The sequence below is a fragment of the Paenibacillus sp. 2RAB27 genome (assembly GCF_052115445.1).
Classification (GTDB): Bacteria; Bacillota; Bacilli; order Paenibacillales; family NBRC-103111; genus Paenibacillus_E.
Genome location: NZ_JBFRGR010000010.1, coordinates 173,015 through 230,685 on the forward strand (window position 1 = coordinate 173,015; position 57,671 = coordinate 230,685).

Consider the following 57,671-nt stretch of genomic DNA (forward strand, 5'->3'; position numbering starts at 1 on the left):
GGGTTCAGCCTTATTCCTGATGTTTGCGGATATGTTTCACGACAATATTAAACGATTGAATCGAGTACCGACGAAGAACCTGATCTCTTTTCTAAACATGTTCGATGTCACGCTGCTTCCAGCAAGACCGGCTAGCAGTTACCTGACATTTGCATTAAATGAAGGAACGAAAGAATCTGTGTTTATTTCGGCGGGKACACAAATTGCCGCTTCAATAGAGGCCGATACGATTCTATATGAAACGGCACGCAGCGCCTTGCTGACGCCGGCCGTTCTCTCGAGTATGTATGTGACGAGTCGTAAACAGGATATCATTGTCCGGATCACGGATGACTTCTTACTTGCTAGTCGTCAAGGTTACGCGATGCCGAAGAAGCTATTCCGGTTGCAGGATGGAGACAATTTACAGGCGCATGCCTTGTATTTGGAGCACAGTTCCCTTTTCACGGTAACCAACCCGGCACAGATTGAGATCGAATTCCGTAATTCGACGAAACGGTTTGAGGAGTTCGGGATGGTGAGTCAACTCGCAGATCCCGAGCTTACGGAATGGCTGTATGCAACAGCCCATGGTTGGAAAGCATTTGATGCCGTCAAGGCGCAGGGCAATCGGGTTATTTTGCTCAAAAGTGTCCGTGAAGAGCTTGCGCTCAAAGAAGTGAATGGCCAAAGCGGTCGCTGGATTCAATGCCGATTAAAGCCACTCCAATCTGGTGGTACGACGCTTGCGGACAGCAGGCTTTCTATGGATCATATCTCTTTCAAAACAGACTATGTAGATACACTCGAAACGGGCGGTATTCAGCCTGATCAAATGTTTTACAATGATATTGATGCGGATCCTTCGGGGTTCTATCCATTTGGTGATCAATTCGCTCTATATGGCTCCTTTTATATTGGCAGTCAGGAAGTGTTTACGAAAACCAATGGTGACATTAAGTTGAGCTTCGGGCTGCAGGCGATTGAGAATCGTTTTGGGGCGGAAAACGCAGATCAAGTTGACTGGAAAATGGTCATGAAGAAGAACAAGTTCGATAAAGCACCTGTTGTGCATGTGACAGTTCTTCAAGTGGCTTGGGAATATTGGAACGGAACAACGTGGGTGCGGCTTGATGTGGGCAAGGATGCGGAGAAGCTCTTCTACTACCCCGTGCAGCAAAAGGTTCGCAAGGAGGTTGAGTTCCGCTGTCCGCCTGATCTTCAGGCTACCTATGTGAACGGGAATGAGAATCGCTGGATCCGAGCACGGATCTTACATATCGAAAATGCGTATATCGCGCAGGCTTTATATTTATCACCTTGGATTGACGACGTAGCTCTGACGTACGAATATGAGGATCGTCTGTATCAAGCAGATCGTTGTTTGTCCTTCAATAACACAGTTTTCGAGGAACGGACCAAACATAGCCGTCAATTGGCAGGCGGATTTGAACCTTTCCAGCCTTTGGAAGGCAACCATCCAGCGTTATGTTTCTCTTTTGATACACCGCCTGTGAAAGGTCCTATTTCGATATTCGTCTCGATCAAACAACAACGATTCTCGGAGCATGACGTCCCTATGTTAGAGTGGGAGTATTTGCGAGCAGGTTTGCTCCCAGGTACGCCACCGGAGTGGGTGGCACTCAAGGTTATCGATGAAACGAATGGTTTGACGCAAAGCGGCACAGTGCAGTTCGTGGGTCCATCTGATTATGCAGGCGCTTCACTATTCGGTCAAGAGGGCTACTGGATTCGGGCTACGAATCGGGATGATATCTATGATGATGTGACGGGGCGTGTACAGATTCCGACGATTCAAGGCGTATATATAAATACGGTTCATGTCCTCCAGCAGGAGACGATTACAGGTGAAGTTCCTGAGGTCAAAGGACTGGAAGAAACGGAATATCAGCTCAGCAGACAAGGAATCGTATCTGAGGAAATATGGGTGGATGAGACGGAGTTCATTACAGAAGAGGATATCTCCGAGTACGAGTTATCTGGAACGCCACTCATGGACATTCGCCGGGATTCAGAGGGCAATATTCTGCAGGTATGGGTTCGTTGGACCTCTGTTCGTGATTTGACGTTATCGAGCAACCGAGATCGGCATTATGTGATTGATCATACCTTTGGACGCATACGTGTAGGGGATGGTGTTCACGGGATGCACCCGCCGAAGGGCGGACTCGAGCAAATGAAAGTTACCTACCAAGTTACAATGGGCCAAATCGGCAATGTCGCTGCTCGTCAGATCAATCAGATGCAGGATTCGATTGCTTTCGTGGGTGAGGTGTATAACCCTGAGCCCGCGTCGGGTGGCTGTCAGGCCGAGAAACTGGAGTCTGCGCTAGTCCGAGGGCCAGAGATGTTGAAGCATCGTAACCGAGCTGTTTCGTCCAAAGATTACGAGTGGCTGGCTAGAGAAGCCTATCCGAACATTGCGAAGGTGACGTGTATTCCGAATCGGAATGCGTATATGCAGAAAGAAATCGGAGCGATGACGCTTGTTATTTTGCCAAAAGAAGGCCAACAGGGCAGTTCAACGTTTCCTGAGCTGAAAAAACAAGTAGAACGATTCATTCTGGGGCGTGCCTCAAGCCTGGTTGCTTTCCCGGAACGCTTGCAGGTTATTGAGCCGGTGTATATGGAAATATCGGTTTCAGCTATTGTCGCTGTTGAGGGAATGGACACGGTCGTTCTCACGGAAATTCAGGCGATTGAGAAATTAAATCGATTCCTTGACCCGTTAACGGGCAATTTTGACAATAAAGGTTGGGCCATCGGTGCGCAGATTCACCCTTCCGTCTTTTACGCGTTGTTGAAATCGATTCGGGCAATTAGCCATGTCGAAAAGCTGTATATGACCGTATTCAAAATTGAAGACGGCGAGCGCGTGGAGCTGGATGTTAATCGTCTGCCTTCGCTGCCACATAGCATTATTGTGAGCGGAAAGCACAAGGTGGTTGTGAACGTACTTTAGGAAATAGATGATATTACGATGCTAGTTTTCAAACGAAAACTTTTAGGAGGTGAGCACAAGTGCTGCCAATTCCCAATTTAGATGACCGGATGTTTGAACAAATGGTAATGGAGGCTCGGAAGTCGATTCCGAAGCTATTCCCAGAATGGACAGATGAGAATGAGCATGATCCTGGGATTACGCTGTTGGAGCTGATGTCATGGATGACGGAGATGCAACAGTATTACTTAAATCGGGTGACGGAGCGCAGTGAACGCAAGTTTCTGAAGCTGCTGGGAATTCGTCCACGCGATGCGGTGTCTGCAGTATGTGATGTGACGTTTACTGGCGCTACGCATCAACTTGTGCTCCCTAAAGGGACGCCGTTGTCCGCGATGGATCTGCGTTTTGAGACGATGGGAACGGTACAGTTAGTTCCAGCTGCATTGGAGAAGGTGCTCGTACGTACGGAAACGGCGGCTGCCGATTATACATCGAACAATCAGGCCAAAATTGCTTACTATGCTTTTGGTGCTGATGCCCGCAAGGGAGCTCATCTGTATCTCGGTTTTGATCAGGCATTGCCAATGGACACCGAGGTTTCGATCTATTTTAATCTGTTTGACCGCTATCCCGTGACTGTAAGTCATCATGCAGAGAAGATGGCGCCAATGATTTCATCAGCCAAAGTTGCTTGGTCATTCGCAGGTGCAGGTGGAGATGGGCAGTCGGAGAGCTGGCTGCCGATTGAGGCAAAGAGCGATACCACAGTTCACCTATCGCAAAGCGGAGAATTTAAGTTTTACATCACATCGGAGATGAAGCCGATGTCCTTGTATCCGGCTGATGACCGTGGCCGCTATTGGATCTGCTGTACACTGGAGGAGGACGGCTATGAGCTGGCTCCCAAAATTGAGAAGATCACGCTCAATGCCGTTAAGGCAGTGGAGCAGGAAACCTTTAGCGAGGTGACGGCTTTCAGCAGCTCGGGCGAGCCAAGGCAAAGCTTCGAGTTGAGCACGTATCTTGCTTATAACGGCCTGCACACTGTACAGGTGCTGGATGAGCAGGGCCGTTGGCGCGACTGGCACACGGTCGCTGACTTAAGTGCCTGCGGGCCAACAGATCTCTGCTGCGAGCTGCAGCAGGATTCGGCCCGTAGGACGACCCGTCTTCGCTTCGGCGACGGGGTGCACGGCAGTATCCCGCCGCAGGGTGCGCAGCGGGTGCGGCTTGTTGCTTATACGGCTGAGTTTGACTACAGCCGGTATGTGGGAGGCAGCAAAGGTCTGCCTGGGCAGACCTTTGAGATCAGCCGCGGGCGATTGTACAAGCCTAGCAGCATGCTGCTGCAGGTTGGCTCCCGCCCGCGGGGCGAGGATGTCTTCGTCTGGGACGACTGGACGGCCGTGGATGACTTCGATAACTCGAAGGGGGCGGACCGCCACTACGTCTACGACGCCGCCGCAGGCACGATCCGATTCGGGAATAACGAAGCGGGGTTAGTGCCGCGCAAGTCCGGGGAACCGAACATTCGGTTCCTGGCCTTGCAGGCAGGCGGGGGCGTGCGAGGCAACGTGAAGGACGGCCTCGTGACGGGGTTCACGGCTTCGCCAGGCGTGAGCGTGACGAATCCGTTCCCGGCGCGTGGCGGCCTGGAAGCGGAGACGCTCGCGCAAGCGAAGCTGCGCGTGCAGCGCGAGCTGGCTGCGCCAACGCGCGCGGTGACCGCCGAGGACTACGAGGCGCTCGCGAAGGCGGCGCCGGGTCTCCGCGTCGCGCGGGTGAAGGCAATCCCGCTGTATAAGCCGGGAATGCGGGATTTCCCGCGGGTATCGGCGCCGGCGCAGATGACCGTGGTGGTTGTACCTTACAGCGAGAGCGACAAGCCGAAGGCTGGCAAAGGCTTCTTGCAGACGATCAAGCTGCATCTGGATCGGCATCGGCTTCTGACAACGGAGCTGCATGTCATTCCAGCGGAGTATATTAAGATCACCGTCCACGCCGTTGTGGTGATGGAACCGAAGTATAAGAACGAGCAACGGCGCATCGCGCTCGAGCTCAAAAATCTGCTTCAACCTATGGATCATGGGCAGGGTGCGGAGGGCTGGCGCTTTGGGCGAACCGTGTATAAGGGAGATATTTACGGCGTCATTTCCCGCATCAAAGGTGTCGTCTATGTGCAGGATATTTGGCTCGATGCCGAAGGCACGGGCTTCCACAAGGACAGCGCAGGGGATATTCATATCCCGCCTTATGCGTTAGTCTACTCTGGCAATCATGAGATCGAGACGATCAGTCAGACAGATTTGTAGGTGCCTAGCTGGAAAATGAATGATTAGCGCTCAGTTGAGTAGCTAGCTTTCAAATAGATGTGAAATATACAGCTAATTTTGCCGTATTTCCTGGGACTTAGCGATTAGATGAAAAAAGTACAGCTAATATGAGCAAGATTGGCGGTTTGATGGATTTTGGCGGAAATTAACTGTAGGAAATCCATCTAATGCTCCTAAGTGGGGAGAATCAGCAAAATTAGCTACATAAAATCCATTTAATTTGTTTGGGGCGACGGGGAACAGGTTAGGCGGTAGCGGTAGAGTTAGAGGTAGTTGTAGTTGTAGAGGTAGTTGTAGAGGTAGTTGTAGAAGTAGAAGTAGAAGTAGAAGTAGAAGTAGAAGTAGAAGTAGAAGTAGAAGTAGAAGTAGAAGTAGTGTGGATAGTTAAGTAGCTAAAGAAGTAGGTAGCCTAGCACTTAACAGTAGTTAAAGTTGAGGTAGCAGTTGAAGTAAACCATAGAAAAGAGGTGACGAACGATGCAGGATGGACAAACGTTTTTTTCGCTAAACAAGAAAATGGATTGGGAAGAGGGCTTTGATGCGAATGTTCATATGGTGGAGCAGGGTTTTTCGATTCAGCAGTCGGAGAAGTACAGCATTCATCGCATCGTTCGCACGGATGAGCTTGAAGGGATTCCGCCTATTCGCGACATGACAGTAGGGCCTGGGCGGAAGCTAATTTTGCTGGATGAGTCAGCGAATGTGTGGATTTACGATGATGAAAGTCGACACAGGGAATTACTGTTTCGTCATGGTCACGACCTATTCAGCTCGGAAGCGATGCTTGCATCGATGTCGGATCTTCTAGTGATTGCGGATGCGACCGAGGGCACGGAGAGAAGACTTGCTGTCTACTCCATCTCCAATGGTCAGACCATGTGGGCGGTTCAAGATTGGGAAGGTATGAGTTTATATCCACTATCCCTGAATACGAAGCTTCAAACTGCGAATACGCTATTTATAGCGGTTCCTTTGGACATTGCGGTTGGTATGAATGGAAGTCCCGAAGTCCCGAAGGACGGTCGGATTGGCATAATACAGTGGAACTCGGCTGGTGAGGTGATACGTGTGTATGAACATGACGCCCATCGTATGCCGGAGGCCATTCCGATTTCGAAGCTGCAGGAGCGCTATTTTACTGCGGCGGCAGATGGCACGATTGCCCTGCTGGATAACCAGCTTCGGTCGGTTACGGTGTTCCATGAAGATGGGCGAGAGCCGTTCCATTTCCAATTGGAGCAGGAGGGGCGATTTGCCGGCATTTCCATTGATACGAATCATAATCTCTATATAGGGGATAGCGGTTACGCGCAGCAAGAGGGTGTGACGGAGCGGTTTATTTTAAAATATCGCGGCAACGGTACCACCTTGGATAAGGTAACAGGCTTCCGTGGACGAACGGATAAATTAGTACGGGATGGGCGCAATCGCCTGTACGTGTTCGATCGAATGAGCGGTCAGATTAGCTTGCTGGACCTTCGAGCTCGAACGATGCTTCTGGAGGACACGCAATTACCGGAGGCCGTGTACTTCTCTGCGGATCTCGATACGACGGAGACGGAGACGACGTGGCACAAAATACGGTTGGAAGCAGATATCCCAGAGGAGACGCAGGTTCGGTTTTCGTATTATGCCTCGGATGAAAGTGAAGGGATGGTGGACGGGGATTACGTAAATCTCACTAGCTATTTCACGGATCCAGATATCTCGGTCAAAGAAAAGCTAAGAGCGACGCGCGACCTTTGGTCAGAGCCGATTCTGAATCCCAAAGATGCGCTGCTGATGAATGCGAAGGGGCGATATCTCTGGTTCAAAATCGAGCTGATCGGCAGTGAGCAGAAATCACCGTTTATTCGCAAGTTGAGGGTGTATTACCCTCGCACCTCATTGATCGCTTATTTGCCGCCGATGTATCAACAGGATGAGGAGCATAGCCCTTTCTTGGAGCGATTCCTGGCGATGTTTAGTACGTTTTTTGACGATATGGAGGATACGATTGATCGGATTTCGGGCCATTTTGATCCGGATGCGGTGTCGGGACCGTACTTGGAATGGTTGGGCGGTTGGCTTGCTATTACGGAGCACGAGGCTTGGGGCGAGAAGAAGCTGAGAGAGCTGATCAAGCGAGCACCAGAGCTATACAAGCTGCGGGGAACGCGCGAGGGCTTGATGAATATGCTCCACATTTACACGGGCGCTGAGCCATTCATATTGGAGTATTTTCAATTTAAGCAAATGCAAGAAACGTCAGAGCTGCGGCAGCTTTTCACCCAGTTATATGGCGATAATCCTTACACCTTTTGTGTACTGCTGAGGCCAGAAAGTGTGCGTACAGATGAACAGCGCTTAGTGATTGAGCACATTATTGAAGATCAGAAGCCTGCTTATACCGAGGGCAAATTGATTGTGCTGCAGCCTTGGATGTATGCAGATATGCATACCTACCTAGGTATTAATACGTACTTGTCTGAGCCTACTTTATTAACCCTCGATCAGCGCTCGTCGATGCCTTACAATACGGTGCTGATTGATGTGGATCGTGATAAACGGATGGATATACATACGCGCTTGGGACTAGATTCCGAAATCGAATAATAAAAGAAATTGAGTCAGAGAAGGTGAGGGGATCGTTATGAAAAAATCACGTTATTACCCGTTTGAACGTAATCGGTATTTCTATGGGAAGCTGCTGACGGTCAGAGATTTCGAGTCCGAGCAAAAGTATTTTAACGATAAACGCAGAATGATGAACCGACTTCTACATGGTTCTGGTGTTGTAACTGGCTTGCAGGTTGTAGCGGTGGATGAGAAGTCTGTTTCGGTCGAAATGGGTGCCGCCATTGATGCCTTAGGACGGGAAATTGTCGTGCCATCTCCGATGACGATGAAGCTGTCTATGATGGATGGGTTCAGCAATAATCAGTATGCTAAGAACGTTTACCTGTGTATTGCCTATGATGAAAAAGAAAAAGAGCCCGTCCACGCTGTAGCGAACTCTTCCGTCCGTTCGGACGAAATTAATGATTATAATCGTGTGTTGGAAAGCTATCGTCTGTTCATCCGGGAGGATGCACCAGACCCAGCTTCATTGCCGCTGGCTACGCTGTCAGATCAGACGGTTGTACTGTATCAGGATAAGCAGGTACGCGTCCTGCAAACGACACCGCGCTATGTGAATCCGGGGCAATTGTTCGAGATGACACTGCGTTTTGAGAAAACGCTGAAAGCGGGCAGAATGACCTTCCAATATGAGCTTGATGCTCATCGTGTAGAGGCGATCAACGGGACGACCATTGTGTTCCAAGAGCCACAAGATGCACAAGAGAGCGAATATGAAATGAAGGTGCTGCTTCGTGCCGATAGTACGGCTGCGGCGAAAGCATCCGTCGGTGTAAAAGCGGGAACTGGGGCTTTGAAGCTGGATGATAGACAACTCGAGCTGCAAGCGCAATCCATTGGCGAGATTAGCATCGTGAACGAAGCGGTGAAAGAGCGGTTAATGTCGGATTTCGTGAAGCAATCCTTGGAAGCATCTTTGGAAGCTCCATCGGAGCCGTGCATTTATTTGGCCAAAATCTGTTTGATCCAAGTCGGACCGACTTATGTCATAGAAAGTGTTGAGCAAGTACCGTTCGGTGAATACGTCTACAATACGTCCGTTATGTACCGACTCGGTCAAGCCAGTCAGTATCGGGAAGAAACCTCGGGTCAATTCGTAACGAAGTCCAAAGTGAAAACCTTGGCTCCGGGACAAATGCCAGAGCTGAATGTCAATTACAACCCCTTGATCAGCGAGTTGTCTTTTGATCTAGGTATTCCAGCTGGCGGTGGCAGCGGGATTGCAGGCATTGTAAGCGGGTATGTCGACATACCGATTGAACCTTTCACGAAAATTGCCGTTTCACCATTCGGGCGTGCGATGAAGAGCTTCTACTCAGGTGAGATTGTACACGGACTCGGCGAGGGAAATGTGTTGATCATCACAAGCTTAGAAGAGCAAAGCGGCAATGCGTTCTCGGATATTCTTTCTAGTGGAGACCGCGTATATGGCGGGGCTTCGGAAGTGTTCAAAGGTAGTGAGTTTGAGCCAGATGCACCTGAGGTGAAGATCGGAACAATCGCGTACCCGCAGAAGGGTACATTCCGTATCGGCGTGAAAGTGCAGCAATCGGGTGAGCAAGGCAATGTACGTGTGCGCTGGTGGGCATACAGTGCGGAGATGGCAGGCGTCGTGCAAGGTAGTGGCGGAAGCGGCGATTCCTTGGACGAAGCGTTGTCAGCTATGAGAGAAGCGGCTTCGGCAGGTAGTGACGCGGAGTAGCATGCAAAAAGACCGTCCTGAACAAGTGAGCCTTGTTCGGACGGTCTTTTTGACGTCGCGGTGTCGTCAGAGGCAATTTCTTAACGGACATGGTTGCCGCTATTTCTCGTATACGGTGGCGGTCACGGTGATAACGGACATGTGTGACGCTATTTGGTAAAAAGGAACAAGTTGGACTAGCAAAATGGTGGGATAGCGTCGTTGCTGTCCGTAAAATCAGAAAAAGGAGCAAATAGTGCGGAATAACGCCTCCCATGTCCGTTAGGATACGGGGGATGCCATCTTGTGTAGTTGGGCTTAGAGCGCAGCCCTTATTGTACTTTGTCCAACAAACGGTAAATCACAACCGCTGCTTGTGCTCTAGAGGCGTTATCCGCAGGTGCGAATTGTCCTCCTGTCGTTCCGCTGAGTAGGCCTAGGGCAGAAGCGATTCGGACATAGGATCTAGCCCATGTACTAATCGTGCCTTCGTCGGCATATTTGACTTCTTGTGTGGTGACGAGATCTTCAAGCTTTTTGCCTGTGGCATGTAAATAAGCGTTGACCATAGTGAGAGCCATTTGTTCCCGTGTGATAGGAGCATCCGGAACAAAGGTGTGCTCGCTCATGCCGCTAATAATACCCGCTGAATAGGCGGCATAGACGGAATTCTGATACCAAGCATCCGCGGAAACATCTTGGAATATGTCTGTTTTGCTACCTGCTTGTAATTTTAATGCTTTAGCGATGATGGTGACGAATTGTGCTCTTGTTAATGTTGTATCAGGTTGGAAGGAGTCTTGATCGATACCATCGATAATCCCTTTGCCAGCCAGGTTTTCAATTTCTTTTTGTGCCCAATGATCCTTAATGTCCTTAAGGATTGTCTCGTTTTGCTTCTCGAGAACAGCATATTTGGAGAAATGGGCAAGTGAAGCCGTCATGGTGCCATCCGAATTAAGAGTGCCGGCGATCGGCGTCCAAGCACCTTGTGCTTCATCATAGAAATAAACGCTTAGTTTATGAACATCTTTGACCTTTTTGGCATCAAAAGGAATAGTAACCTTTACAGGTGAAGCAAATGAATTAATTTTCGACCCATCCTCGGTTACAGAGAAATCATAAGTAGCGGATGCTGAAGTGAAATTCGGGATGGATGTATTGGTTTTGCTTGATGTAAATAGGATTTTGCCAGTCGAAAGCTTGATCGGCCAAGCATTTGGTGGAATCTGCATGTTGATATCATTAGCCGCAATAACGATGGGTCTGTTCATTTGCGAAGCTTTTTGAACAATATCAGCATCCATCTCGACGGAGAGGACATCCACATTTTCTTTCGTTTTGGCATCAAGGGTTAAGTCTGACAAAGCTTTATTTAATAAGATTAATAAATCAACGTGTGCTGGTTTGAACTCATACGCCATTTTCCCATCGGCATTGAGGAAGGGAGGTTGTTGTGAGCTGCCGCCGCCTCCACCACCACCGCCGCCACCGCCTACAGGGGTAATCGTATACTGATAGTACGCATCATTACTGAATACATTATTATGTTTAGTAGCAACAGTTAAGTTAGTATTTTCACTAAGTGATAGCTCACCACCTGTTATTGGAAAAGTAGAAATAAGTGCGGCCTTATTTGCCTGTTCGAGCTTATAATAAATGGTACCAGTCGTGTATGAAGAGGTGAGGGTAACCTTCTGAGTTCCTTTGTACGTTCCAGGAGCTAAGCTAACCTGTGGTGCAGTTGGTGGATTGTAGAAAGTAAAGGMGTTCGAACGGTGAATATAAACGCCACCAGAAGGAGCGGGTTCTTCCCATGTCCCGAAAATATAAAAGTCATGCACAGGATCGTTATTTGCCATCGTAGCTGTTAATCTTTTTTGACCTATTTGAAGGTGATCCCAAGCAGGTGCAACAAAGTCATAAGTTGTATCTTTCTCTCTGTCATCTGTCGTTGCATTAAAAGCTCTCGCTTCAAGGTACACTGAATAGGTGACATTGACGACGCTATTCTGAACATTGACCAATTTAAAGTCATAATTGACTGTAGGATTGGTTGGGAAATTCGCAGCTGGAGGAACCGAAGTGATTTTTAGCCTAGGCACTTCAAATGCGCGAATGCCATTAATGAGACCAGTACCATAAGCCATCGTTTGCGAAACATAGTTATATGGATAGTGGATGGATGGTTCATAGATATTTACCTGCAACGATTGTAGAGCGGTTGGCTGTGCTGACGTCTGAAGAATGAGACGAATGTCTTCTGCCTCCAGATTATGATTAGCAGCTTTCAGTAAAGCAGCCAGTCCTGTAACAAAAGGCGTAGCCATGGATGTTCCTGACTTATAATCATAGCTGCTGCCAATAATTGTGCTATAGATATTAACGCCGGGTGCGACGACATCTATTTTGCCTATATTAGAGAAATCCGCAATCGCAAAGCTTAGATCAGAAAGTTGGGCTACAGCACCAACACTTATCACTTCTTCATAGGCTGCTGGGTAGCTAGTAAAATAGGCAGTACGGTGGGTATCTGTAGTATCCCAAGGTTGCGTAGAGTATTGACCTATTTCATCCTTCTTCCAATTGTTACTGTCGTTGCCTGCGGCTGAAACAATCACAGTACCTTGATCATGAATTGTTTTAATAATGTCATGTATGGCTTTACTGTTTCCATAACTGCCCAAACTCATATTGATCACATCAACTGGATGGGTCTGCAAGTATTGGAAAGCTTGGTACAAATAGCTCGTATCCCCACCACCAGTACTATCAAGAACTTTAAGTGGCATAATTCGGACGCCTTGAGCGACACCTACATCGGCGCCGCCATAAGGCTGCGCTGCAATAATACCTGAAACATGTGTGCCGTGACCATTATCGTCTTGAGCATTGTTATCATTATTTACAAAGTCGTAACCTTGACCTTGGATTATAGCATTTTGTAGAGCTGGATGTGTCATATCAATACCAGTATCCATCACGGCCACTTTGACACTCTGATTCTGAGTGAGGTTGGAGTATGTACCCATTTGATCGACGTGTGACGCAAGCTTCCCCCAAGTCCGCTTATATCCCTCAGTTCCAGAATAGACCGATTGTGAGACAGTGGGTGATACATCCGTCGCAATCAAATGCACCTTATAAACCGGCTCTGCATACTCCACATTCGGGTCCTTTTGAAGTTCAGCGACCTTATCTGAGACAGATTGCTCATCGCTGAAATTGAGCGTTGTCCAAGCAGAAGCGGAGTGCGCGGACAATGCCTGTATACCGTTAGCAGCAGGCTGTTGCTTGTATTTCACAAGCACCTTCCCCGGAACGATGTCGTTCTCATTGAAGGAAGGCGCAGTGGATGTGCTGGCTAGATCATTCGGTTCTTGAGCATAGCCGAGTGTGCCAAGGGAAAGATTGAAGACGGTAAAGAGTGAAACGAGTGCAAGGAGTAACTTTCTTTTATGCAAAACCATGACTTCCCCCTAGTAAGATGTAATATGAATACGAAATAATAGATTCATTTCATATTTTACATGTAGAGAGGGCGGAGCTTTGTCGGAATTTGTCGACGATCTCTAAATATTCGATAAAACACTGGGTTGAGTCGCGTTTACTCGACGATTCTGTCTTCCGAACGAAACATAATACAGACCGAGTATGATAAGCTGTGAACCGACCAACACGACATAGATATTGCTAAAAATAGTACCAGATCCGTGGCTGAAAAGTGGATTCCAGCTAGTCATCGAAGCCGACCCTAGATCGACGGCCTTGCTATACAGACCGATGGCGATACCTTGCCCGATGAAATTGGCCATTGACATCATGCCCATACCTACGCCAACCTGATCCTGCGGTAGGGTCCGGGAAACGGAATTGTTCACCGCAATGACGATGAAGGATTGACCGACATTGCCCAGAACCAGGAAAACGGCAATAAGCATCGGCGAGCTACCAGTAAATGTGGCAAGCAGCAGGAAGCAGGCTAGCAATAAGCTGGAAGCCATGTAGGCAACATGCGAGTTACCTTTGGCATCGGCAAGCTTGCCACCTTTGCGACCAAATAGGGCAGACGCGACAGCGGCAGGAACCAAGGCAAAGCCAATCCAAACCGAAGGTAGGTGTTGAACATCCGTTAACAGCAAGGGACTGAGTACATAGAGCGAGCAGCAGCTTCCGCTAATGAGGAACGAAAGTGTAAGCCCGAGCGTGTATTTTCGATTTTGAAAAAGCTTCGGTGCAATAAATGGCTCACCCGCGGTACGAATACGCACCATGAATAATCCAAGAACAAGCAGTGCGCCGAGTAAAAGCCAGACGCTGTTCGTCACGCTGAGCAGTAGTAAAGCAATGGTGACACCTAACAATCCGCCGCCAATCCAGTCGAACTTGCTTGAACTTACTGGCTGTTCATTGCCTAGATATTTGCGGTAAAAGGGAAGTGCGGCTAGCACAACGAGAGAGACGGCGAAGAGCCAGCGCCATTGAAGTGTGCTTACAAGTAAAGCCGCGACAACGGGGCCCAGTGCATTACCGAAGGCCAGGCCGACCGCAGTCATGCCAAGGGCTGCTCCTCTTCGTTCCAGTGGGAAGAACCGCAAGGGAATAATCATCGACATTGCAGGTATAACGGCGGCGCCAGAAGCTTGCAAACATCGACCGACGAGCGCCATGGCGAACGTTTGCGAGGTCAGACCGATCAAGGAGCCTAGCGCAAACAAAAGGAGACCGAAAGTGACTAAATCTTTTAACCTGTAGCGATCTGCCAGCTTCCCATAGGTGACTGCGCTGATGGCATATATCAAGATATAAGCAGAAGAAAGCCAGCTTACCTGAGAAATCGTCAGATGAAATTCGGTGCTAATTTTGGGCAGAGCAATATTGAACATGACGCCGCTCATCATGGAGAGGGCCATCGTGAACATGAGGATGCGCATTAATTTGTCAGCGGTTTGCAAGGGTGCTTTGGTTGCCATTAAAGGACACAACCTTTCTAAGTTAGACTGTCAGTACTGACTGACATTGGGGCGAGAAAAAAACTAGGGCCGTAAAGCCCTAGCAAATAATTGGATACTCTCTTGCACGAAGGGAGCTAAGGTAATGCCAGGATAACTTTTTTGAGCATCAAGATCATTCATAAAAGCTCCGAAATGCATCATAATAAAGGTAAAGGCATGCAGCTCAGGGTTCGTTGTGACGATTTTCCCTTGTGCGGACATTTCAATGAAATAGTTCGTTAGGATCTCCAGCAACTGCTGCGGATGCTTCTGGGTACGATCACGAAATCCGGGCAATTGGCCTTCATCTTCTTTGAGGCTTATTTGAATCATTTTTCGATTACGGTTCATGATCTCATGGTAGGTCGTGCTAACGAGAAGAAGATCTGTCTCCAAATCCCAAACAAGCTTCTCAGCAAACAGTTTCTTCATCTCTTCTGCATAATGATAGCGGTCGAAAGCAGCCTCTAGAAGCTTCTGTTTCGTGCCAAAATGGCGAAATAACGTCTTCTCGCTAAGGCCAGCCGCGGTGGCAATTTCCAGCGTCGTTACGCCGTTATAGCCTTTTTCTGCGATTAAATGGAGCGCAGCTAATAGCAGCTTATCTCCGCTTCCCATTTTGCTGCTACTGCTGTCGTCCATGGTATCCCTCTTCCGAAACAATGTCAGTACTCACTGACATTTATGATAAATGGGTTAGCGGTTAAAGTCAATGAAGATTTCTGATTAGACTTACTGACAGGCAAACAACGCAAATTAGGATGCTCAAAATTGGATATGAAGGATCTTACTATGTTAAAAAAAGTGCATTGAATCGATAGAGAAGCCTGTAACAACGGGGTTCTCTTTTTTTCGTCTCCGACAATGTAGTCAGCAATAATTGGTCATTGTCACGGAACAACCAGTCAGGTAGGATCGGAGTTGTGTAAGAGCTGGATAGAATGAGATCGGGAGGATGAATTGATGAAGAAGGTTAAAAAGAAAGTGAGTATGCTGTTAGCTGCTAATTTGCTTTTTAGTGTGGTTGCCTCAACTGTCCCATTTTTTGAAAGCGCAACCAATCAGGCGAAAGCCGCTGCGGTGAATTTGATGACGAACGGAAGCTTCGAACAGGCGACAACGGCCACGGATGCTAATTGGAGCAGCGCGAATGCTCCTGTGGGCTGGGGGCTATGGATTCCTACTGGAAGCGGGAAGGCCCCAAATAAAACCGTCAATGTCACGTTTGATTCAACGATAGCCCATGAGGGAACTAAGTCCGTATTGGTAGATGCATTTGCAACAAGCAGAGTCTCCATTAATCAGACGGTAACACCGGTGACCGCGGGGAAATCCTACCGCTTGAAAATGTGGTTGAAAACGGAGAATGTGACAGGTACAGGAGTATACTTCAGAACACAATTTTATAACGCAAGCAAAGTTGGAGATGGTCCCTCAACCCCCAAATTGTTAGGTACGAACGATTGGAAGATGCAACAGGTTTTTATGACAATTCCATCGAATGCAACCAAATTGGTCATCGAACCATTTCTGGAGACAGGTATGGGGAAAGTATGGTTCGATGAAGTAAGTCTGGAGGAATATAACGGCGTAACAGGAATTGCTTTGGACCCAAGCGCGATATCTATGACAAAAGATACAACGACTACGCTCACTGCGGTGCTCACTCCCTCGAATGCAGTGGACAGAACGGTGATGTGGACGTCAAGCAATCCAGGTGCAGTCACAGTGGACAGTAGTGGAAACGTGACGGCCGTAGGGGTTGGGACGGCAACCATTACCGTTGCGACACCAGATGGGACGATTTCAGCACAATGTACAATCAACGTGGAATCAGCGGAAATGGCAGCATCGTACAATGCGCTTCGACAGAAATGGAACGACAAGCTAACGGGCGGTGCCCTGTTCAATCCTGCTGATCCAGATATGGCGGCTAACCTCACTAAACTGGCAGACAGTGTATCGAATGCTGCTCAAATAGGTTTATGGGACACATTGATTAAAGTCGGTAATCGGACAAATCTATGGAGTGATTTGACAAGTACAACAGATTCGAGCCAGATTAGTACGGGGTATGCACGTTTAAAAACGATGGCATTAGCCTACTCCATGCCAGGGACGCCCTTGTATCAAAGCACTTTGTTGCGAGATGATATCGTGAGCGCTATGGAATGGATGTATACGAACCGATATAACGAAAACAAGAACCCCTATGGGAATTGGTGGGACTGGGAGATTGGGGTCCCGCAAACCTTAAATGATCTCATCGTGCTCATGTACGGGCAATTGACTCAGGGGCAGATCACTAAGTACATAAAGCCGATTGATAAGTTTTGTCCAGATCCCAAAGTTGGCTCCGTTCTTGGTGTCAAAGGAAGCAAAATGACGGGGGCTAATCTGTTGGATAAAGCATTGGTTGTAACGGTTCGGGGTGTAATCGGGAAAAACAGTGCAAAGATTATACAAGGACGCGATGTGATGGGTCCAGAATTTGTTTACGCCGATCATGGGGACGGTGTTTATGAAGACGGCTCGCTTGTTCAACACACCAATATAGCGTATACGGCGGGATACGGAGCAGTTTGGCTAAGCCGAGCCGCAGATATGACCTTCTTGTTGAATGGCTCTCCTTGGCCGGTAACGGATCCCAACGTCAATAACGTGTATCAATGGGTGTCAGATACGTTTGAGCCTGTCATATATAAAGGTCTCTACATGGATATGGTCAATGGCAGAGGTATGTCGAGGCAAGCTTCAGGCAGCGCCAGAGGCACGATTACAACGTTGCTTCGCTTAGCCGAAGGGGCGCCAGCGGATGTGGCGTTATCCATTAAGCGAATGGCGATGGCGTGGATTTTGGCGGATACGACATATACCAATTATTTCGATGGCTTATCTGTTTACGATTTGAGTCTTGTCAAAAATCTCTTAAACGATGCCTCAATACAGCCTCGAGGAGAATTGCTGAAAAACCAAGTATTTGCTGGTATGGACCGGGTTGTTCATTTGCGTGAGGGATATGGTTTCGGAGTCAGCATGTTCTCTAATCGTATCTCGGCTTTTGAAAAAGGGAATAACGAGAATCTAAAAGGTTGGTATACGGGGATCGGTATGACGTATCTTTACGATCAAGATCTAGGCCAATATCGTAATGATTTCTGGCCGACTGTAGACTCGTTTCGTTTGCCAGGAACGACAACGAACGGCTCTGGCAAAGGCGTGACGCCAGGTGAATGGACCTCGTACATGAACGCGAAAGAGTGGGTGGGTGGATCGACGATCGATGGGCTTTACGGCGCTTCAGGCATGGACTTTTCCTTGGCCAAAGTGACCGGAAGCGACCTGCAAGGTAAAAAATCGTGGTTTATGTTCGATGATGAAATCGTTGCATTGGGCGCAGGTATTTCAAGTACCAGTGCTGGACCACAGCCTGTAGAAACGATCATTGATAACCGCAAGCTGAGTGATGCGGGTGATAATGTGCTCACCGTGAATGGCGCAGCCAAAACAAGTCAACTCGGTTGGTCGGAGAACATGGRGAACGTCAAGTGGGCTCATTTGGCTGGAAATATGCCGGGAACGGATATGGGCTATTATTTCCCAGAGACGACAAGCGTTTATGGACTGCGTGAGGCCCGAACTGGCAAATGGAGCGACATTAACAGCGGCCAATCGGCGACGCCAATCACTCGGAATTACATGAGCCTGGCCTTTGAACACGGGGCAACGCCTTCGAATGCTGCGTATTCGTACGTGATGCTGCCACATAAAGACACTGCGGCAACTCAGCTTTACAGCAATGCGCCCGATGTTGAAGTATTAAGCAATACGACAGATGTGCATGCGGTTAGAGAGAAGAAGCTCGGTATTACGGCAGCGAATTTCTGGAATCCAGGTACAGTTGATTTTATTACAGCACGTAATCCATCATCTGTCATGGTGAAGGAATCTGAAACGGAATTAACCATTGCCGTATCCGATCCAACACAAAAGCAAAGTGCGATTACGCTTGAACTGAACAAAGCTGCGTTATCCCTCGTACGAAGTGATGATACGGTTACGATTGTACAAACGTTGCCCACGTTAAAGCTCCAGATCAACGTAGCAGGTTCAGTAGGCAAAACACACGCCGTAACGTTCAAGAAGGATGCGACAGCACCAATTACAACAGATAATGCAAAGCCAGATTGGCAGCGCAATGCCCAGACTGTGACTTTGACTGCAGGCGACGAGGGCAGCGGCGTGCAGAAGACGTTCTATAGACTGGATGGCGGCACGTTTATGGAAGGGAACTCGGTTACGATCGCTGAAGATGGCGTACATGAAATCCAATATTACAGCGTGGACAATGCCGGCAATCAAGAGGGGATCCGAACAGCGATTGTAAAAATCGATGCAACGGCTCCCGGCATCGTTCCAACAGTTTCGATGGCTGTCTACTGGACGGCTGGCGGCAGCCTGAATTTCGATATTTCCGATCCTGTTAGTGGCATAGTGGGGAAGTCGCTTCAATTGAACGGTACTGAAGTAAGCATCCCTTACACGTTCAGTCCTTTAAGTCTGCCTATTGGCGATCATGCTGTAGTCGTTACGGCAACTGACACGGCTGGGAACGAATCAAGATCAGCGTACACGCTAAAAGTAGTCATGGATGTAGGCCATTTGGATGAGTTAGTAAGTTATGCGTATCAGCAAGGTTGGATTACCAATCAAGGCATATATAATAGCTTGCTAGTCATGATTGATGTTCTTCAAAAACATTTGAATCAGGCACTAGTACAGCAAGCATTCAATGCGTTAGAAAATCATATTCGTGCGCAATCAGGCAAAAAGATCGAAGCAGCATTTGCTGAGAGGCTGTTAAACGCTATTGCCTTTTTAAAGTCATAAAGTAATCAAACTCATTTGAACGGTTACAACCCGACTTTGTCTGCTAGACGAAGTCGGGTCATCTTTATTCTCAGAAGACTTGATTTTATAGGTATAACCGATTAAAATGCTCATTATTCCGTTAATGAGGTGATTGCCATGCGCAAAATACTTACGAATTTTTGGAAGCGTTTTTTTCACCGTAAAACGATTTTTCGCAATATGATCACCTTGTCATTGTTCGCTGCGATTATTCCCGTTCTCGTTGTTGGGATTGGGAGTTATTTATATTCAGCCTCCGCTGTACAAAGTGAAGTGAATCAATCGAATGTTCGGATTTTAAATAACGTATCCTCGACGATCGATTCGACGTTGGATCGGATTCAAAACAATGCGATTCAAATGCTGCTGGGTTATTTTTTTAGCTCGAATTTGACTGAACTGAAAAATACGAATTATGCGGGCTTCTATTCCCGCAGTTCTAGTGAATTATCTGCGCTGATGAATGGGAACAAAGAAGTTGGCGACGTTGCGATGTACGTGCCGGATGAAGGATATTTGATCTCACCTATTTATGGGGGGAGGCGAATTGAAGGTATAGCAGAGCGCGAGGCGCTGCTGAAAGAGCTTGCGACCAATGATCAGCTCAAATGGGTCAGTGGACCTTATTCTTCAATACCAGGATATAACGACAATGGTGTAACGTTAATTGCCAAAATGCCGCTGCTTGCTAAACAGCCTATCGGGCTCATGTTTATACGGATTAATGAAGAGCTGTTCCAAAATATTATGAAACGTTTTATTAGCTATAAAGGTGAACAAATGTTCATCTTGGACGACAAGGGAGCGCTTATTACCTCCATGGGTGGAAGTGAGGTTCCCCCAGGTTTATTTGATCGCGTTACTCAAAAGGGTTCCGAGCAGCGTTTCCAGTTCGCCTTTAATGGAATCGAATATATGGCGACCCCGATTACTTCTTCTTTTAACAAATGGCAATATATCAATATGGTTCCGATTGATCAATTGAATGCGAAATCAAATGGGATTAAATTAATCACACTGGTTATCGTTCTTATATGCTTGGTGTTGGGTGCGCTCATTACGCTGTGGGGTACACGTCGTGTCTATCGTCCCATTCAGAATCTTGTCGCCTATGTCAAAGACGGACAAACCGATGAAGTGGAAACCGATGAAGTGGGCTTCGTGCACAAACGATGGGCCGAGCTCAGCAGTACGGCTAATGACATGCAGCAACAACTTAGTGACCAGCTGCCGCTTATTCGTGAAATCTTTGCTTTGCAGCTCTTGCAAGGGCGATTCCTCTATTATTCCGAGGATCAACTGGCCTCCATGCTTCGGAGGTATAACGTGCCTGCAGATAAGGAAAGCATCGTGATCGTAATTGCCTTCGATTTGCAGTCAGAAGGAAAGGTTCGTTTCCAAGAAAATGACCGTGAGTTAATTGTTTTTGCTGTGAAAAATATAGCGAGTGAACTTATACAATCCCATGGGATGGAGGGCATAGGCATCAATCTGCTGAATGATCAGGTTGCTGTTTGGCTGTATAGGGATCCGCTGCAAGCGGAAGACGATGAGTCCGACATCAAACAATTTGCCGAGCGATTGCGGTTGCTTGTATCTGACTATTTGCATCTGCAGGTTACGATTGGGCTTAGTGGAAAAAGCGAGCAAATTAGCGAGTTGCCTGAACTATACGAAGAGGCGCTGCTTGCGGTTCGTTCTCGTATTATTGTTGGCGGCAATCAAGTCATAGCTCATACGAGTGGTAAAAGTCATTCCGACATGCATTATCGGTATCCGTTGGAAATCGAAACTCATTTCGAGAATTCCTTGCAGCTTGGCGATCGTGATGAAGCGGTCAGGATGATGGATGAGTTTGCAAAATCGATGGGCGCTGCGATTCAGAAGCCTGAGCTCATTCAAATGTCGTATTATCGACTGCTAACTGCTGCGATTCGTACGGCCTACATGCTCGGATTGGATACAGCGCAATTATTTGGCGAGTCGAATGAAGATCCGTATCTTCATATCCGCAATATCAGTACGACCTACGAACTGAATGCCTGGTTTAAAGAGCAATTGGTCGAGCCCATTGTTGCTTATGTGCATGGCAAGCAGCATCAGGAGCATGAGCAGCTGATTGCGAAAGTGGTTCGGTATATGGAGGAGAACTATCATTTTGATTTGTCGTTGGATCAATGTGCGCAAATTTGTGGATTAAGTCCGCAATATTTAAGCAAGCTGTTCAAAAAGAAAAAGGATCTCTCCTTTATTGAATATTTGACCAAGGTAAGGATTGAGAAGTCCATTGAGTTGCTTCGTACGACGGATTTATCGGTGTCAGATGTGGCTGAGCGAGTTGGGTATCAGATGAAGAACTTTATCCGGGTATTTAAAAAGCAAATGGGTGTGACGCCAGGTCAATTCCGTGGATCAGACGAGGAAAATTAGAATGCCCAAAAATCGTTATATGGATTCATTATGAAGCAAAAAATGAGGAAAATAGGAAGAGAACCCCCGTAGTTACGGGGTTTCTCTTTTTTTGTCTTTTGAGAAAAACGTGAATAAGAATTGGTCATTGTCCCTATGACTTACGATCAGGTACGATCGTTTCAAGCAAAACAACGAGATGCCAACGTAATAATGAGAGGTGATGACATTGTCACATAGTCAGGTGGAACAGTTTCAGAAAGCGATCCCGAGTGGACTAGAAGAAAGAAAGACATCTAAGAAATCAGGAGTACACGAGTGGCAAGTCGCGCTAAAGCGTGACAAATATCTATATGTATTGGCAGCGCCAGGATTACTATTTTTCCTCATATTCAAGTATGTACCGTTATGGGGATTATTGCTTGCTTTTCAAAATTACTCTCCTTATTTAGGTTTTTGGGATAGCGAATGGGTTGGATTGAAATATTTTCATGAGTTTTTCACGAATCCCGATTTTATGCTGTTGTTTCGAAATACGATGGCGATCTCACTTCTGAATATCGTGTTTTTCTTCCCCATTCCCATTGTGGTTTCCTTATTGCTGAATGAGGTGAAGAGTTTACCCTTTAAGAAATTCGTACAAACGGTCATCTATTTACCTCACTTTTTATCATGGGTGATCATCGTCGGCATTTGTTTCCTGATTCTGGGCCAAAGCAGCGGGGTCATTAATCAATTAATCGTCGAGTTCGGCGGGCATAAGATTGAATTCCTATCGGAGCCTAATTATTTCTGGGCCATGCTCACAGCTCAAAGTATCTGGAAGGAAGCGGGTTGGGGGACGATCATCTTCCTGGCTGCCCTTGCAGGGATTAACTCAGAGCTCTATGAAGCAGCGCAAATTGATGGTGCGACAAGATGGCAGCAGATGAGGAATGTTACGATTCCCGGCATCAAAAGCACGATTATTGTTTTGTTAATCTTACGTTTAGGCCAAGTCATGGATGTAGGCTTTGAACAAATATTCCTTATGGCAAGCGGACCCGTATCGCAGGTGGCTGACGTATTTGATACGTATGCCTACCGCGTTGGTATTCAACAAGGTCGGTTCAGCTATGCCACGGTTGCTGGATTATTCAAATCGGTTGTAGGACTCATACTGGTTGTTTCAGCAAACCGTGTAGCCAAGAAGTTCGGGGAGGAGGGACTTTACTAATATGGATAATCAGATGGGTTCTAAGATATTTAATGTCCTAAACTATACGGTATTAACGATTATTGGACTTGTTACACTACTGCCATTCATTTATGTTGTAATCATTTCATTTACTGATCCTACGGAGTACTTGACGAAGTCGCTGGTCCTGATACCTGAGAAATGGAGCTTATCTGCTTACGAGTACATTTTCTCCACGAACGCATTCGTTCATGCGATGGGGATAAGCGGAATACTCGCTGTGTTCGGTACCTTACTAAGCTTAATTGTTACAAGTGCGCTAGCCTATGTGCTTTCCCGTAAACGCTTGAAAGGGAAGAAGTTCTTCCTTGTTGCGATCCTCATGACGATGTTGTTCAATCCGGGCATGATTCCGAACTACTTGCTCGTAGATAGTCTTGGTTTAATGGACTCCATTTGGGCACTGATCTTGCCGGCATTGACTAGCGCATGGTACGTCTTCCTGATGAAAAATTTTTATCAAGAGATACCAGACGAACTGGAGGAAGCTGCCAAAATGGATGGATGCTCGGATATCGGCGTATTCTTTCGCATTATGCTGCCAATCTCCGTCTCAGCCCTTGCCGCTTTCGGGTTATTCTACGCTGTAGCGTATTGGAACACGTACTTTAGTGGCGTACTTTACATCAATAGCGACAGCTTGCGTCCGTTGCAGGTACTCCTTCAAATGTTGCTCATTTCTGCATCGCAAATGGCCGATCCTTCGATGGCTGCTATGTTGGAAAGTGAACGTACCGTGCCGCCACAAGTGATCAAGATGGCTGCCGTTGTAATCTCCTCCTTACCGATTGTCATGGTGTATCCGTTCTTACAGAAATATTTTGTTAAGGGTATGATGGTTGGTTCCGTGAAAGGGTGAGAGAACTGTACGGAGAGGGGTGATACAGGCAGGGAAGTATTGGACATGCAGGTTGATATTTCGAATTGTATAATAAGCATATAAACGGGAGGTCTTTACATGAAACCAATGGTTAAAAAATTGGCAGTACTCTTAACAGCAACAGGGCTAGTCGCTTCCTTAGCGGCTTGTGGTAAAGCGAATGAATCTGGGCCAGCAAGTTCTTCAGCAGCGAGTACAACTGCAGCATCAGCTAAACCTGCGGCACCGGCGGATATTTCCATCACGACACTTGCTTTCGCTGCTGCACCTACAGGTGAGTTGGAAGCAGTAAAAAAGCTGAATGAGAAGCTAAACGTCAACCTAAAGTTAAATTGGATTCCAGCAGCCCAAATTTCAGAAAAATTGAATGCACTTCTTGCTTCCCGCGATTTGCCTGATGTTCTATTCGTAGAAGATTTTAACTTAACGCCTGCCTTCTTGAATGCGATTGATCAAGGCGCTTTCTGGGATCTAGGTCCTTATATTAAAAACTATCCAAACTTAGCTAAGTATCCAGAAAACGTATATAAGAATGCTTCTTTGAAAGGTAAATTGTACTCCCTTCCACGTGTAAGACCGTTGGATGGCCACGAGTCCATGCTAATCCGTAAAGATTGGTTGGATAAGCTAGGCTTACAACAACCGAAAACGATGGATGAGCTGGCTACAGTTCTCGAAGCCTTCGCACAGAAAGATCCAGACGGCAATGGCAAACCAGATACTTATGGTGCAGTCATTCCAGGATCACCTGGACCTGCTAGTTATCTGCTCTCCATGTTTGGCACGGGCACGAAGTGGAAAGAAGAGAACGGCAGTCTAATCCCGTATTGGTATACACCACAAGCCAAAGAAGCACTAGCTTTCTGGAACAAATCATTTAAAGCAGGCGGTATTCTTCCTGATTTCCCTGTTCTCAAGGCAGCACAAATTAAAGATATGCTCGTTCAGGGCAAAGCAGGTGTAGCATTTGCCAACGTGATTGATGCCTATAAATATAACTTGGAATTGCAAAAGGTAAATCCGCAAGCGAACCTTATTGCTGTGGAATTACCAAAAGCACCAGATGGCAAAGCATATTATGAGCAAGCAAGTGGTTATTATGGACAATTCCTGATCAATAAGAAATCGGTTGATGAGGCGAAGCTGAAGAAAATCCTAGAAGTCTATGATTATACAGCTTCGGTTGAAGGTTATAATCTTGCTACTTACGGCATCCAAGATGTTGACTATAAAGTGAAGCCTGACGGGAGCGTTGAGCAAACCGAAGAAGGCAAGAAAAAAGGATATTCCGGTGATACGACAGGCCAATGGGTAACCGGTTACTTTGATAAATATTCGAGAGCCAAAATCTCAGGTATTCCGACAGATGTTTACGAAGCCAATAAAAAAGTGGTTGATGCGATTTCCTCTATCACAGATCCGACTTACGGCTTAATGAAGTCAGCGCCATTTAAGGAAAAGGGAGCAGACTGGGATAAAAAGCTGAACGATATGATGGTTAATGTGGTTTTTGGAAAAAATACGCTTGAGGATTGGGATAAACTGGTAAAACAGTTCAAAGATGATCCAAGCTTCCAACAGCATCTCAAAGAAACGAACGAGTTCTACAAAGAAAAATCTAAATAAGTCTGATGAAATGAAAGGACCCGATCGTGCCTGTTGATGGCGTGGTCGGGTTTCTTTTCAAAAAGAAGGGTGATCCTTATGAGTCGGCAACAGCTGAAGTTATGGTATCGGAGACCTGCAGAGAACTGGGTAAACGCTCTTCCAGTAGGGAATGGCAAGCTTGGGGCTATGATATTCGGCAGAGTGGAGCAAGAACGGATTCAGATCAATGAAGACTCCCTCTGGTATGGCGGACCCAAGAAGAGGGAGCAACCTGACGCCCATAAACATCTAGAGGAAATTCGCAGGCTTATGTTCGAGGGTAAGCCGCAGGATGCCGAGTATTTGGCACGTATGGCGATGACACCAGGGCCCAAATACTTTGCACCCTATCAAACACTAGGTGATATAAACCTTTATTTTCGACAATCAAATGGGGAAACCACCAACTATAGGCGTGAATTGGATTTGTCTACGGGGATTGCTAAAACTTCGTACACCTTGGACGGGACGACGTATCACAGGGAGATCTTCGTAAGTGCCATTGATCAGGTGCTTGTTATTCGTTTAAGCTCGGATCGACCTGGAGCAATCAGCTTCTCAACGAATTTGAGCCGACGTCCATTTGAAGGCACGTCAGGTAAAGAAGGTGCGGAAAGCATCGTTATGCAAGGGCAATGCGGGCCAGATGGCGTTCAGTATACAACGGTATTGAAGGCTGTAGCAGAAGGTGGGAACGTGCAGATTATTGGCGATTTCGTCTCTGTGGAAGCGGTAGATAGTGTTACTTTGTATGTGGCAGCTGCAACGACGTTTCGACATCCCGAACCGCTTGTCGTGTGTCAATCTCGTATAGCAGCAAGTGTTGCCAAAGGATTTGAGGCGGTTCGAGAGGACCATGTGAAGGATCACCGTTCGTTGTTTGAACGTGTCCAACTTGAGATCGAGGATTCCAATGAAGCTGAAGTGGAAGCTTTGCCAACGGATGAAAGATTAGTCAGAGTCCAGGAGGGCCAAGCGGATCACGGACTCATTTCGTTATTCTTTCAATATGGCCGCTACTTACTTATGGGCAGCTCAAGACGAGGCTCGCTGCCTGCCAATTTGCAAGGCATATGGAATGAGAGTCACACACCGCCTTGGGAAAGTGACTTTCACTTGAACATTAATTTGCAAATGAACTACTGGCCGGCTGAAGTGTGCAATTTGGCTGAATGTCATGAGCCAGTATTCGATCTGATGGATCGACTAATGGAGAACGGGCGAAAGACGGCTAGGGAGATTTACGGTGCCAGAGGCTTTGTGGCGCACCACACCACGAATCTGTGGGCGGAGACTGACATATGCGGCATTTATGTGCCTGCTATTTTCTGGCCGATGGGCGGGGCATGGATGTCCTTGCATTTGTGGGAGCACTATCGTTTTGGTGGAGATAGGGATTTTCTAGGTGCAAGAGCGTACCCGATAATGAAGGAAGCAGCGCTGTTTTTCCTTGATTTTCTCATCGAGGATGAACAAGGTCGTCTAGTCACGGTTCCTTCTCTTTCGCCGGAAAATACGTATCGATTGCCGAATGGCAATGAAGGCGTTCTAAGTATTGGACCGTCGATGGATTCGCAAATTATTCATGCCCTTTTGGCAGCTTGTATAGAGGCAGGGACGGTTCTAGATACGGATAAGGAATTTCTAGAGGAACTAGAACAAGTAAGGAATCGATTACCAGAACCCGCAATTGGCAAACATGGCCAATTGATGGAATGGGCGGTCGATTATGAGGAAGTGGAGCTCGGTCACCGCCACATCTCACATTTGTTTGCCCTGCATCCAGGTGAGCAGATTACCGTACATCATACACCGGATTTAGCCGAGGCTGCTCGACGGACGCTAGAGAGGCGGCTTGCACACGGAGGCGGTCATACAGGGTGGAGCCGCGCATGGATCATCAACTTCTGGGCGAGATTGCATGATGGCGAGAGGGCCTACATCAATTTGATGGAGCTGCTTAGTCATTCTGTGCATACGAGTCTGCTTGGTGACCATCCCCCTTTCCAAATAGATGGCAACTTTGGCGGTACAGCGGCTATCGCAGAAATGCTCCTGCAATCGCACAGGGATGAAATCTTGCTTCTGCCAGCCTTGCCGAAGGCATGGCGTCATGGTCGAGTTAGCGGCTTGCGCGCGCGGGGCGGCTTCGAGGTTGAGATCCAGTGGCAAGATGGCCAGCTGAAAGAAGCCGTGCTGCATGCCACACAGGATGGCTTGTGTACAATCCGCAGCGAATCCCCCCTTGTGATCAATAGGGAGGAAGGGGATGTGCTGGTGGTGAACTCTATAGATGGTTCGGTTTATTGCTTTACGGCAGAGGCAGGAATAAGGTATTCGGTTCAATGCGCTAATATAGACTATTCAATTCCTTCTACATCGAAATAAGGAGAGGAAAGAAATGGTGAAGAAACCAAGCCTCAAGTTCGTCGTCTTAACAGATACCCATATTAAAGCGAATTTAGAGGGGACTGAAGCCCAGAATTTTGATCGGGCGCTCAAGGATATTATGGCAACTTCCCCCGATTGTCAGGGGATCATGCATGTCGGTGATATCACGGACAATGGGGAGCGAGCGGAATTTGAGATCGTGGAGCAGATTTGGAAAGCTAATATGGAGGGGCTGCCGCCAATCCATTTTACTTACGGCAATCATGATGTGCGTTGGAAAGATCTTGATAGGCAGATGTCGTTATTTAAAGATCATACGGGGATTCACCATGCTTACTATGACTTGTGGTTGGAAGGGTATCATTTTATATTCCTTGGCACTGAAATTGGCTTGAAAGACTGCGCTTATTTATCAGAGACCCAGCTCAAGTGGTTAGATCAAAAGTTGTCCGAACATGAAGTGACAGAGAAGCCGGCATTTATTTTTGTTCATGAGCCCCTATTGAATACGGTTGCAGGGTCCCAAAGTGAGTTCGGATGGAATGGGATCAGGCAGGATGCAGAATTAAAGATGACACTAGCCAAACACCCGCAATCCATTGTCTTTACCGGTCACACGCACTGGGAGCTGGGCGCAAAAGAGACGATGTATAACAAGAAGTATGCAACCCTGTTTAATGCAGCTTCTGTAGCCTATTTATGGACGGATGATGACGTCTTGAAAGAGGGCTCACAGGGTTTTTTCGTTGAAGTCTACGAGGATAAAGTCATAGTAAAAGGAAGAGATTTTTCATCAAAATCGTGGGTTACTGATGCGGAATATACGGTACAACTGCCAGTGACGATTCCTGTGGTGGATCTGACGGTAGATCCGGATTGTACTCTTCGTAATCCTGCAATGAATATGAACAAGTCTGTCTTTCAGCCAAATGAACCAATTGAGGTTACTTATGTAGGTTCGCTAAGAGAAGATGCCTTCGGCATTTATCGAAGAGGAGCTAAACCGAGTGAGACAGAACGGATTAGTCCTATTGTCCACGTACAGACCAAAACGTTCGGCCAGCCAGATGGAAAGTTGATTTTCAGTGATCTGGATCTTCCAGTTGGAAGTTACGATATGATTTATTTGGGTGAAACGCTGAATACAGAACTCACTCGTTTGCCTTTCGATGTAGTGGTAGAAGCAAAATAAGCAGAAGAAGATCATATTATGTGTGAGGAGCAATATAGAGATGCCAGTATCCATAGAAGAAGCAGTAAAGGTAGTTCCCACGTCACGCCAATTGGCTTGGCAAGAGATGGAATTCTATGCTTTTATACATTTCGGTATGAATACATTTACGGGGAGGCAATGGGGGGATGGAAACGAGGATCCAGAATTGTTTCACCCTACGGCATATGATCCTGCACAATGGGTCGAGGCATGCCGATCAGCAGGAATGACAGGCATCATCTTGACCTGTAAGCATCATGATGGATTTTGCCTCTGGCCAAGCGCCTATACAGACCATTCAGTGAAATCCAGCTTATGGCAGGATGGGCAAGGCGATGTTGTCCGTGATGTAGCCGAAGCTTGTCGTGTGCAAGGATTGAAATTTGGTGTATATGTCTCGCCTTGGGATCGTCATGAGCCTAGTTATGGGGACTCACCCGTTTATAATGCTTATTTTCAAAATCAATTGCGAGAGCTTCTTACGCAGTATGGTGAGATCTTTTGCGTGTGGTTTGATGGTGCTTGCGGCGAGGGCAGCAATGGGAAAGTGCAGGTGTATGACTGGGAGGCTGCTTACCAAATCATTCGAGAGTTGCAGCCGAATGCTGTCATCAACATCTGTGGCCCTGATGTTCGCTGGTGCGGCAACGAAGCCGGACATACGCGCGAATCCGAATGGAGCGTAGTACCTGCGTATTTGAAAGATACAGAGAAAATACACGCAGATTCCCAACAGACAGATGACCCTGCATTCGCACAACGGATCAACACGGAGGTTGAGGATTTGGGAAGTCGGGCTATTTTGGCACAGGTAGATAACGTCATCTGGTATCCATCTGAAGTCGATGTATCGATCCGACCACAATGGTTCTACGATCCAACGGAAGATGATAAAGTCAAAACCGTAGAGGAATTGATTGATCTATATGAAAGCACGGTGGGTGGCAACAGTGCGCTGCTACTCAATATTCCACCTGATCAGCGCGGGCTGATACATGAGACTGATGCCAGGCATCTGCGTGAGTTGGGGCAATGGCTTCGCGGTACATATACAACAAATCGGGCTGTAGGGGCGAAGGTGAGGGCGTCTCAGACCGGGGATAGTGATGTTGATATGGAGGCTCATCCTGTCACAGATGGACGTTCTGATACGTATTGGTGCCCTCCAGATGGGGGCGAGCATGCCGAACTGGAGATTGATCTTGGCGAGGAAGTATCATTTGATCGTATTGAGTTGAAGGAGTATATCCAATTAGGACAAAGGATCGAACATTTTCATCTGGCTTATAAGGACGGAGAAGAATGGAAGCCATTATATGAAGGTACAGTGGTTGGATATAAGAAAATATGCCGAGTAGAGCGGACTATTGCGAGATATTTACGTCTTGAGATTACGGAATCACGTGTGCATCCGACGGTAAGTCACTTCGGTGTATATGACTCGGGAGCGTGAATCGCTGCACCAAAAAGGAGTTAGGCCGCATGTAGCTGCTTAACTCCTTTAATTATTAATGGCTTTAAAGAGCGTGGAACAATCCCTGAGGCAACGTGCCTTCCCAGGACGCGGGGACATCCAGTCCGAGTGCATGTATGACAACGGTTGCTGTGTCGGCAATGGTGACATTGTCGAGTCGGGTGCCAGGGGCAATGCCAGGACCCGTGCAGCCCCAGAAGATGGTTTTGTCCATCGGATGATCACTGCCGTGATTGAACGTGCTCTCACCGCCGCCACCGTGATCGGTGACCGCAATGATGAGACTATCGCTCATGAGTCCAGCCGACTCTAGGGCATTCAAAATGACGCCAGTGTGACGGTCTGACTCTTCGATAACGCGAAGTTGTTCCGGCATATTGTACCCATACTTATGACCCGCTGCGTCAGGTAGGTCCAGTTGCACATAGAGCAGCTTGAAATCTGGGTTTTCATGGATGTAGGCAGCTATAGCTTGGACTAGCTCATCATCAGGCATTGACATTTTATGGACGCCGATCGAAGACTCAATAATCCCATCATTAATGGGCTTCCAGGCGCTGTAAGCTGCTAGTTTAGCAAGTGGGAATGCTTCTCTAGCAACGCGGAAAATAGACGGATAGGGTGAATCGTCAGGGAAGGCTTCTACTTCTGCTTTCGTGTTCGTAAGTCCATGTTTCACAGGATTAACGCCGTGAAGCAGTGTTCCCCAACACTCGGCACTGATCGTTGGCGATGCGGTTTGTGCTTCGAGCGTAGAGGCGCCTGAATCGAACAAACGATCCAAATTCGGGGTATGTGCATCACGGACAAAGTTGCCGGCGCCATCCCAACCAATAATAATGACACGATTACAGGTGCTCATGAATGTTCCTCCCTCTTCAGCCCCAAAAGCTGATCATAAGAATGCCAATTAAGATAAGAATAGAGCAAAGAATGCGTAAAGTTCCCTGTTTTTCTTTGAGGATAACGATGCCTAGCAGGGTTGCGAACACGGTCCCAATCTCGCGGAGCGGGGAGATTTGGGCAACAGGTGCGTATTTCATGGCGAAGAGAAATAATAAATATGATACTGGATTGAGAATTGCGCCTAGAGCAATCATTTTGAAGTTTACTTTCCACTCTCTGCGCAGTTGTTTGGAAACAATGACAAGCGGTGTGAGCCCTGCAACGAATCCGATATTCGTTACTTCTAATAAGGCGATAGGTGAGATATGTGCGAGATTCAGCTTATCGACAAGTACGTAGCAAGTCGTGCACAAACCTACACTTAGCGCCATTAGGAAGGGCTTAATTGATTTGACAGACGTCTGGCCAGTAGAACGCGCACTTGTGAAGATACCGCTGAGTGAAAGGAAGCCAATCACCATGCAAAGCAGTCCCGTCCATCCGAGGGGCGATAAGGATTCGCGTAGAAATAGGACACCGACAATTGGGATAAATAAGGTGTTGGTACCTCTCATAATCGGATAGATCTGCGAGAGATCGCCCATATAGTAGGTGCGTGAGAGCAAGAGGGCATAAACAGCTTGTAAAGCGGCAGATAGTAAAAGTAGTCCGTATGCAGATAAGGTTAAGGAAGTAAGCCATAATTCTCTGATTAAGTAAGGAAGTAGGATTACGGTCGTGACCATGATGATGGACCATAGGAAAACGCCTTTGTTCAGGCTGCTTTTGGTAAACATACTCCAGATGGCGTGTGCAAGTCCTGAAGTAATAACGAGTACAATCGACGCAGTCAACAAGTGATCAGCTCCAAACGAAAGTGAGGTTACAGCGTTGGTGAGTGTTCGGGTTGATCACGGATGACGGTGCCGTCAGCGAGTCGCAGCCACGTTTCAAATGCACGTTCACCTTCACGGAGGCGAATCATTCTAGCACCGCGATGAAAGCCATCTTTGCCATATGTATTGTAGCCAGTTGCTCTGCCATAACAGAGACGAATCCCGTGAAGCTCTCCCCAGTAATCATTGATGTGGTCATGTCCACAGAAGGTTCCAACGACATTGCCCATTTCAACCATAGCGGCGAACAATCCCGAATTAACGTGAGCACAGCAGACATTTTCGTGTTTGTTCCCATAGCAGGTCGCACGCTCCCATACGTGCTGGTACTCGGGAAGCGGGATATGAAAAAAAGCGAGTGCAGGCAGCTCAGGCTGCTCGTTACGGGACTGTTCGGTATACCAGCCGATTTGATCATGGTGAATCCAGTCATAGCCTGGAATCTGAGCGACTGTAGAGCGACTTCCTGAATCGAAAAAGTATAAGCTCGCTGCAGGCTGTCCGTCACGGCCACTGAGGGGAAGGCGGTAGTTGCCAACGCCGCTAAGCTCGGCAGGACCAGCTTGAGTCATTGAACAGGGATACGTGAGAAGGCTGTTCATGAGCTCTTGTCTTGTGATGAGGGTTTCGGTGTCGTGATTACCGAATACCACAGCCCACGGAATTTGGCGAGCTTCGGCAGCTTGCACGGCGTCGCGGAAAGCTTTAAGAGGTTCTTCACAGTGGTGTTTACCTTCCGCAACAGGGCCTGTGTAAATGATATCTCCGGTAAAAACAACAAGATCAGGCTGCTCTGCATCCAGTATTTCCTCCATCAAACGGAGGGTTTGTTGATCTTCCTTGCTGCCATCGATCCAGTGTAAATCTGTAAATTGCGTAATCGTAAATGTGGAATCTTCACGAAAAGTCAGCTGTTGCTGCTTGAGCATGAGCATAGCCCCCAATTTGAAATTTGGTTGTGGAATCATGTTGATTCAATTAATAATGTTGTTGTTTGTTGACAATTGTAAACTGGTTGAGCAAAGCTGTCAACGAGCAATTTTCGGTTGAGGAGGGGGATCGAGTTCCCCCTGATTGACACACCTAGCACGAACCCCTAAACTAATGAAAACAACATAAAACAACATCATAGTTTAGATATCGGTCATGTTAGGAGGCCATTATGTCATTAACTTATGAAGATCGCAGGTTGACGATTCTTCATCATCTGGAAATGGAAGGAAAAGTACAGGTGCATCACCTGTCTGAGCTTCTTACCGTTTCGACGGAAACGGTGCGTCGGGATTTGGACCGCTTGGAAAAGGAAGGCAAACTGCGCAAAGTGTATGGCGGCGCCGTCAGAATGCGCATCGAGATGGTCGAGCCTCCCTTTTTAAATCGTGTACAAATGATGAAACCAGAGAAAGCAGCTATCGGGAGATTAGCTGCGTCCCTCGTTCAGGATGGGGAAACGATCATGCTGGATAATGGGACAACCACGATTGAAATTGTCCCCTTTTTGCACGACAAGACGAATGTGACGTTAATTACGAACTCCATCCCGATTCTCAACCTGGCCATGGAAACGTTCCGCGGACGTATTATTTTTGCTGGGGGAGAAGTCAGTCAAGAGTGTCGGGCTGTGACAGGCTCGCTGACTGATCAACTGCTCGATCAATTTAAAGTAAACAAAACGTTTATTTCAGCTAGCGGCATCTCATTAACGGATGGAATTACTGATTTTCATTTGGATGAAGCGGTGATCTCGCGCAAAATGATGCAAAGAGCGGAAGAGTGCATCCTGATCGCAGATCATAGCAAATTCGGCCTGTCTACGTTTGCCAGAGTCGCGAAGCTGGAGGAAATCTCGATGGTGATCACCGACGCCGGCTGCCCACAGGAGTGGGTCGATACGATTGAGGGGCTTGGTATTGAGGTACGGATAAGTGAGTAATGGTTTATAGTATCTTCTACAATAGAAGCATGATCTCAACTTACCCACTGAAGGAGCTAACATATCATGTCTGCCGATTCGATTTTAACCCAAGAGCTGCAGCCTCATATTCGCTATGCGGACTTCCTGCACTATCATCCATGGAAGACACCTCCACGAATCATCACTGATTATATGCTTCTTTATGTCCAGGAAGGCTCATTCCGGTTATCGATCGAAGGGGAGACGCATCAGCTTATGGCAGGTCAGTTCTGTTTCATTCAGCCCGGCATCGTTCACCAGATGGAATCGAATTCGCCTTCCATCACGTTCATGGCGCTGCATATGGAGTTGTTTCATTTCTCGGTTGAAAATCGTTTAGAGATGATTGTACCAGTGGATCACGGATATAACCCTGATTTGATTACTGTACAGCCCAATTTAGGGGTGTTTGTAGATATCACTATTCCTTTCGTATTAAAACTATCCAGACCGGATTGGATGCTGAACGCTATGCAGCAAGCCATCACGCACTGGAATCGTAAAAACGCTCTAGATCATTTGCAAGCGCAAGTATACGTGACGGAAATTGTCCTTGAATTAATAAGAGAATACACCACACGGCCCATGTCCGAGCTCAATCGTTCGACAGCGTTGCACTGGGTGCCTGCCTATATGCAGTACCGGTTGTCGGAACCGATAAGTGTGGAGGAAATGGCCCAAAAGGCGCTCATGTCCCGTTCGTATTTCTCTATGCATTTCCGCAACCAGTTCGGACTTGGCCCTCATCAATTCTTGCTCAAGCTGCGGCTGGACAATGCGACTGATCTACTGCGAAGCACCGTCTTATCGCTTCAGGACATAGCGGACAGCTGCGGATTTTCGAGTGTCCATCATTTTTCCAAAATGTATAAACTGCGGTTCGGATACCCTCCAAGTCAAATCAGAAAGCAATCGTGAAAAAGACGTTTTGATATAAATACCATGCATTTTGACAAAGCCATAAGGCCTCTTCGCGCCCTATAATGAAGCCAGTAATGAACACTGGATTTGATAACAAAGGAGTAGAGCGATGAGTGAGCAAGCCTCTTATGATTTTCAAAGAAAAGTAAAGACCTATGCATCAGCAGATGTCATTGTCATTGGCGGTGGCCCAGCAGGAACAGCAGCTGCGATAAGTGCAGCAAGACGAGGGAAGAAAGTCATTTTGCTCGAAAAATCAGCGCAATTAGGCGGCATGGGGACCCTTGGCAACGTAAGTATTTTCATGCCAATCGGGAACGTCACCGGGATATACCGAGAGCTGATCTCGGAAGTATTGGCGGAATATTTGCCAGAACAGCATGATGTATCGATTGCCCCGCAATATTCGCCTTTTATTTTACGACAATATTTAAATGAGAAGATGAAAAAAGAAGGAGTTCAAGTCATTTACCACACGGAATGTGTGGGAAGCGTGAAAGAAGGTTCTCGTTTAAAGGCGGTTATTGTCTCAACAAGAGAAGGGCTTCAAGCGTTCGAGGGACTGCAATTCATTGACTGTACAGGTGATGCCCGTGTAGCGATCGATTCCGGGGTGTCGTTTACGTCAGGTAGAGATGAGGATGGGCTCACGCAGCCAATGACGCTGATGTTCATGATGCAGAATACGGGCAAGCCTATTAAGCCGATTTTGCCAGAGGGATGTTATCACTACAACGAGATCTCAGATCTGCCGCAAGGTCGTCATCTCTTCTGGGAGCGTAATTCAGAAGGCCTGCTCTTGGTTAATATGACCCGAGTTAAAGGGAACGGTGCGAAGATCGCCGATGTCAATTACGCAGAAACGGAAGCACTTCGACAAGTCTTCTCAATCGTTCATTATTTGCAAAGAAACGGTTTTGAAACGTATGCGCTTTCACATGTTCCTAACCAAGTCGGCGTCAGAGAAACGAACCAAATTCGTGGACTTTATACGTTGACCGAGCAGGATGTGGTCGAGGGACGTCGCTTCCAAGATGTCGTGGCGCAGACGAATTACGAGATTGATATTCATAGCCCTGATGGTAAAAAGACAACCGATGAGCGCGAGGTTCATGGTTACGATATTCCTTATCGTTGTATGGTACCTCATGACGTGGAGAATCTGCTTGTCGCTGGTCGATCGATCTCTGCTACGCATGTAGCGATGTCGTCTATGCGCGTACAGCCGACGTGCTATGCACTAGGGCAAGCCGCAGGAATCGCGGCAGCCATTGCGCTGGATGAAGATTGCCCAACGCGCGATATCTCTATTCATGTTCTACATGATGCACTGCAAGAGCAGAACGTTATGCTTCTGAAATTAGCAACTTACGCTTCTCCTGAGTGAAGGGGATAGCGTCGACAGAGCTACAATCTCACCGTTACTCATGAGCGAGGAAAATAGGGAAAGGCCAATAGGAGGAACGGAGTCCGTTCTCATATTGGCCTTTAGTGCGTATTGGGCTGCTGATGGGGCTGCAATGCACCAATCTACTGCACCGAATGGTGCTTCGGCCGGAACTCGCTTGGTGACTGGCCAGTCCAGCGACGGAATTGCCGCGAGAAGTGGCTGGCCGATTGAAAGCCAAGCTTGTCGGCGATATGATTCATCGACAGATGGGTCGTAACGAGCAATTCTTTGGCTTGCTTCAGCTTCAACTGGCTGACATACTGGCGCGGTGATAGGCCGTACACCTTGGAGAACAGCTTGCTGCACTGGCTGCGGCTCATGTTCAGCTCTTTGGCGATCCCCGCGACGGAAGCTTCCTCGCCGAGACCTAGCGACAGCTTCTCCTCGATCGCGTGGGCGACGTCAGTTGAGAACAACGACGCATCGCGGTTCGTTGCACTCGTACTTTCACGCGTTGTTTTCACCACTGCGCTCTGCTGGGCGCGAAGCAGTGCGAGCACATCATGAATGATGAGCAGCGTATAAGACTGCAGCAGCAGCTTATCCTCGAAGAGCAGATGAGCCTGCTCAGCCCCTTGATCTAACAGCTGGTTGCGCGTCACAACGGCTTCTAATTCGCCTACGTAGCTGCGCAGCTTGCTCGTGGAGGCGTCCTTTTGACGGATCAGCTGGTAGGGTGTTGCCGCTAGTAGACTGCGGATTTCCGTATCGTCGAGATCGAAGTGGACATTAAAATACCCATAATGAACAGCCGATTGGTTGGCGGATTGATGTCGGACACCAGATTTAATAAGCAGCCAGTCGCCTGCGAACATGGTGATGGATTGGCGATTAATCTCATGCAAGACTTCACCCTCCGAACAATACAGCAGCTCAAATAAATGATGATGATGCCTCGGATAGGCCCATCCTGGGGGCTGCAGTCCAAAATGACAACCGACGACCTGCAGCGTTTGAATCATATTCGGAAAACGGTAATTATCCCTATATAAATCCTCCATACGGATTGCCTCCAGTTAGCGTTCGTTCGTTGATTTTGATGCCTCTATCATAGCATCCTTCGGCACATTTGGTATAGAACTTGCGCTATTTGGAGATTGAGTGGAACGGCCAGAATCAGCGATGATGAGAGAAGAAGAAAGACCATTCATACGGATAATTCGGAGGGATCATCGTGGCTATTTTAACAGCAGGAAACAAGCAATTTTTACTAGATGGGGAGCCCATCCAACTCTTGTCAGGCGCCATCCATTATTTTCGCGTAGTGCCAGCCTATTGGGAAGACCGATTGTTGAAGCTGAAAGCATGCGGTTTTAATACGGTTGAGACGTATTTACCTTGGAATTTACATGAACCGAAGGAAGGCGAATTCAATTTCAGCGGCCTCGCGGACGTGGAGGCATTCGTACAGCTAGCAGGAAACCTGGGTCTACATGTGATCGTGCGGCCTAGTCCTTACATTTGTGCGGAGTGGGAGTTTGGTGGGCTGCCGGCTTGGCTGCTGCAATATCCTTCGATGAAATTACGTTGCATGGACGCTATGTATTTGCAAAAAGTCGATCGCTATTACGACGAGTTGATTCCTCGTTTGAAGCCGCTGCTGAGCACGAATGGCGGGCCGATTCTGGCGGTGCAAATCGAGAATGAATATGGCAGCTACGGGAATGATACTGCGTATTTAACCTATTTAAGAGACGGCTTAATCAGCCGTGGCGTGGATGTGTTGCTGTTTACATCCGACGGTCCCGAGGATGGGATGCTGCAAGGCGGAACAGTGCCTGGGACGCTGGCTACGGTTAATTTCGGCTCGCAGCCGGAAACGGCTTTCGAGAAATTCCGTCAATATCGCGAGAATGAGCCGCTTTTTTGCATGGAGTACTGGAACGGGTGGTTTGACCACTGGTTGAAGCCGCATCACACGAGGGATGCTGGAGACGTCGCGGATGTGTTCGATCGAATGCTGCGAGCGGGAGCCTCGGTCAATTTCTATATGTTCCACGGTGGAACGAACTTCGGATTCTACAACGGTGCAAACTATCAAGAGAAGTATGAAGCGACAATTACTAGCTACGATTACGATTCACCCTTGTCCGAATGCGGTGATGTGACGGAGAAATATATCGCTGTGCGTAAGGTAGTTGCCCAGCATTTGGGCATAACGGTAGAAGAACTTCCCGCGCTGCCTGCGCCAATTCAGAAGAAGAGCTATGGGCAAATTGCTATGACAGAAAAGGCGGATTTACTAGAATCTCTGCCTTATCTGACGAAACCAATCCAACACATCACGCCAGTGTCGATGGAGCATCTCGGACAAGATTATGGCTTCATCGTCTATTCGACGAAAGTGTCTGGACCTCGAACCGGCGAAAGCTTGCACCTGCAAGAAGTACATGATCGTGCACAAGTTTTCTTAGATGGCGTGTACCAAGGTACGGTAGAACGCTGGGATCCACGTCCACTCCAGATGGACATTCCTGCTGGGGGAGCGAAGTTGGATATCGTCGTTGAGAACATGGGACGTGTTAATTATGGTCCGCGACTTCGAGATTGCAAAGGGATCACAGTAGGCGTGCGAATGAATAATCAGTTCCTTTTTGACTGGACGATTCATCCACTCGCATTAGACAATATCATGGCGGTTCCATTCGTTCAGACGACGGGAGAAGTCCTTGCAGGAGCCAGCGTAGATAGCGAATTCCTAGATCGTCCGACTCTCTATCGCGGGGAATTCCTTGTAGATGGAACAGGAGATACGTTCGTCAAGTTAGCGGGCTGGTCCAAAGGTGTCGTTTGGATCAATGGCTTCAACCTCGGCCGCTTCTGGGAAAAGGGCCCCCAAAACACGTTGTATTTGCCAGCTCCTCTATTAAAAGAAGGGCGCAATGAGATCATCGTATTGGAACTGCACCACACGGAGAATGCCATCATTGAACTGACGGATACGCCTGATTTGGGCTAAGACCCTAGAATACGAAGCACCTTCGGCTGCGATTGCGGCTGGGGGTGCTTTTGGGTTATGTGCTGCGCATGCTTGGCTCCGGTTTTGAAATGGTTTGTCACCTGAAGCAGCACCGTCTGGGCACAAGCCTAGGCGGTTTTTTCTCGTTTTTCTATCTGGATAATCCCCCGAAACTGGTAAATACTAACGGAAATGTAGTTGGACGGAGGGCGCGGTATGGAAATGCAGCAGGATTCTCTTCTGATCTCTGATGAGATCGAGACGAATATACAAAACCTATTCCAGTATTTCCATTCTTCCGACGATGTGCGCTCCAGGGAATTCACCATGCAAAGCCTAAGGGGAAGTCTTCTTTATTTATCAACCATTACAGATACAGATAAGCTGCAGTCAGACATTCTCAAACCATTGCTGCAATCTCACGCAGGTCGTCTTGAGGACATACTTCCTATTTTGGATATTGAGCTTGTCACCGATTTGAAGACTGCAGCAGCAGGGATGCTTCAGGGCAAGTGCGCTATTCTGCTGGAGCAAAGAATGGATATTGTTTTGGTAGATGCAAGTTCAAGAGTCGTACACAGCGTGGGTGAACCACAAAACGAACAAACGGTTCGTGGATCGCATGTCGGTTTTGTGGATGACGTTTATGTCAATGGGCAGCTAATCCACCAACGATTGAAAAATGCGAACCTAGTTGAGCGGCATTTCACCTTAGGCTCCGAAAGCCCGACAAACGTCAAGCTGTTATACATGTGTGATATTGCCGACATGACAGTTGTTGACGATATTATCGCCAACCTGCTCACAAATCAGGCTACCTTCATTAAATCGTCTGGACAAATTACCGATCGTTTGGAAAGTAGTCATTTATCACCATTTCCACAATTACTATTTACCGAAAGACCCGACACGACCGTTTCGCATTTAATGGAAGGACGAATCGTACTACTCGTAGACGGAAGCTCGTTCGCGACAATTCTGCCTGTCACGTTCTTTATGTTTTTTCAAGCGGCAGATGATTTTAATGCCAGGTGGTGGAATGGGACCTTTTTTAGATTCCTCCGGTTAATCAGCGTTATGATCGGTATCGCGCTACCATCCGTATACATATCCATTGTTTCTAATCATTTCGATATCTTGCCGATTGATTTGGTGTTTTCATTGAAAGCCTCGTTGGAAAACATCCCATTCAATCCGCTCATGGAAGCAATGTTCATGATTACCGTGCTAGAGTTGCTCAGGGAAGCCGCGATCCGATTGCCGAAATCAATCGCAGCTACGCTGTCTATCGTCGGAGGTCTCGTGATTGGTAGTGAAGTTGTGAATGCCAATTTGGTCTCAACGACGATGATTGTTGTCATTTCATTGACAGCAGTAGCTTCATTCAGCGTACCTTCACATGAAATGCGCCTTGCTATTCGTCTTATCTCTTTCCCCATCATGATTGCTTCTTCGCTGCTAGGTTTTGCGGGTATTGCCTTTAGCTTCTGTCTCTTGTTCATGCATCTAAGTAAACTCGAAACATTTGGTGTGCCTTATTTCTATCCGTTCACTCCATTCGAACCAAGACGCATTCTGACTACGCTTGTTCAGTTGCCAAGACGGATCTTCCGCCGTAAAGCGTCGGATAGGAGGGCATCATGACTAGGGTTCAATTATTTGCCTTCATTTTGCAAACGCAGATCGGTATCGCTGTGCTTTCTTTCCCTTATGATTTGCATAAAGCCGCGGGTGTAGATGGATGGATTTCTGTTCTTGTGGCTGGAGCCTGCGTTCAACTCATTCTGGTAGCTTACGCATTGTTATGCCAGAGATTTCCCCGGCAAAATCTATATCAATTTGTTCCTATCATTTTGGGCAAATGGTTCGGGAATGTGATCAACGTGGTGTATATCTTACATTTTACCTTTACGAGCTGTCTGATTTTATTGATGGAAATGACGTTCGTAGAGTTATGGATATTACCCCACACGAACCCGGGGCTCATCATCGTTGCGAATTTTATTGTTTGCTTATACATGGCCAAGGAGAATATTCGGATTATTGCCCGTTACAATGCGTTAATTACCCTATTAATTTTTGTGATGCTGGTGATCATGATGACGAACTTTAGCACAATGGATTACCGCTATCTATTGCCTGTTGGGCAAGAAGGGCTACATGCCATATTGTTGGGAGTAAAAAGCTCTTTGCTATCCTTTTTAGGTTTTGAAGTGGTTTTAGTGCTGAATTCTGATATTCAAGCAAAAGGAAAGAGCTTGATTCCTCCCATTCTGTGGGCAAATGGATTGGCAACTGCCTTCTTTCTGATCATGGTTCTCATCTGTAATATAAATTTCAGTCCAGAATCGATTAACTACATTCCACAGCCCGTGCCGTACTATCTCAATGGAATTTCCCTGCCGTTTCTAGAACGATTGGATCTGCTTTTTCTATCTATCTGGCTGGTAAAAGTAACGTCAACACAGATCAGTTACCTTTACAGTGCAGGGAAGGGATTGGGGTACTTATTTCATCGCAATGAGCACCGTAAAGCAATCTATTATCTTGTCCCACTTGTCTGTTTAACGGGGATATTCTGGCGATCGGAGAATCAAGTCCAGTTCTTAGAGCAGATTACTCAATATGATAGCTTTATCATTCTCGGGATTCCGATCGTGCTCCTACTAATAGCCTGGATGAGAGGGAAAAGGGGACGGATGCCATCGGTATGAGAAAATTAGTGATTAGCTGTCTTAGTCTCCTAATACTATCAGGATGCAACTATCGAAATGAGCTCAAAAACCTGCAGCTCATCTATGCGGCCTCGATTGATATGAACGATCAGCACGATATCGTCACTACCGTAACCATTCAATCGCCTGGTGGTAAGGAACGAACGGCGCCCGTTCATGAGGTGATAACGGCATCGGGACCTACGCTGCAAGATGCGTTATTCAAAAAAATTGGGTTGCAAATCGCAGGCCCGATAGGTACCTCCAAAAATCAAGTCATGCTGCTCGGCGAGAAGGTGGCAAAAAAAGATTTAGCGCAAATGCTGGACTCGTCCTTTCGGACTTCAAATGTTCCTATGCTTGCTAAAGTGGCTATTGTTCGCGGGCAAGCTGGCGACTTGATTCGCATCGATCGAATTGGGTCTGCAACGGCAGGTGAATATTTGCGGAAAATCCTTCGAAGTGCTAGCTATGAAACGATCATTCCTGCAATGACGCTGCATTCACTCTACCCCATGCTGCATGATCCAGGGCGGGACCCCGCCATCCCGATTCTGAGGAAAGAGACTGATAAAGCTGTGGTTGACGGCTTAGCTCTTATGCATGCTCGCAAATTTACAGGTTATTCTTTATCCCCAGAGCAATCGATGTTGTATCTATTAATGAACGGAGATAAKGGTGATATTTGTGTGATCACAAGAGATATTAAGGAGGAAGCTTCCAAAGACAAAGACGAACCTTCCGATTATTTAGCACTTAACATATCGAACTTAAAGCGAAAAAAAGAGGTCTGGATTGACGCGGAKGGGCAACTACAGATTCAACTCAACCTGAAGATGAAGGGCAGAGTTATTGAATATGCCAGGGATGACCTAGCCGACAAGAAAAAGGTTGAACAATTGAATAAGCAGTTCTCCGAGGTCATAACAAAAGAGGCCAATGAGATATGCAAGAAGCTTCAGCAGGCAAATTCCGACGCTTTGGGCATTGCGCGGGATGTGATGGCTTTTTATCCGAATGAATGGAAAAAGATGGACTGGGAGACCGAATATCCGAAAGCGAAATTTCAAGTTTCGATGAAAGTTGAGATTGTGTCACATGGGATAATTAATTAAGAGCAGGTATCCTAAAGTATACCTGGTACCTTAAAAGTGCCTACTTCCAGTCGTCCGAATTAATCGTTATACTGATGGAGTTACGTTAAGTAAGTAATTCACTTTATTTTAGGAGGTAACAAAGATGTCGAACGAGCAACTGAAAATTGGTATTATTCTTGGCAGCACCCGTCAAGGTCGTGTTAGCCCGCAAGTAGGCGAATGGGTTAAGCAAATTGCTGATGAGCGTGGAGATGCTGAGTACGAAATAGTTGATATTGCCGAGTTTAAACTTCCTTTCTTCGGTGAAGGTACAGGGGAAGAACCCGGACTTGCAGCATGGAATACGAAGCTTGAAAGCCTGGATGGTTTTGTATTCGTTGTCCAAGAATATAATCACAGCATTACAGGTGCTTTGAAAAATGCATTGGACTCCGCACGTGAGCCTTGGAATAACAAAGCCGCTGGTATCGTGAGTTACGGTTCAACAGGTGGTGCTCGTGCAGCTGAACATCTGCGTGGCATCCTAGGTGAGCTATTGGTAGCAGACGTTCGCGTACATCCGACGTTCTCCTTGTTTACAGATTTTGAAAACTTCTCCGTATTCAAACCAGCTGATCTACACAAAGACAACGTGAATGCGATGCTCGATCAAGTGAAAGCTTGGAGCGGCGCGTTGAAAACGTTGAGATAAATAGTGACATAGAAATACCCCACAGGGATGAGCTGTGGGGTTATTTTATTTGTGGAGAATGTCACATCAGAAGATCGGCGGCGTTTTGTTATGTATTGTAATAGGCCCCTAACGAGGAAGTATGATAAGCTAATATGGATAATTATTCCTATTGGAGTGTGACGTTCGTGATGAAGAAGCCGCGAGTACTATCCGTTTCAGGCGTATCTGGTGGAGGTAAGACAACGACAATCAATCACTTGATTCATAGATTAGATCGTGCTCAGGCCCTCTATTTCGATGATTACGATTTTGAGAATTGCCCTGATATATGTGAGTGGGTGGAGGCGGGGGCTGATTACAATGCCTGGGTGCTCTCCCCATTCATTACAGATATTCAGCTGCTGCTCAAAGACCAATCACTCGACTATATTGTCCTCGATTATCCTTTTGCCTACTTGAATGATGGCGTGCGTGACTTTATTGATTTGGCCTTTTATGTTGACACTCCATTGGATATTGCCATGGCCAGACGCATCTTACGCAATGAGCAAAAGCATGCGATGCACGAACTGCAAAGTGATTTGAAGAATTATTTGGCCAGGGGAAGAGCCGCTTATTTGGAAATGGAAAAGACGGTGAAAGTCAATTCGGATGTGATCATTCAAGGGGATTTGGCTACTGATCTCATCGTTGACCGGATTATAGAGGAATTACGGAAGTATTCAGTTTAACCTTTGATTATTTTACCTTAGGTAAATTCTTGCTTGAACGGGAACATCGTGCGAGAATAGGTGTTGGACAAACAAACCATACTTATTCACACACAAGAGGAGTTCATTCACATCATGCTGCATTTGAGTTGGGAAATGATGATTTTCGTTATCGTCGGCGGGTTCTTGGCAGCCTATGTAGATTCGGTTGTTGGGGGAGGCGGGCTTATTTCGGTGCCAGTCTTACTGGCAACAGGAATGCCGCCAGCGCTGGCGTTAGGCACGAATAAATTAGCGGGGACGATGTCGTCGCTGACAAGCACGATTTCATTTATGCGGACAGGGAATGTTGATCTCAAAGCGGTGCGCGGATTGTTCGTGCTTTCCTTGGCTGGAGCGGTGTGCGGGGTATTCGTGCTGCGGCAAATCCCTTCCGATTTTCTAAAACCACTGGTCGTGGTGATGCTGATTCTAATTACGATTTACACGATATTCCGCAAAAATTGGGGAGACATCTCGACTTTCAGTCAGTACTCGGCGAGGACGGCTTTCTTAATGGGCTGCGCAGCGTTCGTCTTAGGTTTCTATGACGGTTTTTTTGGCCCAGGAACAGGATCTTTCCTGATTTTCGTATTTCTGATGGTCGGCTTCGATTTCGTCAAAGCAGCGGGCAATGCCAAAATTCTCAATTTCGGCAGCAACATCGCAAGTTTAATTACGTTCATGGCGCTGGGCTCCATTAATTATTGGATCGGAATCCCAATGGGCTTGGCGATGGTGTGCGGCGCATTACTCGGCTCTCGTATGGCGATCCGTAAGGGATCGGCGTATGTGCGGCCGCTTTTTATCACGGTATGTGTGCTGTTGGTGGGTAAGCAGATTTGGAGCTTGATGTAGGGGCAGGACGATGGATGGAGCCCATTGCGAATTGACCGATGGTTATGGTACTATTTTAGCAGAGTGTACATTGAAGGAGGTGAAGGTAGGATGAATCGAGAGTTCGTGAACAACCGTGTGAGCCAGTTACCCATTGCGATGGCTGGCATCGTTCATGCAGAAGTCAAAGACGCGAGAGGTCTGTCCACTTATGCGCATACGGTTTACCAACTCACGAAAAGACGCCTACCTTAACCCTCTACGGGAATTATCCGAAAGGTCGTAGGAATTTTCCTGCGGCCTTTTTGTGTTAGCTTCGAGCAGGTCAGGGTCGTCTTCAAACCAAGGAGGATCCTTTATCATGTTAATTATTAATGGTCAAAATATAAAAAAATACCACGGTGCCCAGCTGGTGCTAGAGGATGTTACGTTTGAAATTCATCAAGGGGAACGTGTTGGACTTGTGGGTCGCAATGGTAGCGGGAAATCAACACTGCTGCGCCTAATTGCCAAAATGGAGAAGCCTGACGAGGGGCAGCTAACGGTGCGTAAGGATACGGGGATTGGATATTTGGCCCAAATCCCAAGCGCTTGGGAAAGCTTCACGGTGTACGATGTGCTGGCTGCAAGCTTCCAGGAGCTGCTTGCGTGCCGAGCGACGATGCGGGAGCTGGAGAGCGAAATGTCGAGCCAAGCGGTCATGAACGATGAGAAACGGATGGATCAGCTGCTATCGCGATATGCAGTGCTGCAAGAGCGATTCGAACGCGAAGGCGGCTACGAGCTGGATGCACGCATTGATCAAGTGGCGAATGGGTTGCGGATTGCGAAGGGGTTTTATGAGCGATACTTTGCCTCGCTGTCGGGGGGAGAGAAGACGAAGATCATGTTGGCTTCCCAGTTAATCGGCAAACCAGACCTATTGTTGCTGGATGAGCCGACGAATCATTTGGACTTGGCAGGTGTGGAGTGGTTGGAGGAGTACCTCAAGCATTATGATGGCGCTTGTATCATTGTCTCCCACGATCGTTACTTTTTGGATCTCGTTGTCACGAAAATCGTGGAATTGGAAGATGGCGAGTCGACTACGTATCACAGCTCTTATTCGGGCTACGTGAAGGAGAAGGAAGTTCGTCTGCTTCAGCAGTTCGCGGATTACCAAGAGCAGCAGAAGGTGATCCGTAAAATGAAAGAGACGATCAAGCAGCTGATCGAATGGGGGCGTATCGGCGGCAATGAGAAGTTTTTCCGCCGGGCGTTCTCCATGCAGAAAGCGCTGGATCGGATGGAAAAGCTCAAGCGTCCTGTGCTCGATCCGAGGGCGGCTGATTTCGATTTGAAGCCGGAGGATCGCTCCGGCCGCAAGGTGCTGCGCTTCGAGAATGTCACGAAGAGATACGGGGAGAAGACGCTGCTAGAGCAGGCGAGCGGCTCACTCGAATACGGCGAGAAGGTGATGCTCGTCGGGCATAACGGCTCTGGGAAAACGACGCTGCTGAAGATGCTGCTCGGTGACGTGCAGCCGGATGGCGGGGAGCTCGAGCTTGGGGCCCGCGTCGACATCGGTTATCTGGCGCAGCAAGCGTACCCGGCGGATGACAAGAAATCCGTGCTGGCGTATTTCTGCGAGGAAGCGAAGCTGGAAGAAGGGGAAGCGAGGGGGCGGCTGGCTGCGTATTTATTTTATGGCGCGGATGTGTTCAAAGCGGTGAGTTCCTTGTCTGGCGGCGAATGGACGCGATTGCGACTAGCCCTGCTTGTGCTGCGCAAGCCGAACCTGCTCATCTTAGATGAGCCGACGAATCATATGGACATCGCTTCGCGCGAAGCGCTGGAGGATGCGCTGGAGGAATTCCCAGGCACGGTGCTGGCGGTGACGCATGATCGATATTTTATGAATCGGCTTGCGCGTAAAATATGGGAGTTGGATCAGGGGAAGATCACCGTGTATGTAGGTGATTTTGATGCGTATAAAGAAAAGAGCGGTGAGCTTCGCGCGCGGGAAGCGATTATGGCTGAGGAACGCGGCAGGCTCACCTCCGTTGACAAAGTGAAGGTGAAACAGCCAGAGGCTTCCGCGGTTAAGCGGGGGAAACCAGCGGCGGCGTCTGAGAAAGCCGCTTTGGAGAAGCGGATCGCGGGCGTAGAAGCGGAGTTGGCCGCGTTGGATGAGCGGCTGCAGCAGGAAAGCGAAACACGGACACCGGCGGAGCTCGCGGAGCTTTGGGAGAAGCGGGAAGTCGTGCAGGGGCAGTTGGATGCGCTGTATGAGCAGTGGGTGTTGTTGGAGTAACCGTAGCTGTAACGGTGAAAAACACGCTTACAGCTGCGGAATGTGCCAGAAACGCCTGCCCCTCGCGCTGTAACGGTGAAAAACACACTTACAGCTGCGAAATGTGCCAGAAACGCCTGCTCTCCGCGCTGTAACGATGAAAAACACGCTTACAGCTGCAAGATAGTGATACTCGGCAAGTAGTGCCTATTGCTCATGACTCCTTTTCCGAGCCAATCGCTCGAAGGAACTAACCGGAATCCATTTTTCATGTGATAATGTAAGATATCTGTGTTAGGAACGAGGTGAGAACATGAGTAGGAACACTATGCTTGTCGGGCTGGTTTGGGTCGTTCTCGCGATCCTATATTATAGTGCTTACGGTATTGTGATTCAGGTGTTAGATGTTAGGGAGAAAGGTTTTGATCTCATTAACACCACAATCAGTGTACTGCCTTTGCTAATATCCCTAGCCATTACGTATGTTCTTGTGCAAATGTTGCGGCTACGCCAATTGGTAAGAACCCTCATCTTGATCACGCTCATCCTCCTACTGGCCGTTCCTGCAAGCTTGTCGTTGAACAGACTAATAGACCAGCAGATGAAGAAAGTTGATCCGATTGGGTATCAAGCGCTAGCGGAAAATTTCCATAAACAGATAGATTCCGTTCGAAGCAGTGGCAAATCAACTACGATGAATGTAAAAGAATTAACCAATTTTGCTTGGGATAAGCTTTATTTGTTCGGTCCATATACAACACACACTCAGATCAATGAGCGTTTAGGTTACACATGGACCCGCAATTCGTTACGATTATCAGACGATAATTTGTATCTTATTGTTTTTAGTTTAGATGGAAAAGTTGTGCAATATCTGGATCAAACAACTCCGATTCTCGGTGATTTTAACACGATTTATACGCCAGAACGAGGCGTAGTGCAATTTTCTAGCTCAGGTACCGATAGCAATGAACCTAATCAACCTCACATGCAATTCCTTGAACGCAAGTAATTTGCCATCGTCACAAAACTGGCTTAGTTCCGCCATTGTTCCGACATGGAGTCCGTACCCTGAGTATGATAAGCTAGAGGTACTAATAGAAGGAGGCGATTGCTGTGATCCAAGTTTTCCCGGCCGACACGCGTAATTCAACTGATTTKGGGTGGCTCAAGAGCCACAAAAGCTTCTCTTTTGGCGACTATTTTGATGAAGAAAATGTCAGCTTTGGTGTCATGCGTGTGTGTAATGACGATGATATCGCAGCAGGACGGGGCTTTGGCCCACATCCCCATAGTGACATGGAGATCGTCAGTATCGTGCTCAGCGGAGCGATTAAGCATGAAGACAGCCTCGGCCACGTAGCCATTACGGCTTCCAATGGTGTACAGCGGATGTCCGCAGGCAGCGGCGTGATTCATGCCGAGTATAATGCATCGGAAACGGAACCGATGAGTTTATTTCAACTATGGTTTATGCCAGCGAAGCGAGGAATAGAGCCTTCTTTTGAAAATGTGACGTATGAGCCGGAGGCGATGATTAATCATCTGTTGCCGGTTGTGACACCTGAGGGAGGCCCTCATATCGCGAAAATCCATCAAGACATGAGCATCTACCTGAGCAAGCTGGATGCGGGTAAAGAACTTCAGTTCGAGCAAGGCGAGAATCGCCGTATTTATCTCATGCTCGTGAGCGGGAAATGCTCGGTCAACGATGCGGTACTCGAAACAAAGGACAGCGCGCGTATCCAAGCGGAGTCTTCCCTGACGATTCGTGCGCTCGAAGATACACATTTCATGCTTATTGACCTGCCATAAGGCGATAATGGAGAGATAGAGGAGGTTGCAGCGATGAAGGAAACGTTTCTAGTGAAGCATGCGGTTGGCGGTCGCGCTTTTATCGATACAAGCAAGCAGTCTGTGCCCTACACGTGGGAGCAGCAAGGCGAACAGTGGTTGTTCCGTGTTCAGATTGATCAGCCGGAGCGGATTGCGGAGCTTTTGAAATGGAAAGAGGAGCTCAACGTATTTGTTTTCCAAGAGTTTGAGAATGAGCCTACACGGAAATTATGGTTCTATGTCGGTGATGATGCGGTTCAGTTTGCGGAGGACAAAGGCGAGCTCACGATCGTCGCAACCTCCCACATCAGCTATATTCCCGACCAATTTAGTGTGAAATGATTGGAGCTATACCGATGAAAGTTCAGGACCAGCAGCTAGAGAAAGCGATCCCTTTTATACAAGAATGCTATACCGAATTGGGCAAAAGTGAGGCACAAATTAACGCCCGTATTGCCGAGATTACGCAAGCGATTCAGTATACTGGGACGTATGAGCATACGATGGAAGAGCTGACGCATGGCGCGAAAATGGCTTGGCGCAACAGCAACCGCTGCATTGGGCGTTTGTTCTGGGAGTCGCTTCGTGTACACGACGCTCGTCATATAGAGACGGTAGAAGCTGCGGCCGAGGCGCTGTTCAGGCATATCGAGGAAGCGACGAATGGCGGCAAAATCCGCCCCGTCATCACGATATTTCCCCAATCACGTGAAGGGAAGCCAGTTGTTCAGATTAAGAATGAGCAGCTGATTCGCTATGCGGGGTATGAAACCGAACATGGCATCTTGGGCGACCCTGTTTCAGTGACCTTCACGAAGGCATGCCAGGCACTTGGCTGGCAGAGTGAGGGGACGCATTTTGATGTGCTGCCCCTCATGCTACAGGTAGGAGAGCGGGAGCCGCGGCTGTTCGAGATCCCGAAAGCGTTGATTCTGGAGGTGGCGATTAGCCATCCAGAGCTGCCAACCTTCGCGGAGCTGAACCTGCAATGGTATGCGGTGCCGATGGTTTCTAACATGTACCTCGAAATGGGCGGCGTGATCTATCCCGCGGCTCCGTTTAACGGGTGGTACATGGGAACGGAAATCGGCGCGCGGAACTTTGCCGATGAGGCCAGGTACAACATGCTGCCGCGGGTAGCGTCGATCATGGGACTCGATACGCGGCGTGAGTCCTCACTTTGGAAGGACAAAGCGCTGGTCGAGCTAAACGTAGCGGTGCTGCATTCGTTCGCCCAGCAGGGTGTTGCCATCGTCGATCACCACACGGCAGCGAAGCAGTTCAAGCGCTTCGAAGACAACGAAGAGAAGAGCGGGCGCGACGTCACGGGTGACTGGACGTGGCTGATTCCGCCGATGTCCCCGGCTACGACGCATATTTTCCATCAGCATTACTCGAATGAGATCAAGTTGCCAAATTTTTTCTACCACAAAAAGAAGTTATAGCTCTCGTGGAGCTTCCTTGTACTCTCCCTAGTCTACTCGAATCTTCACCTATGGTGAAAGCGGGTAGGCTTTTTGTTGTATGTAAAAATCACCCAGCTATGACCGCCATCTGAAGGCGGAAGTGGGTGATTTTGGATAAACCTATATGTTAGAACCAGTCGGTAAAGCCTAGCTTGCGCAAATTAGTCGCCGAGAGGGCGAGGCAATCGAACGGATCCTTCCCATACACATCGTCTTGTTCAACGAGGAAATATTTCGAGCCGCTGGCCGCGCCAGCTTCCATGATGCCTTTAATATCGAGACTGCCTTCGCCAACCTCAGCGAATTGGATGATATTGTTAAATGCGGTCATAAACGCTTGCATATCCATGCCTTTGGAGAAATCGTAGTTAAGCGCTCCGATGCGGTAGTCTTTCAAGTGAATCAGTGCAACACGACCCTCGTATTGCTGAATGAAGGTTACGGGATTTTCCCCGCCGCGTTGGATCCAGTGGACGTCCATCTCGAAACCGAGATGCTTCGTATTGTTTTTGATAATATCCAGCAAGTATTCGCCATCAAACTTCTGGAACTCAGCATGATGGTTGTGATAGTACAAAGAGATACCGTGCAGTGCTAACTTTTCTGCATAGTCGTCTGCGTTCTGAACGAAGGCTAGTACAGCCTCCTTGTTCCCCATCGCTGTGAAGGGAAGCATCGGAATGCGCAGGAATTTACAATTCAGCGTGTGGCAATCTGCGACGATCTTATCGAAGTCCGTTGAAAGAAATTCTCCTGGCATGCCTGGAACCATCGGTTCGATGGAGGCACTTAAGGAGGCGATTTCAATATCGAAATAGACGCTTGCTCTGCGCAGTTCAGCCACATTATCTGGTGACATCGGAATTTGTGATACTTCAACACAGCTATAGCCGAGTTTTTTCACTCTCTTCAATGTTTCGAAGATACCAAGCTCCTCAACCTTACCCTTCAACATCATCATTTGAACGCCGATTTTTCCCTTTGCCATGACGCTTGCCTCCTTATACGTTGACTGGATATTTGTTTTCTGTTTCGACCCTTTTGTTCAGTTCTTGTAAGAACAGATCCTCATCGAAAGGAAGTTCGATTTCTTTGCCAAGCCAGCTGGATAGATGAATGGCATTGGCAAGTCGCACGCCATAAATGCCATCGCTGCCAGGTGCGATTAGCGGAGTGCCGTCCAGCACGTTGGCTACAAAGTTTTCGAGCACAGCGATATGCTGAACACCGAAGGATTCCCCGAATTCGAGCACTTCCTCTGTGAAAATATCCCCTGTGTTTTGACCCATGAAAATTTTCATCACGTCCTGCATGTTCATCGAGTTGCTCATCTCGGACTCTGGGGTAGTAAGACGTTTGATTGTAATTTTCTTACTGCCGTCTACAACTATCTTCCCTTTGTCGCCAAGGATTTCGAAGCGATCTGTGCCTAATACGTCGTGTGTGCAAGTAACAAATACGCCAGTCGCACCGTTCTCGTATTCAAACATGGCTGTGACTTCATCCTCAACAGCAATGTTTCGTTGAAAACCATATTTCACGATCGAGTATACTTTCTTCGGCATCCCGCAAATCCATTGCATTAAATCCAGCTGGTGAGGCGCCTGATTCACAAGAACGCCGCCGCCTTCGCCGCCCCAGGTCGCTCTCCACTCACTTTGATCATAATAACCTTGTGGTCTCCACCAAGTAGTAATGATCCAATTCGTTCTGCGAATTTCGCCGATCTCGCCATCTTCAATTAATTGCTTCAACTTCTGGTAAAGGGAGTTGGTGCGTTGGTTGAAGAAGATGCCAAAAGTCAGTTCAGGCTTCGCAGCTGCGAACTCGTTCAACTCACGAACTTGTTTCGTGTACACGCCTGCGGGTTTCTCGACCAAGGCGTGAATCCCTCGTTTCAGCGCTTCGATACCCATCTGTGGGTGCAAGTAGTGCGGCACACAGGTGACGATGGCATCCACATGTCCGCTTTCCATCATTTCGATATAATTGTCATAGAAAGGGATGTCCGGATACTTCTCAGCGGCCATTTGCTTCTTGGCAGGATCCGTATCGCATAAAGCGCCGATGATCATGTTGCTTACCTTGCCATCTGCTAGAAAGCCTGCGTACATGCCTCCTTCTGCTCCTAGTCCGATAATACCCATACGTACTTTATTCATAATGAAACATCTCCTTTGGAATGGTTTGCATGTTGTATGAATTGTATTGTAATCGCTTTCAATAACTTGATTATAAAGGAATCCCCTGTTTTTGAATCGGATAGATTTGACGCGATTAGCCTTATTTTTGCAATATGTGATGCTAGGACAATTCATGAACAGGAAATGAACGCGTATTGAAGCGAAAATGGACATAGTTTAATAGCCAAACTTTCTAGGATGTAGTATGATTTGGCATATTGAAAGCACTTACTTATATGCGAAAAGGGGAACTCCGCTTGTGGCAGAAGCTGGCTAACTGGAATACATTGCGCAATCAGATGTTAGCGGGATTTATTGCCGTGATGATCATCGTTCTGGTCTGTGCAGGCGCGATTACGTACAATTCGGTATCCACCCTCCTCAACACGAAGGCGGAGACACAGATGAAGCAAATCGCCAGTCAAGCGAACGGCAGACTGGAAGCGATCATTACACAAATCGATACGTTGACGTTACAAGCTGTAAATGATGTGTATTTGCAGCAATTGTTTTTATCATCCGTTCAAGGGAAGACGCTAAACTTCAGCGAGCGTCAGTCGCTTCTGAAAATCGCCAATCACATCCAAGCTTACAGTGGTGTGAGCAATGTGGAGTTGTATACGACGGATTTTGCGCGTATGTTTCCGCTGGATGAACAGAAGTTAACGGATCTAATCGAACCGAACTGGATTGAACAGGCGGATAAAGAGAAGGGCAGGCTGGTGTGGATCGGGAACGATCCGAAGAATCCGGACACGGTTCTAGCCATTCGTCGGATCAATTTAATTGACCGATGGTTCTCAAATGGCGGGTATTTGATGGTGCGGATTAATCGCAGCTATTTCGATTTCCAAAGCAAGCTCCCCGATACAGGGCAGCGCGAATTAATGCTGTTAGCCGATAGCTCGGCAAGGCCCATTGTCTCTGAAGGCGGAGCACTTGCTGACATCAGCGGGCTCATGCATACCGATTCGCAGCAAGTTACTTTAGAGCAGAAGCGATATATTTTGGTGAAACAGCTCTCCGAACAGACGGGCTGGACGTTGATGATTTTGTACCCGGTGAGTGATGTGACGGATGGGATTTCCGTGCTGCGTTGGGCGATTATCGTATCTGGAGCCATCGGGTTGGTGCTATTTATTATCCTGTCGTTTCTTCTATCTTCGATGATTACAAGACCGATTCTTAGGTTGATGCGGGCTATGAGAAATACAAGGCAAGGGGTGCTAACCCCCAATTTGACACAGTCTTACACCACGGAGCTGAATGACTTGAACATGACCTACAATCAGATGGTAGATAACATGAATCGACTCATTAAACTCGTGTACGAGAAAGAAATGATCCAAAGCCGAACAGAGCTGCAAGCTCTTCAAGCGCAGATTGATCCGCATTTTTTATATAATACATTAGAAGCACTGTACTGGTCCCTGCAGGAAAAAGAGGAAGAAGAGCTAGCTGATCTTGTTGTCGCTATGTCTGATTTATTTCGCTATGTCATCGGCAATCCGAATAAGGATGTGTGGGTCAATCTATCGGAGGAACTGGAGCACATCAAGCGTTATTTAAGCATTATGAGTGTGAGGTTCGGTTCGCGGCTCGTTTGGGAAATAGACAGCGAAGACATGTACAGTTACGTGAATATTCCGAAGCTGCTGATTCAGCCCCTGGTGGAGAACGCCATCTTGCATGGTTTGGAAGGCAAAATCGGAGTGGGACTGATCACGATTCGCGTGGAACCGTCGCCGCTTGAGCCGTCGTCTGAGCTGCGCATTACTGTACGTGATGACGGTCCAGGGATGAATGAACAGACACTGCTGGCTGTGCAGGAGTCGATGGAACGCGGAAGTGCCCCATCCGCCAAAGGAAAAGGCATGGCCATCTCCAACGTGCAGCGGCGTCTTCAGCTCTACTACCCGTCACTTCCAGAAACATATCGTGGCTTAACGATCACGAGTTGTCCTGGGCAGGGTACGAGTGTGAGCTTCGATATTCCGATCTAAGCATATGCTTTCGAAGCTCGTTTTTCTGGCGAAAAACTTTTAGGAGGAACACGATGAATCAATCGGGGAAAACCATTCTTATCGTTGACGATGAGCCATTAACGAGAGAAGGCATACGCAAAACATTAGAAGCCTGGTCCATCGGGCGGTATGCGATACTTAGCTGCAGCAATGGGACGGAAGCGCTCGAACTTTTACGATCGCGACCCGTACATCTCTTGATTACAGACATCCGTATGCCTGAAATGAACGGTTTGCAAGTCGTGGAAGGTACACGTGGTTTCGCTCACAAGCCAGTAGTCATCATTATTTCGGGACATCCGGATTTTCAATATGCACAAACAGCGATCGAATTAGGCGTTGTTAACTATTTGCTCAAGCCGATTCAGAAAAGCAAGCTGATCGAGGCCGTCCAGCAGGCGCTGCGCATGGAAGAAGAACGCGGGCGCGTTGAAACGATGGAGAAAATGGTGGACACGCGCTTGATGCAGGCGAAGACTGCCGACAAAAATTACAGTGCTCCTGTGCAGCAGGCCATCCAGTATGTGGAGGCACATCTTCAAGATCCGCTCGGCATGAGCGAGGTAGCAAGCCAAATCCATCTGAATCCGAGCTATTTCAGCGCTCTTTTCAAAGAGCAAACGGGGTTCACCTTCAGTGAATATGTTGCGAGAAACCGGATCCAGAAGGCGAAGGAGCTGCTCCTGCAAACAAGATTAACGATTGCGGATATCTCGGAGCAAGTAGGCTACCAGACGTCGAAATATTTCATTAAGCTGTTCAAAGAGTATGAAGGGACGAGCCCGAATCAGTATCGGAAACAGATAATGGATGCCGATGATCGGATGAATACCTCGAAATAGTGGAATATTACCCGATAGCTGTTACTCCCTGCAGCCACAATGAAAGCGCTACAATAAAACACGTAGCACACAAAAGATTAGGGGGAAACAAACATGGTAAGAAAAACGCTTACATGGTCGCTAACTACGATGCTCGGCCTATCCATGGCATTGACGGGCTGCTCTAGTTCCACAGATAATGCGAGTCCAACGACAGCTCCTAAAGAATCAGCGAAAGCAACCGAAGCAGCAACTGCGCAACCCGCGAAAAAAGTAACGATTAAAATGATGCACCTGTGGCCGACAGGAAACTCCGCTACGCAAAACAAAATTGTAAACGATATCATCAAAGAGTATCAAGCAGCGAATCCGAATGTGACGATTGAGCAGGAAGTGCTCGAGAATGAACAATACAAGAATAAAATGAAAGTCCTTTCGACCTCAAATGCCCTTCCTGATGTGGGCTTCACATGGGCAGCAGGCTACATGGATCCTTATGTCAAAGGCGACATGTTCGCTCCGCTGGATGACTTGCTGCAAGGGGATTTGAAAGATAAATTCGTGAAAGGCACAACAGATGCTTATGCATTCGGCGGTAAAACCTACGGTCTTCCGGTTGAATTGAACATCGTGCCGGTGTATTACAATAAAGCGCTTTTTGCCAAGTATAACCTTGCACCACCTAAGACGTATGACGAGTTCAAAAACATTGTCAAAACGCTGAGTTCGAACGGTGTAGCTCCAATTGCACTTGGCAACAAAGACCGTTGGACAGGTTCACTCTGGTACATGTACCTTGCTGATCGGATCGGCGGACCCGAAACGTTGAAAAAAGCGATTGACCGCACAGGCTCATTCAATGATCCAGGTTTAGTTCGCGCAGCAACAGAAGTTTCCCAGCTTGTTGACATGAATGCCTTCAACAAAGGCTTCAATGGGCTTGGCAATGACGAAGGTAAAGCAGAGTTCATGAACAGCAAAGCTGCGATGTATATGATGGGAACTTGGGAATTACCGAACTACACAACGAACAAAGATGTGCCACAAGCGTTCAAGGATCAAATCGGATTCTTTAAATTCCCGACGGTCGATGGCGGTAAAGGCAACATGGATAGCTGGGTTGGCGGACCAGGCGTGGGCTTGTTCGTAGCGAACAACTCCAAAGTGAAAGAAGAGTCCAAGAAATTCGTCAGCTTCTTCG

Annotated in this window: 40 protein-coding genes (2 of these 40 running past the window's edge); 31 read left to right on the forward strand and 9 right to left on the reverse strand. The window is 47.6% G+C overall.

Annotated features, from left to right (window positions below; genetic code table 11):
* The 4 genes from AB4114_RS16525 to AB4114_RS16540 all read left to right on the forward strand — a co-directional run.
* Positions 1–2,962: the 3' portion of a baseplate J/gp47 family protein gene (locus AB4114_RS16525; RefSeq protein WP_441989429.1), read on the forward strand. Its footprint begins 113 nt before the window's first position; 2,962 of the gene's 3,075 nt are visible here — the last part of the coding sequence; its start codon lies off the left edge, out of view; it ends in the stop codon at positions 2,960–2,962.
* Between the two features lie 59 nt (positions 2,963–3,021).
* Positions 3,022–5,256: a putative baseplate assembly protein gene (locus AB4114_RS16530; protein WP_441989430.1), complete on the forward strand. Its 2,235-nt coding sequence runs from the start codon at positions 3,022–3,024 to the stop codon at positions 5,254–5,256.
* A gap of 498 nt (positions 5,257–5,754) precedes the next feature.
* A complete protein-coding gene (locus AB4114_RS16535; RefSeq protein ID WP_441989431.1) occupies positions 5,755–7,872 on the forward strand; it encodes a phage tail protein in 2,118 nt (705 codons plus the stop codon).
* 37 nt (positions 7,873–7,909) lie between these two features.
* Positions 7,910–9,598, forward strand: a complete 1,689-nt coding sequence (locus AB4114_RS16540; RefSeq protein WP_441989432.1) for a hypothetical protein — start codon at positions 7,910–7,912, stop codon at positions 9,596–9,598.
* Positions 9,599–9,909: 311 nt separating this feature from the next.
* Here the strand turns inward: AB4114_RS16540 and AB4114_RS16545 are convergent, their stop codons facing one another.
* From AB4114_RS16545 to AB4114_RS16555, 3 genes are all read right to left on the reverse strand, one after another.
* Complete coding sequence (locus tag AB4114_RS16545; protein WP_441989433.1) at positions 9,910–13,041, reverse strand: S8 family peptidase; 3,132 nt, start codon at positions 13,039–13,041, stop codon at positions 9,910–9,912.
* A 108-nt stretch (positions 13,042–13,149) separates the two neighbouring features.
* Positions 13,150–14,550: an MFS transporter gene (locus tag AB4114_RS16550; RefSeq protein ID WP_441989434.1), complete on the reverse strand. Its 1,401-nt coding sequence runs from the start codon at positions 14,548–14,550 to the stop codon at positions 13,150–13,152.
* A 63-nt stretch (positions 14,551–14,613) separates the two neighbouring features.
* On the reverse strand, positions 14,614–15,213 hold the full coding sequence (locus AB4114_RS16555; RefSeq protein ID WP_441989435.1) for a TetR/AcrR family transcriptional regulator: 600 nt from the start codon (positions 15,211–15,213) through the stop codon (positions 14,614–14,616).
* Positions 15,214–15,534: 321 nt separating this feature from the next.
* On the opposite strand from AB4114_RS16555, the gene AB4114_RS16560 reads away from it, so the two are divergent.
* From AB4114_RS16560 to AB4114_RS16595, 8 genes are all read left to right on the forward strand, one after another.
* The gene (locus AB4114_RS16560; RefSeq protein WP_441989436.1) at positions 15,535–19,461 is read left to right on the forward strand and encodes a polysaccharide lyase family 8 super-sandwich domain-containing protein; all 3,927 of its coding nucleotides are present in this window, start codon (positions 15,535–15,537) and stop codon (positions 19,459–19,461) included.
* A 138-nt stretch (positions 19,462–19,599) separates the two neighbouring features.
* Positions 19,600–21,912, forward strand: a complete 2,313-nt coding sequence (locus tag AB4114_RS16565) for an AraC family transcriptional regulator (RefSeq protein WP_441989437.1) — start codon at positions 19,600–19,602, stop codon at positions 21,910–21,912.
* A 202-nt stretch (positions 21,913–22,114) separates the two neighbouring features.
* Positions 22,115–23,107, forward strand: coding sequence for an ABC transporter permease (locus AB4114_RS16570; RefSeq protein ID WP_441989438.1), 993 nt, complete (start codon positions 22,115–22,117; stop codon positions 23,105–23,107).
* Position 23,108: 1 nt separating this feature from the next.
* Positions 23,109–23,987, forward strand: a complete 879-nt coding sequence (locus tag AB4114_RS16575) for a carbohydrate ABC transporter permease (RefSeq protein ID WP_171632160.1) — start codon at positions 23,109–23,111, stop codon at positions 23,985–23,987.
* Positions 23,988–24,086: 99 nt separating this feature from the next.
* Positions 24,087–25,634: an extracellular solute-binding protein gene (locus AB4114_RS16580; RefSeq protein ID WP_441989439.1), complete on the forward strand. Its 1,548-nt coding sequence runs from the start codon at positions 24,087–24,089 to the stop codon at positions 25,632–25,634.
* A 78-nt stretch (positions 25,635–25,712) separates the two neighbouring features.
* Positions 25,713–28,043 carry a glycoside hydrolase family 95 protein gene (locus AB4114_RS16585; RefSeq protein ID WP_441989440.1) on the forward strand — a complete coding sequence of 777 codons (2,331 nt, stop codon included), beginning with the start codon at positions 25,713–25,715 and terminating at the stop codon, positions 28,041–28,043.
* A gap of 13 nt (positions 28,044–28,056) precedes the next feature.
* Positions 28,057–29,238 (forward strand): metallophosphoesterase family protein, encoded by a 1,182-nt coding sequence (locus AB4114_RS16590; protein WP_441989441.1) that lies wholly within the window; start codon positions 28,057–28,059, stop codon positions 29,236–29,238.
* A gap of 40 nt (positions 29,239–29,278) precedes the next feature.
* A complete protein-coding gene (locus AB4114_RS16595; protein WP_441989442.1) occupies positions 29,279–30,712 on the forward strand; it encodes an alpha-L-fucosidase in 1,434 nt (477 codons plus the stop codon).
* Between the two features lie 64 nt (positions 30,713–30,776).
* Here the strand turns inward: AB4114_RS16595 and AB4114_RS16600 are convergent, their stop codons facing one another.
* The 3 genes from AB4114_RS16600 to AB4114_RS16610 are packed head-to-tail and all read right to left on the reverse strand — an operon-like array spanning position 30,777 to position 33,443.
* Positions 30,777–31,595 (reverse strand): alkaline phosphatase family protein, encoded by an 819-nt coding sequence (locus tag AB4114_RS16600; protein ID WP_441989443.1) that lies wholly within the window; start codon positions 31,593–31,595, stop codon positions 30,777–30,779.
* Between the two features lie 16 nt (positions 31,596–31,611).
* Complete coding sequence (locus tag AB4114_RS16605) at positions 31,612–32,475, reverse strand: EamA family transporter (RefSeq protein ID WP_441989444.1); 864 nt, start codon at positions 32,473–32,475, stop codon at positions 31,612–31,614.
* 26 nt (positions 32,476–32,501) lie between these two features.
* Positions 32,502–33,443 (reverse strand): metallophosphoesterase family protein, encoded by a 942-nt coding sequence (locus tag AB4114_RS16610; protein ID WP_441989445.1) that lies wholly within the window; start codon positions 33,441–33,443, stop codon positions 32,502–32,504.
* A 233-nt stretch (positions 33,444–33,676) separates the two neighbouring features.
* Here AB4114_RS16610 and AB4114_RS16615 point away from each other — a divergent pair, with 233 nt between their 5' ends.
* From AB4114_RS16615 to AB4114_RS16625, 3 genes are all read left to right on the forward strand, one after another.
* A complete protein-coding gene (locus AB4114_RS16615) occupies positions 33,677–34,447 on the forward strand; it encodes a DeoR/GlpR family DNA-binding transcription regulator (RefSeq protein WP_441989446.1) in 771 nt (256 codons plus the stop codon).
* Between the two features lie 66 nt (positions 34,448–34,513).
* Positions 34,514–35,386: a helix-turn-helix domain-containing protein gene (locus AB4114_RS16620; RefSeq protein ID WP_441989447.1), complete on the forward strand. Its 873-nt coding sequence runs from the start codon at positions 34,514–34,516 to the stop codon at positions 35,384–35,386.
* Between the two features lie 112 nt (positions 35,387–35,498).
* A complete protein-coding gene (locus AB4114_RS16625; protein WP_441989448.1) occupies positions 35,499–36,776 on the forward strand; it encodes an FAD-dependent oxidoreductase in 1,278 nt (425 codons plus the stop codon).
* A gap of 143 nt (positions 36,777–36,919) precedes the next feature.
* On the opposite strand, the gene AB4114_RS16630 is transcribed toward AB4114_RS16625, so the two are convergent.
* Positions 36,920–37,840: an AraC family transcriptional regulator gene (locus AB4114_RS16630; RefSeq protein WP_441989449.1), complete on the reverse strand. Its 921-nt coding sequence runs from the start codon at positions 37,838–37,840 to the stop codon at positions 36,920–36,922.
* 173 nt (positions 37,841–38,013) lie between these two features.
* Between AB4114_RS16630 and AB4114_RS16635 the strand changes: the two genes are divergently transcribed.
* The 13 genes from AB4114_RS16635 to AB4114_RS16695 all read left to right on the forward strand — a co-directional run bounded on the left by AB4114_RS16635 (position 38,014) and on the right by AB4114_RS16695 (position 51,421).
* Positions 38,014–39,798 carry a glycoside hydrolase family 35 protein gene (locus tag AB4114_RS16635; protein WP_441989450.1) on the forward strand — a complete coding sequence of 595 codons (1,785 nt, stop codon included), beginning with the start codon at positions 38,014–38,016 and terminating at the stop codon, positions 39,796–39,798.
* Between the two features lie 216 nt (positions 39,799–40,014).
* Positions 40,015–41,442 (forward strand): spore germination protein, encoded by a 1,428-nt coding sequence (locus AB4114_RS16640; RefSeq protein WP_441989451.1) that lies wholly within the window; start codon positions 40,015–40,017, stop codon positions 41,440–41,442.
* The gene (locus AB4114_RS16645) at positions 41,439–42,512 is read left to right on the forward strand and encodes a GerAB/ArcD/ProY family transporter (protein ID WP_441989452.1); all 1,074 of its coding nucleotides are present in this window, start codon (positions 41,439–41,441) and stop codon (positions 42,510–42,512) included. The genes AB4114_RS16640 and AB4114_RS16645 overlap by 4 nt, the downstream gene beginning before the upstream one ends.
* The gene (locus AB4114_RS16650; protein ID WP_441989453.1) at positions 42,509–43,627 is read left to right on the forward strand and encodes a Ger(x)C family spore germination protein; all 1,119 of its coding nucleotides are present in this window, start codon (positions 42,509–42,511) and stop codon (positions 43,625–43,627) included. The genes AB4114_RS16645 and AB4114_RS16650 overlap by 4 nt, the downstream gene beginning before the upstream one ends.
* Before the next feature lie 124 nt (positions 43,628–43,751).
* Entirely contained in the window at positions 43,752–44,300 is a 549-nt protein-coding gene (locus tag AB4114_RS16655) for an NADPH-dependent FMN reductase (RefSeq protein ID WP_441989454.1), read from the forward strand.
* Positions 44,301–44,467: 167 nt separating this feature from the next.
* Positions 44,468–45,013, forward strand: coding sequence for a hypothetical protein (locus AB4114_RS16660; protein ID WP_441989455.1), 546 nt, complete (start codon positions 44,468–44,470; stop codon positions 45,011–45,013).
* Positions 45,014–45,127: 114 nt separating this feature from the next.
* Positions 45,128–45,889, forward strand: coding sequence for a sulfite exporter TauE/SafE family protein (locus AB4114_RS16665; RefSeq protein WP_436238771.1), 762 nt, complete (start codon positions 45,128–45,130; stop codon positions 45,887–45,889).
* A gap of 90 nt (positions 45,890–45,979) precedes the next feature.
* Positions 45,980–46,123 (forward strand): hypothetical protein, encoded by a 144-nt coding sequence (locus AB4114_RS16670; RefSeq protein ID WP_171632188.1) that lies wholly within the window; start codon positions 45,980–45,982, stop codon positions 46,121–46,123.
* A 106-nt stretch (positions 46,124–46,229) separates the two neighbouring features.
* Positions 46,230–48,161: an ABC-F family ATP-binding cassette domain-containing protein gene (locus AB4114_RS16675; protein ID WP_441989456.1), complete on the forward strand. Its 1,932-nt coding sequence runs from the start codon at positions 46,230–46,232 to the stop codon at positions 48,159–48,161.
* A gap of 292 nt (positions 48,162–48,453) precedes the next feature.
* The gene (locus tag AB4114_RS16680) at positions 48,454–49,152 is read left to right on the forward strand and encodes a hypothetical protein (protein ID WP_441989457.1); all 699 of its coding nucleotides are present in this window, start codon (positions 48,454–48,456) and stop codon (positions 49,150–49,152) included.
* A gap of 104 nt (positions 49,153–49,256) precedes the next feature.
* Entirely contained in the window at positions 49,257–49,955 is a 699-nt protein-coding gene (locus tag AB4114_RS16685; RefSeq protein ID WP_441989458.1) for a pirin family protein, read from the forward strand.
* A 33-nt stretch (positions 49,956–49,988) separates the two neighbouring features.
* Positions 49,989–50,318: a hypothetical protein gene (locus tag AB4114_RS16690; protein WP_441989459.1), complete on the forward strand. Its 330-nt coding sequence runs from the start codon at positions 49,989–49,991 to the stop codon at positions 50,316–50,318.
* A 14-nt stretch (positions 50,319–50,332) separates the two neighbouring features.
* Positions 50,333–51,421 carry a nitric oxide synthase oxygenase gene (locus AB4114_RS16695; RefSeq protein ID WP_441989460.1) on the forward strand — a complete coding sequence of 363 codons (1,089 nt, stop codon included), beginning with the start codon at positions 50,333–50,335 and terminating at the stop codon, positions 51,419–51,421.
* 148 nt (positions 51,422–51,569) lie between these two features.
* Here the strand turns inward: AB4114_RS16695 and AB4114_RS16700 are convergent, their stop codons facing one another.
* Positions 51,570–52,430: a sugar phosphate isomerase/epimerase family protein gene (locus AB4114_RS16700; RefSeq protein ID WP_441989461.1), complete on the reverse strand. Its 861-nt coding sequence runs from the start codon at positions 52,428–52,430 to the stop codon at positions 51,570–51,572.
* A 13-nt stretch (positions 52,431–52,443) separates the two neighbouring features.
* Positions 52,444–53,604, reverse strand: a complete 1,161-nt coding sequence (locus AB4114_RS16705) for a Gfo/Idh/MocA family protein (RefSeq protein ID WP_441989462.1) — start codon at positions 53,602–53,604, stop codon at positions 52,444–52,446.
* Between the two features lie 278 nt (positions 53,605–53,882).
* Between AB4114_RS16705 and AB4114_RS16710 the strand changes: the two genes are divergently transcribed.
* From AB4114_RS16710 to AB4114_RS16720, 3 genes are all read left to right on the forward strand, one after another.
* Positions 53,883–55,628 carry a sensor histidine kinase gene (locus AB4114_RS16710; RefSeq protein ID WP_441989463.1) on the forward strand — a complete coding sequence of 582 codons (1,746 nt, stop codon included), beginning with the start codon at positions 53,883–53,885 and terminating at the stop codon, positions 55,626–55,628.
* A 53-nt stretch (positions 55,629–55,681) separates the two neighbouring features.
* Complete coding sequence (locus tag AB4114_RS16715) at positions 55,682–56,491, forward strand: response regulator transcription factor (RefSeq protein ID WP_441989464.1); 810 nt, start codon at positions 55,682–55,684, stop codon at positions 56,489–56,491.
* A gap of 93 nt (positions 56,492–56,584) precedes the next feature.
* Positions 56,585–57,671, forward strand: the 5' portion of a protein-coding gene (locus AB4114_RS16720; RefSeq protein ID WP_441989465.1) for an extracellular solute-binding protein. Its footprint extends 272 nt past the window's final position; 1,087 of the gene's 1,359 nt are visible here — the first part of the coding sequence; the start codon lies at positions 56,585–56,587; the stop codon falls past the right edge of the window.

Coding starts and splice junctions, on each gene's coding strand:
- AB4114_RS16535 (WP_441989431.1), top strand. CDS start 5,755: ATGCAGGATGGACAAACGTTTTTTTCGCTAAACAAGAAAATGGATTGG.
- AB4114_RS16540 (WP_441989432.1), top strand. CDS start 7,910: ATGAAAAAATCACGTTATTACCCGTTTGAACGTAATCGGTATTTCTAT.
- AB4114_RS16550 (WP_441989434.1), bottom strand. CDS start 14,550: ATGGCAACCAAAGCACCCTTGCAAACCGCTGACAAATTAATGCGCATC.
- AB4114_RS16555 (WP_441989435.1), bottom strand. CDS start 15,213: ATGGACGACAGCAGTAGCAGCAAAATGGGAAGCGGAGATAAGCTGCTA.
- AB4114_RS16565 (WP_441989437.1), top strand. CDS start 19,600: ATGCGCAAAATACTTACGAATTTTTGGAAGCGTTTTTTTCACCGTAAA.
- AB4114_RS16570 (WP_441989438.1), top strand. CDS start 22,115: ATGACATTGTCACATAGTCAGGTGGAACAGTTTCAGAAAGCGATCCCG.
- AB4114_RS16575 (WP_171632160.1), top strand. CDS start 23,109: ATGGATAATCAGATGGGTTCTAAGATATTTAATGTCCTAAACTATACG.
- AB4114_RS16580 (WP_441989439.1), top strand. CDS start 24,087: ATGAAACCAATGGTTAAAAAATTGGCAGTACTCTTAACAGCAACAGGG.
- AB4114_RS16585 (WP_441989440.1), top strand. CDS start 25,713: ATGAGTCGGCAACAGCTGAAGTTATGGTATCGGAGACCTGCAGAGAAC.
- AB4114_RS16590 (WP_441989441.1), top strand. CDS start 28,057: ATGGTGAAGAAACCAAGCCTCAAGTTCGTCGTCTTAACAGATACCCAT.
- AB4114_RS16595 (WP_441989442.1), top strand. CDS start 29,279: ATGCCAGTATCCATAGAAGAAGCAGTAAAGGTAGTTCCCACGTCACGC.
- AB4114_RS16600 (WP_441989443.1), bottom strand. CDS start 31,595: ATGAGCACCTGTAATCGTGTCATTATTATTGGTTGGGATGGCGCCGGC.
- AB4114_RS16610 (WP_441989445.1), bottom strand. CDS start 33,443: ATGCTCAAGCAGCAACAGCTGACTTTTCGTGAAGATTCCACATTTACG.
- AB4114_RS16615 (WP_441989446.1), top strand. CDS start 33,677: ATGTCATTAACTTATGAAGATCGCAGGTTGACGATTCTTCATCATCTG.
- AB4114_RS16620 (WP_441989447.1), top strand. CDS start 34,514: ATGTCTGCCGATTCGATTTTAACCCAAGAGCTGCAGCCTCATATTCGC.
- AB4114_RS16625 (WP_441989448.1), top strand. CDS start 35,499: ATGAGTGAGCAAGCCTCTTATGATTTTCAAAGAAAAGTAAAGACCTAT.
- AB4114_RS16630 (WP_441989449.1), bottom strand. CDS start 37,840: ATGGAGGATTTATATAGGGATAATTACCGTTTTCCGAATATGATTCAA.
- AB4114_RS16640 (WP_441989451.1), top strand. CDS start 40,015: ATGGAAATGCAGCAGGATTCTCTTCTGATCTCTGATGAGATCGAGACG.
- AB4114_RS16645 (WP_441989452.1), top strand. CDS start 41,439: ATGACTAGGGTTCAATTATTTGCCTTCATTTTGCAAACGCAGATCGGT.
- AB4114_RS16655 (WP_441989454.1), top strand. CDS start 43,752: ATGTCGAACGAGCAACTGAAAATTGGTATTATTCTTGGCAGCACCCGT.
- AB4114_RS16665 (WP_436238771.1), top strand. CDS start 45,128: ATGCTGCATTTGAGTTGGGAAATGATGATTTTCGTTATCGTCGGCGGG.
- AB4114_RS16670 (WP_171632188.1), top strand. CDS start 45,980: ATGAATCGAGAGTTCGTGAACAACCGTGTGAGCCAGTTACCCATTGCG.
- AB4114_RS16675 (WP_441989456.1), top strand. CDS start 46,230: ATGTTAATTATTAATGGTCAAAATATAAAAAAATACCACGGTGCCCAG.
- AB4114_RS16680 (WP_441989457.1), top strand. CDS start 48,454: ATGAGTAGGAACACTATGCTTGTCGGGCTGGTTTGGGTCGTTCTCGCG.
- AB4114_RS16690 (WP_441989459.1), top strand. CDS start 49,989: ATGAAGGAAACGTTTCTAGTGAAGCATGCGGTTGGCGGTCGCGCTTTT.
- AB4114_RS16695 (WP_441989460.1), top strand. CDS start 50,333: ATGAAAGTTCAGGACCAGCAGCTAGAGAAAGCGATCCCTTTTATACAA.
- AB4114_RS16700 (WP_441989461.1), bottom strand. CDS start 52,430: ATGGCAAAGGGAAAAATCGGCGTTCAAATGATGATGTTGAAGGGTAAG.
- AB4114_RS16705 (WP_441989462.1), bottom strand. CDS start 53,604: ATGAATAAAGTACGTATGGGTATTATCGGACTAGGAGCAGAAGGAGGC.
- AB4114_RS16715 (WP_441989464.1), top strand. CDS start 55,682: ATGAATCAATCGGGGAAAACCATTCTTATCGTTGACGATGAGCCATTA.